This window comes from Streptomyces sp. NPDC003691, assembly GCF_053981115.1.
Window position 1 is genome coordinate 114,283 of sequence record NZ_JBSFNQ010000004.1, and the last position, 56,770, is coordinate 171,052.

The 56,770-nt window shown below is 73.8% G+C and carries 50 protein-coding genes (2 of these 50 running past the window's edge); 34 read left to right on the forward strand and 16 right to left on the reverse strand.

Annotated features, from left to right (window positions below; genetic code table 11):
* Both ACWDR0_RS03555 and ACWDR0_RS03560 read right to left on the reverse strand, forming a co-directional pair.
* On the reverse strand, positions 1-353 hold the beginning of the coding sequence (locus ACWDR0_RS03555; protein ID WP_456349943.1) for a SpoIIE family protein phosphatase. Its footprint begins 2,395 nt before the window's first position; only the first 353 of its 2,748 coding nucleotides appear in the window; the start codon lies at positions 351-353; the stop codon falls past the left edge of the window.
* A 334-nt stretch (positions 354-687) separates the two neighbouring features.
* Complete coding sequence (locus ACWDR0_RS03560) at positions 688-1,224, reverse strand: ATP-binding protein (RefSeq protein WP_456349944.1); 537 nt, start codon at positions 1,222-1,224, stop codon at positions 688-690.
* On the opposite strand from ACWDR0_RS03560, the gene ACWDR0_RS03565 reads away from it, so the two are divergent.
* From ACWDR0_RS03565 to ACWDR0_RS03590, 6 genes are all read left to right on the forward strand, one after another.
* Positions 1,125-1,613, forward strand: a complete 489-nt coding sequence (locus tag ACWDR0_RS03565; protein ID WP_456349945.1) for a DUF397 domain-containing protein — start codon at positions 1,125-1,127, stop codon at positions 1,611-1,613. The two genes, ACWDR0_RS03560 and ACWDR0_RS03565, sit on opposite strands and share 100 nt — an antisense overlap.
* Before the next feature lie 42 nt (positions 1,614-1,655).
* The gene (locus tag ACWDR0_RS03570; protein ID WP_456349946.1) at positions 1,656-2,429 is read left to right on the forward strand and encodes an aminotransferase class IV; all 774 of its coding nucleotides are present in this window, start codon (positions 1,656-1,658) and stop codon (positions 2,427-2,429) included.
* Between the two features lie 53 nt (positions 2,430-2,482).
* Positions 2,483-3,046, forward strand: a complete 564-nt coding sequence (locus ACWDR0_RS03575) for a hypothetical protein (RefSeq protein WP_456349947.1) — start codon at positions 2,483-2,485, stop codon at positions 3,044-3,046.
* A 313-nt stretch (positions 3,047-3,359) separates the two neighbouring features.
* Positions 3,360-3,953 carry a YdcF family protein gene (locus ACWDR0_RS03580; protein WP_456350015.1) on the forward strand — a complete coding sequence of 198 codons (594 nt, stop codon included), beginning with the start codon at positions 3,360-3,362 and terminating at the stop codon, positions 3,951-3,953.
* Between the two features lie 184 nt (positions 3,954-4,137).
* Positions 4,138-4,440 (forward strand): hypothetical protein, encoded by a 303-nt coding sequence (locus ACWDR0_RS03585; RefSeq protein WP_456349948.1) that lies wholly within the window; start codon positions 4,138-4,140, stop codon positions 4,438-4,440.
* The gene (locus ACWDR0_RS03590) at positions 4,437-4,871 is read left to right on the forward strand and encodes a hypothetical protein (RefSeq protein ID WP_456349949.1); all 435 of its coding nucleotides are present in this window, start codon (positions 4,437-4,439) and stop codon (positions 4,869-4,871) included. Before ACWDR0_RS03585 ends, ACWDR0_RS03590 begins: the two co-directional genes overlap by 4 nt.
* Positions 4,872-4,901: 30 nt before the next feature.
* Here ACWDR0_RS03590 and ACWDR0_RS03595 read toward each other — a convergent pair whose 3' ends face one another.
* Complete coding sequence (locus ACWDR0_RS03595; protein ID WP_456350016.1) at positions 4,902-6,188, reverse strand: MFS transporter; 1,287 nt, start codon at positions 6,186-6,188, stop codon at positions 4,902-4,904.
* A gap of 500 nt (positions 6,189-6,688) precedes the next feature.
* On the opposite strand from ACWDR0_RS03595, the gene bla reads away from it, so the two are divergent.
* The 4 genes from bla (at position 6,689) to ACWDR0_RS03615 (ending at position 13,777) form a co-directional block, all read left to right on the forward strand.
* Positions 6,689-7,639 carry a class A beta-lactamase gene (gene bla, locus ACWDR0_RS03600; protein WP_456349950.1) on the forward strand — a complete coding sequence of 317 codons (951 nt, stop codon included), beginning with the start codon at positions 6,689-6,691 and terminating at the stop codon, positions 7,637-7,639.
* 303 nt (positions 7,640-7,942) lie between these two features.
* Entirely contained in the window at positions 7,943-9,400 is a 1,458-nt protein-coding gene (locus ACWDR0_RS03605) for a DUF11 domain-containing protein (RefSeq protein WP_456349951.1), read from the forward strand.
* Positions 9,397-11,475 (forward strand): isopeptide-forming domain-containing fimbrial protein, encoded by a 2,079-nt coding sequence (locus ACWDR0_RS03610; RefSeq protein ID WP_456349952.1) that lies wholly within the window; start codon positions 9,397-9,399, stop codon positions 11,473-11,475. Before ACWDR0_RS03605 ends, ACWDR0_RS03610 begins: the two co-directional genes overlap by 4 nt.
* A gap of 247 nt (positions 11,476-11,722) precedes the next feature.
* On the forward strand, positions 11,723-13,777 hold the full coding sequence (locus ACWDR0_RS03615; protein WP_456349953.1) for a DUF7507 domain-containing protein: 2,055 nt from the start codon (positions 11,723-11,725) through the stop codon (positions 13,775-13,777).
* A 228-nt stretch (positions 13,778-14,005) separates the two neighbouring features.
* On the opposite strand, the gene ACWDR0_RS03620 is transcribed toward ACWDR0_RS03615, so the two are convergent.
* Complete coding sequence (locus ACWDR0_RS03620; protein ID WP_456349954.1) at positions 14,006-14,386, reverse strand: ArsR/SmtB family transcription factor; 381 nt, start codon at positions 14,384-14,386, stop codon at positions 14,006-14,008.
* A gap of 224 nt (positions 14,387-14,610) precedes the next feature.
* Positions 14,611-15,120 (reverse strand): ATP-binding protein, encoded by a 510-nt coding sequence (locus ACWDR0_RS03625; RefSeq protein WP_456349955.1) that lies wholly within the window; start codon positions 15,118-15,120, stop codon positions 14,611-14,613.
* Positions 15,121-15,384: 264 nt separating this feature from the next.
* Here ACWDR0_RS03625 and ACWDR0_RS03630 point away from each other — a divergent pair, with 264 nt between their 5' ends.
* Both ACWDR0_RS03630 and ACWDR0_RS03635 read left to right on the forward strand, forming a co-directional pair.
* Positions 15,385-15,789, forward strand: a complete 405-nt coding sequence (locus ACWDR0_RS03630) for a carboxymuconolactone decarboxylase family protein (RefSeq protein WP_456349956.1) — start codon at positions 15,385-15,387, stop codon at positions 15,787-15,789.
* Between the two features lie 10 nt (positions 15,790-15,799).
* A complete protein-coding gene (locus tag ACWDR0_RS03635) occupies positions 15,800-16,006 on the forward strand; it encodes a hypothetical protein (RefSeq protein WP_456349957.1) in 207 nt (68 codons plus the stop codon).
* 133 nt (positions 16,007-16,139) lie between these two features.
* Here ACWDR0_RS03635 and ACWDR0_RS03640 read toward each other — a convergent pair whose 3' ends face one another.
* Complete coding sequence (locus tag ACWDR0_RS03640) at positions 16,140-17,783, reverse strand: right-handed parallel beta-helix repeat-containing protein (protein WP_456349958.1); 1,644 nt, start codon at positions 17,781-17,783, stop codon at positions 16,140-16,142.
* Positions 17,784-18,268: 485 nt separating this feature from the next.
* On the opposite strand from ACWDR0_RS03640, the gene ACWDR0_RS03645 reads away from it, so the two are divergent.
* From ACWDR0_RS03645 to ACWDR0_RS03660, 4 genes are all read left to right on the forward strand, one after another.
* Positions 18,269-19,189: a GNAT family N-acetyltransferase gene (locus ACWDR0_RS03645; RefSeq protein WP_456349959.1), complete on the forward strand. Its 921-nt coding sequence runs from the start codon at positions 18,269-18,271 to the stop codon at positions 19,187-19,189.
* Positions 19,190-19,371: 182 nt separating this feature from the next.
* Positions 19,372-23,217 carry a helix-hairpin-helix domain-containing protein gene (locus ACWDR0_RS03650; protein WP_456349960.1) on the forward strand — a complete coding sequence of 1,282 codons (3,846 nt, stop codon included), beginning with the start codon at positions 19,372-19,374 and terminating at the stop codon, positions 23,215-23,217.
* A gap of 5 nt (positions 23,218-23,222) precedes the next feature.
* Positions 23,223-24,221, forward strand: coding sequence for a DNA polymerase Y family protein (locus ACWDR0_RS03655; protein ID WP_456350017.1), 999 nt, complete (start codon positions 23,223-23,225; stop codon positions 24,219-24,221).
* Between the two features lie 94 nt (positions 24,222-24,315).
* Positions 24,316-24,747, forward strand: coding sequence for an SgcJ/EcaC family oxidoreductase (locus tag ACWDR0_RS03660; RefSeq protein ID WP_456349961.1), 432 nt, complete (start codon positions 24,316-24,318; stop codon positions 24,745-24,747).
* Positions 24,748-24,790: 43 nt separating this feature from the next.
* Here the strand turns inward: ACWDR0_RS03660 and ACWDR0_RS03665 are convergent, their stop codons facing one another.
* On the reverse strand, positions 24,791-26,782 hold the full coding sequence (locus tag ACWDR0_RS03665; protein WP_456349962.1) for a 1,4-dihydropyridine esterase: 1,992 nt from the start codon (positions 26,780-26,782) through the stop codon (positions 24,791-24,793).
* A gap of 153 nt (positions 26,783-26,935) precedes the next feature.
* On the opposite strand from ACWDR0_RS03665, the gene ACWDR0_RS03670 reads away from it, so the two are divergent.
* Positions 26,936-27,718, forward strand: a complete 783-nt coding sequence (locus ACWDR0_RS03670; RefSeq protein ID WP_456349963.1) for a hypothetical protein — start codon at positions 26,936-26,938, stop codon at positions 27,716-27,718.
* A gap of 178 nt (positions 27,719-27,896) precedes the next feature.
* Here the strand turns inward: ACWDR0_RS03670 and ACWDR0_RS03675 are convergent, their stop codons facing one another.
* Together ACWDR0_RS03675 and ACWDR0_RS03680 are read right to left on the reverse strand one after the other, a co-directional pair.
* Positions 27,897-29,708, reverse strand: coding sequence for an ABC transporter ATP-binding protein (locus ACWDR0_RS03675; protein WP_456350018.1), 1,812 nt, complete (start codon positions 29,706-29,708; stop codon positions 27,897-27,899).
* Positions 29,709-30,419: 711 nt separating this feature from the next.
* The gene (locus tag ACWDR0_RS03680) at positions 30,420-32,738 is read right to left on the reverse strand and encodes a SpoIIE family protein phosphatase (protein WP_456349964.1); all 2,319 of its coding nucleotides are present in this window, start codon (positions 32,736-32,738) and stop codon (positions 30,420-30,422) included.
* A gap of 307 nt (positions 32,739-33,045) precedes the next feature.
* Here ACWDR0_RS03680 and ACWDR0_RS03685 point away from each other — a divergent pair, with 307 nt between their 5' ends.
* Positions 33,046-34,200 (forward strand): Acg family FMN-binding oxidoreductase, encoded by a 1,155-nt coding sequence (locus ACWDR0_RS03685; protein WP_456350019.1) that lies wholly within the window; start codon positions 33,046-33,048, stop codon positions 34,198-34,200.
* A 42-nt stretch (positions 34,201-34,242) separates the two neighbouring features.
* On the opposite strand, the gene ACWDR0_RS03690 is transcribed toward ACWDR0_RS03685, so the two are convergent.
* Positions 34,243-35,055, reverse strand: a complete 813-nt coding sequence (locus tag ACWDR0_RS03690; RefSeq protein ID WP_456349965.1) for a hypothetical protein — start codon at positions 35,053-35,055, stop codon at positions 34,243-34,245.
* 402 nt (positions 35,056-35,457) lie between these two features.
* Here ACWDR0_RS03690 and ACWDR0_RS03695 point away from each other — a divergent pair, with 402 nt between their 5' ends.
* The 6 genes from ACWDR0_RS03695 (at position 35,458) to ACWDR0_RS03720 (ending at position 38,800) form a co-directional block, all read left to right on the forward strand.
* On the forward strand, positions 35,458-35,772 hold the full coding sequence (locus ACWDR0_RS03695) for a 4a-hydroxytetrahydrobiopterin dehydratase (RefSeq protein ID WP_456349966.1): 315 nt from the start codon (positions 35,458-35,460) through the stop codon (positions 35,770-35,772).
* Positions 35,773-35,920: 148 nt separating this feature from the next.
* Entirely contained in the window at positions 35,921-36,130 is a 210-nt protein-coding gene (locus ACWDR0_RS03700; protein WP_456349967.1) for a hypothetical protein, read from the forward strand.
* Complete coding sequence (locus ACWDR0_RS03705) at positions 36,114-36,641, forward strand: DUF6879 family protein (RefSeq protein ID WP_456349968.1); 528 nt, start codon at positions 36,114-36,116, stop codon at positions 36,639-36,641. Before ACWDR0_RS03700 ends, ACWDR0_RS03705 begins: the two co-directional genes overlap by 17 nt.
* On the forward strand, positions 36,631-37,467 hold the full coding sequence (locus tag ACWDR0_RS03710; protein WP_456349969.1) for a helix-turn-helix domain-containing protein: 837 nt from the start codon (positions 36,631-36,633) through the stop codon (positions 37,465-37,467). Before ACWDR0_RS03705 ends, ACWDR0_RS03710 begins: the two co-directional genes overlap by 11 nt.
* 101 nt (positions 37,468-37,568) lie before the next feature.
* Complete coding sequence (locus tag ACWDR0_RS03715) at positions 37,569-38,033, forward strand: glycine-rich domain-containing protein (RefSeq protein WP_456349970.1); 465 nt, start codon at positions 37,569-37,571, stop codon at positions 38,031-38,033.
* A gap of 68 nt (positions 38,034-38,101) precedes the next feature.
* The gene (locus ACWDR0_RS03720) at positions 38,102-38,800 is read left to right on the forward strand and encodes a class I SAM-dependent methyltransferase (protein ID WP_456349971.1); all 699 of its coding nucleotides are present in this window, start codon (positions 38,102-38,104) and stop codon (positions 38,798-38,800) included.
* A gap of 15 nt (positions 38,801-38,815) precedes the next feature.
* Here the strand turns inward: ACWDR0_RS03720 and ACWDR0_RS03725 are convergent, their stop codons facing one another.
* Positions 38,816-39,076: a hypothetical protein gene (locus tag ACWDR0_RS03725; RefSeq protein WP_456349972.1), complete on the reverse strand. Its 261-nt coding sequence runs from the start codon at positions 39,074-39,076 to the stop codon at positions 38,816-38,818.
* Between the two features lie 105 nt (positions 39,077-39,181).
* Between ACWDR0_RS03725 and ACWDR0_RS03730 the strand changes: the two genes are divergently transcribed.
* On the forward strand, positions 39,182-40,144 hold the full coding sequence (locus ACWDR0_RS03730) for a helix-turn-helix domain-containing protein (RefSeq protein ID WP_456349973.1): 963 nt from the start codon (positions 39,182-39,184) through the stop codon (positions 40,142-40,144).
* Positions 40,145-40,187: 43 nt separating this feature from the next.
* Here the strand turns inward: ACWDR0_RS03730 and ACWDR0_RS03735 are convergent, their stop codons facing one another.
* A complete protein-coding gene (locus tag ACWDR0_RS03735) occupies positions 40,188-41,852 on the reverse strand; it encodes a bifunctional 3'-5' exonuclease/DNA polymerase (protein ID WP_456349974.1) in 1,665 nt (554 codons plus the stop codon).
* A 201-nt stretch (positions 41,853-42,053) separates the two neighbouring features.
* Here ACWDR0_RS03735 and ACWDR0_RS03740 point away from each other — a divergent pair, with 201 nt between their 5' ends.
* The 5 genes from ACWDR0_RS03740 to ACWDR0_RS03760 all read left to right on the forward strand — a co-directional run bounded on the left by ACWDR0_RS03740 (position 42,054) and on the right by ACWDR0_RS03760 (position 48,006).
* Positions 42,054-42,740 (forward strand): lipoprotein, encoded by a 687-nt coding sequence (locus tag ACWDR0_RS03740; RefSeq protein WP_456349975.1) that lies wholly within the window; start codon positions 42,054-42,056, stop codon positions 42,738-42,740.
* A gap of 183 nt (positions 42,741-42,923) precedes the next feature.
* Entirely contained in the window at positions 42,924-44,123 is a 1,200-nt protein-coding gene (locus ACWDR0_RS03745) for a DUF2786 domain-containing protein (RefSeq protein ID WP_456349976.1), read from the forward strand.
* A gap of 391 nt (positions 44,124-44,514) precedes the next feature.
* Positions 44,515-45,270 carry a class I SAM-dependent methyltransferase gene (locus ACWDR0_RS03750; RefSeq protein ID WP_456350020.1) on the forward strand — a complete coding sequence of 252 codons (756 nt, stop codon included), beginning with the start codon at positions 44,515-44,517 and terminating at the stop codon, positions 45,268-45,270.
* A 178-nt stretch (positions 45,271-45,448) separates the two neighbouring features.
* Complete coding sequence (locus tag ACWDR0_RS03755) at positions 45,449-46,783, forward strand: pyridoxal-phosphate dependent enzyme (RefSeq protein WP_456349977.1); 1,335 nt, start codon at positions 45,449-45,451, stop codon at positions 46,781-46,783.
* Positions 46,780-48,006 (forward strand): ATP-grasp domain-containing protein, encoded by a 1,227-nt coding sequence (locus ACWDR0_RS03760; RefSeq protein ID WP_456349978.1) that lies wholly within the window; start codon positions 46,780-46,782, stop codon positions 48,004-48,006. The genes ACWDR0_RS03755 and ACWDR0_RS03760 overlap by 4 nt, the downstream gene beginning before the upstream one ends.
* 307 nt (positions 48,007-48,313) lie before the next feature.
* Here the strand turns inward: ACWDR0_RS03760 and ACWDR0_RS03765 are convergent, their stop codons facing one another.
* Positions 48,314-49,036 (reverse strand): sigma-70 family RNA polymerase sigma factor, encoded by a 723-nt coding sequence (locus ACWDR0_RS03765; RefSeq protein ID WP_456349979.1) that lies wholly within the window; start codon positions 49,034-49,036, stop codon positions 48,314-48,316.
* A gap of 58 nt (positions 49,037-49,094) precedes the next feature.
* Complete coding sequence (locus ACWDR0_RS03770) at positions 49,095-49,868, reverse strand: hypothetical protein (protein ID WP_456349980.1); 774 nt, start codon at positions 49,866-49,868, stop codon at positions 49,095-49,097.
* A gap of 178 nt (positions 49,869-50,046) precedes the next feature.
* Between ACWDR0_RS03770 and ACWDR0_RS03775 the strand changes: the two genes are divergently transcribed.
* Both ACWDR0_RS03775 and ACWDR0_RS03780 read left to right on the forward strand, forming a co-directional pair.
* A complete protein-coding gene (locus tag ACWDR0_RS03775; RefSeq protein ID WP_456349981.1) occupies positions 50,047-51,060 on the forward strand; it encodes a ferric reductase-like transmembrane domain-containing protein in 1,014 nt (337 codons plus the stop codon).
* 121 nt (positions 51,061-51,181) lie between these two features.
* Entirely contained in the window at positions 51,182-51,748 is a 567-nt protein-coding gene (locus tag ACWDR0_RS03780; RefSeq protein ID WP_456349982.1) for an isochorismatase family protein, read from the forward strand.
* Positions 51,749-51,788: 40 nt separating this feature from the next.
* On the opposite strand, the gene ACWDR0_RS03785 is transcribed toward ACWDR0_RS03780, so the two are convergent.
* Complete coding sequence (locus ACWDR0_RS03785; protein WP_456349983.1) at positions 51,789-52,259, reverse strand: GNAT family N-acetyltransferase; 471 nt, start codon at positions 52,257-52,259, stop codon at positions 51,789-51,791.
* A 95-nt stretch (positions 52,260-52,354) separates the two neighbouring features.
* The gene (locus ACWDR0_RS03790) at positions 52,355-53,221 is read right to left on the reverse strand and encodes a serine peptidase (RefSeq protein ID WP_456349984.1); all 867 of its coding nucleotides are present in this window, start codon (positions 53,219-53,221) and stop codon (positions 52,355-52,357) included.
* Between the two features lie 202 nt (positions 53,222-53,423).
* Here ACWDR0_RS03790 and ACWDR0_RS03795 point away from each other — a divergent pair, with 202 nt between their 5' ends.
* The gene (locus ACWDR0_RS03795; protein WP_456349985.1) at positions 53,424-53,765 is read left to right on the forward strand and encodes a CU044_2847 family protein; all 342 of its coding nucleotides are present in this window, start codon (positions 53,424-53,426) and stop codon (positions 53,763-53,765) included.
* A 26-nt stretch (positions 53,766-53,791) separates the two neighbouring features.
* Positions 53,792-56,770, forward strand: the 5' portion of a protein-coding gene (locus ACWDR0_RS03800; RefSeq protein WP_456349986.1) for a hypothetical protein. Its footprint extends 1,752 nt past the window's final position; only the first 2,979 of its 4,731 coding nucleotides appear in the window; its start codon is at positions 53,792-53,794; its stop codon lies beyond the right edge, outside the window.

Genomic DNA, 56,770 nt, shown 5'->3' on the forward strand with positions numbered 1-56,770 from the left:
GGGTGGGTCAGCCGGGTGCCCTCCCGGTTCAGCACCACGACGAAGCTCACCTCGGCACCCTTGCGGGCGGCCTCGGCCCGGGGCTGGAGCACGGCCGTCGGATGCTCCGAGACGATGGCCGCGGCGGTGCCCGGGGCATGCGCGAACCCCTCGGCGATCGCGAGGGAGCGGCTCCCGGCCTCCTGGTGGCTCTCCTGCCGTGCCATGACCAGCAGCAGGACGATCGCCCCGAGGGCCAGCAGGATCACAACGACGAGCTGGAGCAGGAACATCTGCCCCACGACACTGCGCGGCCCGAACACGGACCGCGCCCCGCCGCCGGGTGCTCCGGAGGAGCGCTCGGATCCCGCCATGAACCTTTTGTACATGTATGTACGGGGTGCTGCCGCCTGTGGGGCGGGGTGGGCCCGGGGCCCGGCCGCCGGGGTGCCCGTGGCCGTCCGGCCGGCCTCGTGGTCGGCTGCGTACGACGCCTGCGCGGCCCCGGGCCGTCCGGACCGGCCCGGTGGTCAGCGGCGTACGGCCTCCGCGGTGCCGCCGGGCGAACCCGGGTGTAGGCGTCGAGGATGTGTTCCGGGCAGGCGAGGGCGCCGGGTCTGGCCTCCACCGGGGCGGCGGTGATCCGCCCGCAGACGCAGCAGACGGCGGTGACCGGCGGCGGGGGCTCGGTGAGAAGGCCCTCCGGGGTCATCGGGCGGGCCGGTGCGCGGGATCGTCCGGTGCCGGTGCCGGTGCCGGTGCCGGTGCCTGGGCCTGGGCCTGGGCCTGGGCCTCCGGGGCTGCCTCCGGGTCCGCTGCCGGGAGCGCGAGGGTGCACCAGGTGGTCTCCCCGCCGGGGCTGGTGCCCCACTCCCGCGCGAGCGCGGCGACCAGCAGCAGGCCGCGCCCGCTCTCCTCGTCGTCCCCGGCCTGCCGGGCGACGGCCCGGCCCGGGGTGCCGTCGGCGACCTCGATCCGGAGTTCGCGGGCGCGGAGTGCGATCCGCAGGACGATCCGGTGGCCGTTTCCGTAGCGGATGGCGTTGGTGACCAGCTCGGAGACGATCAGGGCGGCGTCGTCCGGGACGGAGCGCGTCCCGGCACCGGACAGCTCCCATGTTGAGCACCGGCAGGACCGGGGAAAGGGTGAGATGGCGGCAGCGAAGTCCAGCGCAACATCCGCCGCTTCGACGCGATGCGGGACAGTGCGCTGCCACCGGCCCGTACGGCCGGATTCCTGGAACAACTCACACGAGAGCGGGCTTAGCCATCACTACTGATCACCGGGCCTCCGGACCGGCCTCCGCGGCAACCTGGTTCAAGTCGTCCTACAGCAATGACTCGGGCGGAAACTGTGTCGAGATAGCGGATTTGACCGGGCGGGTCGGGGTCCGTGATTCGAAGGATCCGGGTGGGCCGGTGCTGCTGTTCGGCGCGGACACGTTCGCGCGTTTCCTCTCAACGACAACCTGGTTCAAGTCGTCGTACAGCAATGACTCGGGCGGTGCCTGTGTCGAGATAGCGGATTTGACCGGGCGGGTCGGGGTTCGTGACTCGAAGGATCCGGGTGGGCCGGTGCTGCTGTTCGGCGCGGACGCGTTCGCACGTTTCCTCGCGGGCGGGATACGGGACTGACGCGGGCGCGCCCTGCGGGGCACCGGTGACATGCTGGCCCGTATGGCGACCCTCGACGACCGGCCCGTGACCGCGGACGAACTGCTGCCGCTCGCGCTGACCTCGTACGGCCACTTCACCACCCTGCGCGTCGAGCCCGGCGGCCGGGTGCGGGGGCTCTCCCTCCACCTGGAGCGGCTCGTACGGGATGCCCGGACCCTCTTCGGAACCGAGGTGGACACCGCCCGGGTCCGGGAACTGATCCGGGCCGCGACGGCCGGACGGGAGCTGCCCTGCACGGTCCGCGTCACCCACTACGACCCGGCGCTGGACCTGGCCCGCCCCGCGGACGCCGACTCTCCGCGGTTCCTGGTGACCGTACGCCCGGCCGGTGAGCTGTCGCCGCCCCCGCTGAGGGTGCGGAGCGTGCCGTACGAGCGCGACCTTCCGCTGGTCAAACACTGCGGGCTCACCGGCGCCCTGCACGCCCGCCGCACCGCGCAGCGGGCGGGCTTCGACGACGCCCTGTTCGTGGGGCGGGACGGGCTGGTGTCCGAGGGCACGACCTGGAACGTCGGCTTCGTCGATACGAACGGCCGGATCGTCCGCCCCGCGGCCCCGGCGCTGCCCGGGGTGACGGAGGCCCTCCTCCCCCGGGGCACGACCGTGCCGCTCACCCTGGAGGCGGCCAAGGGGATGCGGGCCGCGTTCGCCACCAACACGGCCATCGGCGTACGCGCGCTGTCCGCGGTGGACGACACCCCGATGGACACCGCGCACCCGGTGCTGGGAGAGCTGCGGGAGGCGTACGCGGCGGTGGTGGGGGAGGAGTTGTAGCAGGGGCCGGCGCGGCGACGGCCCCTGTCGGTGCGGCGGGCTAGCCTCAGCGCATGCCTCTCACCCTCGAACAACTCGCCGGGTACATCGACCGCGACCTGGACGGCGACTTGGCGCGCTGGTTCCCGGACGGCCCGCGGGTCGGTGTCCCGGAGGGGACCCGCCCGGTCGCCCCCTTCCTGGCCGGGCTCCCGCCCGCCGCCGCGGCCGCGCTGGCGGGCTACGACCGCCGGGTCCGCGAGGGATCCCTCCCGGCGCGCCTCGACATCCATGACTGGTCGTACGCCTTCGAGTTCGGGGCCAACGACTGCCGGATCCTGGACTCGGACTACGAGACGGAGCTGTCCGACGAGGACGTGTGGTCCATAGGCGCCGACGGCGGGGGCAACTACTACGTCGTGCTCGCCAGCGGCCGGGTCGCGGTGTGGTTCCACGAGGAGGAGGTCATCGAGGCCGGCACACAGTTCGACAACCTCGATGTCTTCGTCTGGTCGCTCGTCCGCTACCACGCGGTGCGTGCGGGCGTCCTTGAACTTGCGGCGGTGGAAGCGGACTTCCAGGCCCTCGGCCAGCCGGGAGCACTGGCGCCGCTGGGGCTGCTGGCGTCGATGTCCTGACGCCGGGGACACGGGCCCGGACGCGCCGCCCCTGCCCCGAGTCCGGCTCGACACCGCCTACGGCCGGATCGCTCATCAGCGATCCGGCTACCCGGGGCGATGGTCTCCCTGTCCTCGGTGCTGCCGAACGAATTGCCGCCCGGGTCGGTCTGCGCCACCAGCTCTCCGGCATCGATACCATCCGCACCCGGGGCTTGGAGGCGTACCGGCCCGGACCTCACCACCACGCCGAAGGACCTCTGTGAGCGGCAGCCGGTTGACGACCACCAGTACTCAGCGGGCCCAGGCCCGCCTGATCTGGGACTACCACCGGATGGGTCATGCGCCCGAGCCCGTCGAGGTTGCGATCGGCCTGGGCAGCCATGACCTCGGGGTCGCCGACACCGCGGCTCGGCTCTACCACCAAGGGCTGGTGAAGACCCTGGTGTTCACCGGCGGCAACAGCCCCACGACGCAGGAGCGGTTCCCCCGGGGCGAAGCGGTCCACTACCGCGAGCACGCCCTTGCGCTCGGGGTCCCGGACGACGCGATTCTCGTGGAACCCCATGCCGCCAATACCGGAGAGAACATCGCCCTCAGCCGTGAGCTCCTCGCCCGGGAGAACCTCCGGCCCCGCTCGGTGCTTCTCGTGACCAAGCCCTACATGGAACGTCGCGCCTATGCGACCACGCGCCGGGTGTGGCCCGACGTTGCCGTGCGGTGCGCTTCGGAGGACCTGACCTTCGAGGACTACATGACCGGTATCGGAGACCAGCGGCTGGTGGTGGACATGCTGGTCGGCGACCTCCAGCGGATCATCGAGTACCCGCGCCTCGGGTTTGCCGTCGAGCAGACTGTTCCTGATGACGTTCGTGCCGCGTACGCCGATCTGGTGCAGGCCGGATTCACCGGTCGTCTCATGAGGTAGGGCGGCCGTGACCGGCCGGTTGACGATGGGCCGGGGTCGCCCACAGGGGGGTTCGGCAGGGGGCGCGGCAGACGGTGTGCACGGCCCCGTGCGCGCGTCCGCCGCTCCGTGCGGGGCCGTCCTCCGGGCCCGGGTTCCTACGATGGCAGCCACGAGTTGGTGTGCGTACGGGAGAGGAGCCGGGATGGCGAAGCCGCCGAACCAACATCTGACCATGCATATGACCGGTGGGACAGTGCAGGTGCCGGCCACCATCCGGGGGGTGCGTGAGGCTCTGCCCGGGGAACTCCGCGCCCGGTTCACCGCCGAGATCGAAGCCACTCCCGCGGACCGGCTCGGGGTTGTTCTGGCGCGCTGGGCGATGAGCATCCCGACCGCCCACGACGAGGCCGAGGAGGCCTTGGTGGCGCGTCTGCGGTCAGGGGACTTCTCCGGCGTCACCTTTGCCGAGGACCTCGGGGACGACGAGTTCCGGAGCGCCGGATGAGCCATCGCGTTGCCTACTCCGATCCGGCCAGGTGCCGGCTGCGGGACGACTGGGACCTCCGCTTCGCCCTCCGGTTCGCCCTCCGCGTCGCCGAACCCGGCCTCCGGTACACGGCGGCGGAGGACGACGACGGCCGGAACGCCTGGCTCCATGACGGGGAAGCCTCCTGGGCGGTGATCGCCGAGCAGAAGGACGGCACCACGATCGCCTCCCGGGGCGGGCCCCGGCGTCCGGCTGATCTCCTCGACCGGGCATGGGGCGAGTGGACGCGGATGGGGTCCCCCGGCCGGTACGAGTACGGGCTGACCGTCACCCCGGACCAGCAGTACGCGTGGGCCCTGGAACCCGGCACCGGGCCCCACCGGCACCGGCCGCCGGCCCGAGCAGTGCCTGCGGGCCGGCCGGTTGATCGCGGGCATCGCCCGTCGTGACGTCCGTACCGGGGTGGCCCGGGGAACGGCTCAGCCGCCGACGGCTGCCCGCTGTTTCGCGTCCGGTGCCCGGTCCCCGGCGCACTCGGGCGCGGCAACGGTGCCGGGAGCGGGGCGGCGCGGGCGGTGCAGGGCCGTGGCCGCGGACAGGACGACCGGGGTTGCGGCGAGGAGGAAGCACACGGACAGCGGGAGGCGGCCCACCAGGAGTCCGATGGCGGCCGTCGCCCCCGCCGAACCGCCGTTGAAGGCGGTGTTGACCCAGGCGCCCGCCCTGGTGCGGCCGTCCGGGCCGGAGCACTCGTCGGCGATCAGATAGGCGGTGGTGATGGCCGGGGCGACGAACAGCCCGCCGAGCGCGGCCCACACGATGAGCAGGTAGGGGTGGGAGGAGAGCCCGGCCGCGGCCAGGGTCAGCCCCAGCGCCGCCGCGAGGAGCGCCAGCCGCAGCCGGTTCGAGGCACGCCAGGGGAGGGCGCCGTAGACCAGTCCGCCGATGGCACTGCCTCCGCACAGCGCGGCCAGTACCCAGGAGACCGTCTCAGGCGCCCGGTGCTTGTCGGCAAAGGCGATGACCAGCAGCTCGAACGCTCCCAGACACATGCCCACGGCGGCCGAGACGGTGATCGCCTGACGCATCCCGGGGTCGCCCTGGAGCAGTCGGCGGCGCCGTGTCGCGGGCCGGGCGGCGGACACGAGACCTTCGGACGGCACCGGGCCGTCGGGGGAGCGCCGGCCACCGGCCCGGCCGCGGACCACCGGAGAGGTGATCAGGGCGAGTGAACCGGTCAGGACGAGTGCGGCGCTCACCGCGAGACCGGCCGACGGCGCCCCGGTCTGCACCAGCAGCCCCACCAGCAGCGGCCCCGCGACAAAGAGGAGTTCCTCGGCGACCGCGTCCAGGCTGTACGCGCGCTGGAGCATCCGCCGGTCGGGAAGCAGGTCGCTCCACAAGGTCCGCATCACCGGACCGAGGGGCGGCGTACAGGCACCGGCGGCCATCGCCAGGACTCCCAGCAGGGCGCCCGGCGCGCCCTGCCAGGAGGTCGCGCAGGCCAGTCCGGTCAGCAGCAGCGCATAGGCGCAGGCCATGGGGAACAGAGCCCGGCGCGGCCCGTGACGGTCGACCAGCCCGGCCCGGGTCGGCGAGAGGAAGACGCTGGTGAGCGCGAACAGGGCCATGACGGTACCGGCCACGGCATAGGAGCCGGTGGACTCCTTGACCGCCAGTACCAGCGACAGCGAGACCATTCCGTAGGAAAGCCGGCCCAGCAGGGCAGCGGCGAAGGTGCGGCATGCGTAGCGGGTGCGCAGCACAGCCCCGTACGAAGGGGCCGGGGAAGACGAAGACACGATGAAGTCCCTCGGAAACAGCGCCGGACCGATGGGCGGCGCTCGAACGTGCATGGGCAGCGAGAGGCACGCCCGGTGGGCGCGGCCGACGCTGACTCCTATGCACGGAAGAAGGACATGGGGGCACCGTAGCAGGGAGTGGGGCTGAACGGACCGTTTCCGTGTGTACGGATGTAGCCAAAGGGCCGGTGTTGCGGGAGGAGTTCGCCTCACACGGCATCAGTCGGAGGCGCATCGAATCTGTGAGGAGTGCCTCACGGCATTGAGCGGCGGCCCGGCTCGAATGTAACTCCTCTGCCACAGCGGCGAAGCGCCCCGCATACCGGATCAGGGCCCCTGCCAGGGGTGATAGCCGGAACCGAATGAGGGTGTGACCGATACCGGTCTTGGACGCGGCGCCGGAGTCGCTGGTCTGCTCGGGGTGTTGAAGAGCCACGGCACAGCGAGACAGCGGGGTGCGGACCATGACCGAGTCGTACGAATCCATCAGCGGGGCCCGGCGGGTCTCCCGGCGGGGGGTCCTTGCTGTGTTTGCCGGGCTTGCGGCCGGGCCGGTTGTGGGGTGTGCCGGGAGGGATGAGGGCGGGGACGAGCGCCCGGGGGTGGTGAAGCCCTCAAAAACGCGGGCCGCCGAGGGTGCGGGGCGGGGCTTTGTCGCGCTGGAGAAGGAGTTCGGCGCCCGGCTCGGGGTGTACGCCGTCGATACCGGCAGCGGACTGACCGTGGCGCACCGGCCCGACGAGCGGTTCGCCTACGCCTCCACCTGCAAGGCGTTCCTCGCCGCCGCGATGCTGCGCAAGCACTCCCTGAGGGAGCTGGAGCGGCGCGTTCCCTATGGGAGGGACGTCCTTCAGCCGCACTCGCCGATCACCGAGCGGCATGTGGGGAAGGGCATGACCCTGCGCGAGCTGTGCGATGCCACCGTCCGCTACAGCGACAACGCCGCCGCCAACCTGCTCTTCGACGAGCTGGGCGGGCCCCGGGGGCTCCAGGCCGAGCTGCGGAGCACCGGGGACCGGGTCACCCGCTGCGACCGCTACGAGGTCGCGCTGAGCGACGCCGTACCGGGCGACACCCGGGACACCAGCACCGCCCGGGCCCTCGGTACCGGGCTGCGGACCTATGTCCTCGGGGACGCCCTGCCGCCGGAGAAGCGGGCCGTGCTCGCCGACTGGCTGAAGCGGAACACCACCGGCGACCGGGTGATCCGGGCCGGGACTCCGAAGGGCTGGCAGGTCGGCGACAAGACCGGGACCGGGGGCTACGGCACCCGTAACGACATCGCGATCGTCTGGCGCCCGGACGCCGCGCCGATCGCGATCGCGGTCCTCTCCCGGAAGGACGTCAAGGGCGCCCCGCACCAGGACGCCCTGATCGCCAGGGCGGCCGGAGTGGCCCTGCGGGCCTTCGTCTGAGTGGACGTCACGACAGAGCCATAAGAGGTACTTAGATGCTATTTATCCGATGAAATGATCACGCGTGGGGGAGTGAGCAGTCCGTGGACCAAGGATCGGTGATCACGGAGGGCACCACTCATGAAACGCATTCCTGGGCGACGGCCCGTCCCGGGCGGCCGCCGCACAAGCCGTCTGACGGCAGTCTGCTGTGCGCTGGGAGTGGGGCTCCTCGCACTGACCTCACCCGTGAGCGCGAGCGCCGCGAGTACCGCGAGGGCGGGAAGCGCCACGGATACCACGGCAGGGGGCGGTGCCGCGGAGATGACGGAGACCGCGGGCGCCGTGGATGTCGTGGATACGGCGGACGCGGTGGATACCGGCGGGCGAAAGAGAGCTGATGCCGGGTCAGGGGATGAGGAAGCGGTAGGGGGAGGGAAGGGGAAGGGGAAGGACCGGGGCCGTACGGGGAAGTCCCGTACCGGCGGGAAGCACACCGGCAAGGCCCCGAAGACGAAGAAGGCGGAGAAGGCGGACGGGGTCGGCAAGACCTCTGAGTCCCCCGACGGCCGCGCCCGCGGGCGCGCCGATCTCGCCGTGCGCTGGGAAGCGGCCACCGGAGCGGAAGTCGAAGCCGGGGACGGGACCGCGTCCGCCCGGCTCGGGGACGGGCCCGCCGCCCTCGCCGGGCCCGCGGGCGCCGAGGCCACGGGTGCGGCGTCCGATGCCACCGAGGCCGGGTACACCTACACCTACCGCGTCTCCGTCGTGAACCACGGCCCCTCCCAGGCCGTCGAGGTCGTCGTCACCGACCGGCTCCCCGACTCCCTCGTTTTCGTCTCCTCCTCCGACGGCTGTACGGCCGTCGGGCAGACCGTCACCTGCGGCCCGCTGGCCACCCTCGACGTCGGCGAGACCCATACCTGGCTGCTCACCGTCCGCCCCGCCGACGACTACACGGGCGACGGCTCCGACATCACCAATGTCGCCACCGTCACCTCGGACACGGCGGACCCCGACGACGAGAACAACACCGCCGTCCACACCGGTGTCCCGGTCCCGCCGGGCACCGGTGTCGCCGACCTCGCGCTGACCAAGACCGCGCTGCTGCCCCGGGGACGCGACACCGTCACACCCGGCGAGACCTTCACGTACCGCATCACCGTCTACAACAACGGGCCCGCGACCGCGGCCGGGGTCCGGGTCACCGACCCCCTCCCGGCCGCGCTGGCCTTCGTATCGTCGCCGGACGGCTGCCGGATCTCGGACGAGGACGACCGTACGGTCGTCTGTCCGGAGCTGGCCGCGCTGCCGGCCGGGGAGTCCACCGTGTACGACATCGTCGTACGGGTACGGGAGGACGCGACCACCCGCGGCGGCGGAGGTGGCGGTGGCGGCGGGGACCACTCCGGGCACAGCCGCTGCGCCCTGGAGAACACCGCCTTCGTCATCTCACGGACCCATGACCCGGTACCCGCCAACAACGGCAACCGGCCCGGCACCACCGGCCCCGACGGCGGCCCCCTCTATCTGGAGCACCCCGGGCAGAAGCCCCACAAGCCCCAGGAACCCGGTGAGCCCGGTGAGTCCGGCAAGCCTCCGCACCACCGGCCGCCCCATCAGCCGCACCAGCTCGCCCACACCGGCAAGGACCTGCCGGGCTGGCTGCCCTGGTCCGCCGGGCTGACCCTGGCCACCGGCGGCGCCCTCGTCCTGCTCTCCCGCAGACACCTCCGTGCCCCCGGTCTCCCGGGCGACCCGGAGGAGGCCGCGCGCCCATGAGACTCCACTCCGGCCGACGGTTCCTGGCGGTGCTCGCCCTCGCCCTCGCCGCCACCCTCACCCTGTTCACCGCCCCGCCGCCGAACACCGCCGCGGCCGCGCCCCGCGCGATGCTGAGCTTCCCCGTCCACGAGCCCTTCGACAGCGCGGTCGGCAATCTCGGCAGCCTCACCGGCAATGCCAGTTATGTGAGCGGCGGCTGGCTCCGGCTCACCAGCGCCGCCACCACCCAGGCCGGCGGCTGGGAGATGAACGACTCCTTCTCCACCGGCCTGGGGATCGTCGCCGAGTTCACCTACGCCACCTACGGCGGTGCCACCTTCGACGGGAAGCGCGGCGACGGCCTCACCTTCTTCCTCGCCGACGGCTCCGCCGCCAACGGCACCGGCGCCCCCGGCGGCAGCCTCGGCTACGCCTGCGGCGGCGGCCCGCCCTGCAACCGTGGGGGCGTCCCCGGCGCCTTCCTCGGCATCGGCCTCGACGAGTTCGGCAACTTCTCCTCCAACGCCGTCGGCAACGGCGGCCCCGGCGGCCAGGCCAACCGGATCGTCCTCCGCGGCGGCGGCAACGGGAACACCGGCTACCGCTTCGGCACCTCGGCCGCCGGACCCGGCGGCACCGTCGAGACCCAGGGCCGCGGCGACTACCGGACCGTCCGGGTCACCGTCACCCCCAGCGGCAGCCGGCTGCTGGTCTCCGTCTGGTCCGACACCGGCCCCGGTACCGCCCTCACCCAGGTCATCACCGACTACGACGTCTCCACCATCACCAACCAGCCCGCCCTCCCCTCGACGCTGAAGGTCGGCTTCTCCGGCGGCACCGGACTCGCCACCAATATCCACGAGATCGGCGACCTCAAGATCAACGTCCCGGCGGATCTGTCGGTCACCAAGACCGGCAGCCCCGCCACCGCCCGTGCGGGCGACCCCGTCACCTATACCGTCACCGTCGCCAACAGCGGCGCCAACGACGTCACGGGCGCGATCCTGCGGGACTCCGTCCCCGGGCTGACCAATGTGACCTGGACCTGCACCGCGACCACCGGCAGCAGTTGCGTCCAGCCGTCCGGCAGCGGGAACAGCATCACCGCCTCCTCGAACCTGCTGCGCAACGGCTCGGCGACGTACACCATCAGAGGCACCGCACCGAGCACGGCGGGCACACTCACCAACACCGCCACCGTCTTCCCGCCGACGGACCGCACCGATACCAACTCCGCCAACGACAGCGCGTCCGCGACCACCACGGTCACCGCGCTCGCGGACGTCTCGGTGACCAAAGCGGGCGTCGGCAGCGGGCCGGTCACCCCCGGGCAGACCTTCGACTACCGGGTGACGGCGAGCAACGCGGGCCCCTCCGGCACCACCAATGTCAGGATCACCGACACCCTGCCGGCCGGGCTGACCTTCGTCTCCTCGACGGACGGCTGTACGGCGTCCGGGCAGACCGTCACCTGCCCCACCGCTGCGACGATGGCCGCGGGCGGCACCCAGTCCTGGACCTTCCGGGTGAAACTCGCCGACACCTATACCGGCAACGGCAGCGACCTGGGCAATACGGCGACCGTAAGCCACGGTGTCGCCGACCCGAACCAGGCCAACAACACCACGTCCGCGGTCACCCCGCCCGGCGGCGTCACCGAACCGCGCGCCGATCTGCGCACCGCCAAGGCGCCCGTGACCACTACCCCCGTCTCCCCGGGGCAGACCTTCGACTACCGGGTCACGGTCACCAACAACGGTCCGTCGGTGGCCCGGGGCGTGAGGTTCACCGACCCGCTGCCCGCGGCCCTCTCGTACGTGTCGTCGACCGACCCCTCCTGCTCGGCCTCCGGGCAGACGGTGAGCTGCGGACCGGCCGCCACGCTGGCCGTCGGGGCGTCCGTGAGCTGGACGTTCCGGGTCCGGATCGACCCGGCGTACGCGGCGGACGGTACGGCCCTGCGGAACACCGCGACCGCCTCGGCGACCACCAACGACCCGGACCTCACCAACAACAGCGGCACCGGGGGCGTACCGGGCGGCCGGGTCACCCCGCCCACCGCCGATGTGACGCTCACCAAGCGGGCCGACTGACCGACCCGGGTGCCCGGGCCCGGATGACCTTCCCCCGCGGCCCCGGGCCCGGTTTCCGGCCGGGCGCCGGGGCCCGGCCCCGGCCCCGGACCCGGCCCCGGCCCCGGACCCGGCTCCGGTGACCCGTACCTCCTTGTCCCCGATCCGTATACCCGACCCCCGTACCCCCGATCCCGACGAATGGACCCGATACGAGATGAGATCGAGCAGCAGACGAGGGCGGCGTCCGCGATCCGTGGTGAGAGCCGTGGTCGCCGCCGCCCTGGCCGGTGCCGCCGTACCCCTGTGGTCCGGTGTCGCCGCGGCGGCGCCCCTGACGCCCGCCCGCGTGGTGACGCAGCTGGCGGCCCCCGCCGCCACCCCGCCCGGCGGGCTGGTGACGTACACCCTGACCGCGCGGAACAACGGCCCCTCGGTGGCCCGTGACGTGGTGGCCACGGACACCCTGCCCGAGGGCCTGGAGTTCGTGTCGTCGGCCGACGGCTGTACGGCCGCCGGGCTCACCGTGACCTGCGGTCCGGAGCCCGAGCTGACCGTCGGCGAGACCAAGACCTGGACCTTCGTCGTCCGGATCGACCCGTCCTACCAGGGCGACGGCTCCGACCTCGGGAACACCGCCACCGGCACCTCCGAGGCCGTGGACCCCGACCCGGACAACAACAAGACCGACCCGGTGACCCCCACCGGGCCGTTCGACCCGGTCTCCGACCTCAACACGCTGAAGACGGCGATCGGTTCCGGTCCGACCGTGCCCGGCGAGGAGTTCCAGTACCGGGTCACCGTGGAGAACACCGGCCCGTCGGACGCCCGGAACGTCACCGCGACCGACAATCTGCCCGCCGGGCTGAGCTTCGTCTCCTCCGGCGACCCCTGTACGGCCTCCGGGCAGCGGGTCACCTGCGGACCGCTCGGGGTGCTCCGCGCCGGGGACAGCGTCTCCTGGACCTTCAAGGTCAAGCTGAGCGACTCCTACACCGGCGACGGTACGAACCTGCGGAACACGGCGACCGCGACCTCGGACTCCGAGGACCCGAACCCCGAGGACAACACCTCGCCGCCGGTGCTGCCGCCCGGCGGGGTCACCGATCCGCAGGCCGATATCTGGGTCACCAAGCGGCCGACGACCTCCACGGTCATCGCGCCCGGCCAGACCTTCCAGTACGCGGTCACCGTCACCAACGACGGCCCGTCGCGCGCCGTCAACGTGCGGGGTTCCGATGTCCTCCCGGCCCCGCTGGCCTTCGTCTCCTCGCCGGACGGCTGCACCGCCGCCGGACAGACGGTGAGCTGCGGACCGCAGACGACACTGGCCCCCGGCGCCTCGAAGACCTGGACGTTCACGGTCCGGCTGGACCAGAACTACCGCGGTGACGGCTCCGACATCCAGAACGTCGCCGTCGTCGACTCCGACACCGACGACCCGGCACCGGGCAACAACACCAGCCCGCCCGCCGGACTCCCGGGCAGCGCGGTCAACCAGCCGTACGCGGACCTCGCGGTCACCAAGGAGGCCGAGGGCACCGTCTCGCCGATCCCCGGCCAGACCTTCGACTACCGGATCACGGTCACCAACAACGGCCCGTCGGCGGACGCGTTCAACGTCCGGCTCACCGACGAGCTGCCCGCCGGACTGTCGTACGTCTCCTCGTCGCCCGCCGGCTGCACCGTCTCCGGGCAGGCGGTCAACTGCCGCCGAACCACCCCGCTGCGGGTCGGCGAGACCGTCGAGTACGTCCTCACCGTCCGGGTCGACCCGGCGTACAAGGGCGACGGCAGCGACCTGCTGAACACCGCCAAGGTCACCGCCGACAACATCGACCCGGCGAGCGAGAACGACACCGACACGGCCGGTGTCCCCGGCGGCACGGTCCAGGCTCCGTCCGCCGACCTCGGCATCGTCAAGCGGCCCGTCACTTCGACGCCGGTCGCGCCCGGCGAGACCTTCGAGTACCAGGTGACGGTCACCAACAACGGGCCGTCGCAGGCGGAGGACGTCGAGGTCGACGATGTACTGCCGACCGCGCTGACCTTCGTCTCCTCCGACGACGAGTGCATCTCGGGCGATTCGGTGGTCTGCGGACCGCAGCCGACGCTCGCCCCCGGAGCCTCCGTGACCTGGGTCTTCCGGGTCAAGCTGGCGCCGGACTATGTGGGCGACGGCTCGGACATCCGGAACACGGCGACGGTCGACGCGACCACCCGGGACCCGGTGTCGTCGAACAACAGCAGTACGACGGGGACGCCGGGCGGCACGGTCCGCAAGCCGACGGCCGACCTTCAGATCACCAAGAAGACGCCGTAGCGGTAACCGGTAACCGGTAACCAGGTACCGGGTACCGATGACGGTGCTCCGGTAGCGCCGGGGCCGTACCGCCGCCGTGAGGTGGTGGTACGGCCCCGGCCTGTTCGTTCCGGGGCCGGCGCGGGCCGGTTCGGGGCCGACGCGAGCGGTACGGGACGGTACGAGGGAGGGTTCGGGGTGTTGCGCGGGAGGGCCCGGTGCGTTGCGGGGGAGGACCGGGGCAGCCGGTCAGGGGCGCGGGCGTATCCGGCGGGCCGACGGCCCCTGCGGGCCGTGCCGCTGCTCCCTCGCCCGCAGGTCCTCCAGGAGCTGGGCCTGGTCGGTGAGGAGTCCGGTGAGGATGGTCCGGGCGACCCGGAGCAGCTCGGCGACCTCGGGGCTGGCCAGCGCGTAGATCACGGCGGAGCCCTCGCGGCGGGTGACGACGAGCCGGGCCCGGCGCAGCACGGCGAGCTGCTGGGAGAGGCTGGCGGCCTCGACCCGGACTTCGGGGAGGAGTTCGGAGACCGCGTGCTCCCGCTCGCTGAGCAGCTCCAGGACCCGGATCCGCACCGGGTGGCCCAGGGTTTTGAAGAACTCCGCCTTCAGCTGGTACAGCGGCGCGCTCATCGGCCCGGCCCCGCCGGATGTGTGCGCACCGTGCATCGCGTCCCCTGAGAACTCTTCGCCACCATGGGCTCATCATCGGGCATGGCCCCGGGTCCGTGGGCGGGGTGGCGTGTCCTCGCCCCGTTCGGCGCGTGCCGTGCGGTGCCCGTCGCGCGGTCCCGGGCGGTCGGAGGGCGGGGCCCGGGCGGTCCGAAGGGCGCGCGGTGACGGCCCGTCCCGGGCGGTCAGAGGGGGAGGGCGATCCAGACCGTCTTGCCGTGCCGGGGATCGCCCAGTACGGAGGCGGTGCCGCCGAGACCGAGGGTCAGTTCCATGACGGTGGCGAGCCCGCGGCCGGCTGCCGGTCCGGTGTCCCGGCCGCGCCCGCTGTCCGGTCCGGTGTCCCGGTCCGGTCCGGTGCGCGCCCCCCGGGCCGCGTTCCGGTTCCGGTTCTGGAGGTCGGGCCGGTCCGGGTGCCGGTCGTGGACGGCGAGGGCGAAGGTGTCCGGGCCCGCCCCGAGGATCACCGTGAGGGTGGGGGAGAGGGCCGCGGCGTGCCGGACGCTGTTGGCGACCAGTTCGGCGAGGATCAGCAGGGCCGGGTCCGCGACCGGGTGGCGGAGCCCGATCCCCCACTCCACCAGCGCCTGTTCGGCGGTCTCGCGGGCGGTGCGGACCGACTGGCCGGTGCTGGGGAGGGTGAGGACGAGGCGGCGGGGCAGGGCCCGGAGTTCGGCCAGCCCGGGGAGCGACACGGTTCTCGGATCCCCTTCGCACGGCGTGGTTCGGGTCGCGGACGGCCCGGGGGCAGGCGGCGGCCGTACCCGGAACCACCGTGGGCCCGGTCCGTCCGACGGTCCAGCATCCAGCGGATTGCAGGTTTTTGCAATTCGCCAGTCTGTCGGGGTACGGAGCCGGTGACGGTCGCCGCGAAGAGGTCTACGCTGGTGTTTATGGGCCCTGAGCGGCCCGGGACCGGGTATGCGCGGGCCCTGTGCGCGACCACAGGAGGCATCGCCATGACCACCACGGTCAACCGTGCCGAAATCGAGGCCGAAATCAAGGAGACGCTGGGACTCGTCCCGCACTTCCTCTCCGGTATCCCCACCGAACTGCTCGGCCCGGAGTGGGAGATCTTCAAGCGGCTCGAACTCGGCGAGACGCTCATCCCGAACAAGTACAAGGAACTGATCGGTGTGGGGATCCACGCCGAGACCAAGTGCCGCTACTGCACGCTCTTCCACACCGAGGCCGCCAGGCTGTTCGGCGCCACGGACGAGGAGATCCAGGAAGCGGTCCACTACGCGAAGGCCAGTCTGGGCTGGAGCGCGTACATCAACGGTATGCAGGAGGACTACGACCAGTTCGCCGCGGAGCTGGCCGAGATCGCGGCGTACGTCCGGTCCAAGGAAGACGCCGCCTGACGGGGCCGCCATGGAACTGGAACGGATCCGCCCGACCGTACTGCGGGGCACCTTCCACGCATACGAGCTGGCCGCGCTGACCGCCGCCGCCCGGTACGTGGTGGAGTCCGCGCCCGCGGAGATTCCGCCGGAGGCGCTGGAGCAACTGGCCGTGGTGCTGCGGGAGTACGACGACCAGGTGCGCTCCCTGGGCGCCCCGGGCCACCGCGTCGGGTAAGCCGGCCCGGCCCGGCGCCTCCCCGCCCGGCGAGGTACGGTCCGGTGCTTCCCCGTCCGGCGAGGCGCGGTCCGGTGCTTCCCCGCCCGGCGGTGCCGGGCAGCTGGATCCCCCGTCCGGCCGTACGGCTCCGTCAGCCGGCCGCCCCGCCCGCGCCCGGCGCCGGCCATACGGCGAGTGCCACCCCCACCGACACGCACTCCTCCACGACCGGTTCCGCACCGGGCTCCGTATCGAGGTCCTGCGGCGCGTCGTGGACCCGTACCCGCCGCAGCAGCGGCCGGGCCCCGGAGTCCACCCGGACCGCGGGGAGTTCGGCGCCGAGGACGGCGCACTCCTCGATCCGGCCCCCGCCGTCCGCGCGGACCGCGATCCCGTACTTCCCGGGCCGTACGATCCGCACTTCCCGCAGCTCCGGCCGGGCGCCGCCCGCGATCTCCACGCCGGTACCCGCAGGGGCCACCACCTCCACCCGGGTGACCAGGGGCCGGGCGCCCGGCCCGGCCACCAGACCCGCGGCGCCCGCGCGCACCACCCGGCTGTCACCGATCTCCTGATCGCCCGGGCCCAGTACGACCCCGGGCCCTCCGGTGTCGGAGATCTCGCAGTCGCGCATACGCAGTCCGGCGCCGCCCCCGGAGGTCACTCCGCCGAGGCAGGAGCGGACGGTCACCCCGTCGAGTTCGGCCCGGGCCCGCTCCGAGACGTCGACACCGGAGCGCCCGCAGTCGGCGATCCTGCCGTCCGCCAGGGTCAGCCGGGCGTCGGCGACGAGCCGGACACCGTGCTCCGGTGTCCGGCCGATGCGGACGTCCCGCAGCTCGGTCTCGCTGCTGCCGCCCGTGTGCACGGCGCCCGCCCGGCAGTCCGTCAGCTCGCCGCCGGTGAGCCGGACGGTGGCCGAGTCCGCGGCGAACAGGCCGTGACCGGCGGCCGAGCGGACCACCGAGTCCTCGGCGGTGAGCCGGGCCGCACCGCGGGCGGCGAGCCCGGCGGAGCCCGTACCGGCGATCCGGGTGCCGCTGATCCCGGCCCGGGCGGTGTCCCCCGCGCTCACCCCGGTGCCGCCGGTGTCCCGGAGCAGGCAGTCGGCGAGAACGGCCCGGCCGGAGCCCCCGACGCGTACGGCGTCCCCGGCGCAGTCCCGGATCCGGCAGTCGGTGAGCAGCGCCGTGCCCTCGTCCCCGACCAGCACCCCGGCGAGCCCGGCGCCCGTCACCACGGCGCCGGTCAGCTCCAGCCGGGCCCCGCCGCGCACCTCCAGCCCGCCGCCGACGACCGTGCCGTCGGTCCAGCGGGTGCGGCCGCCGCTCAGGACGACGGCGGGCCCGGCGGGACCGACAGGGCCAGTGGGACCGGCCGGTCCGCCGTCCCCGCCGTCAGCCGTGCAGGGGTCGGCGGCGGCACGGATCACCAGGCCCCGGATCTCGACGCCGTCGCCACCGGTCACTTCCAGTACGGGATCTCCGGCCTGTCCGGGCTGCTCGGGCCCTCCGGGCAGCCGGGGCTCCGGGGCGATGACGACCGTGCCCGCGGCGGCGCTCGCCTCCGCTGCCCCGGCCGGACCGCCGCCGGGTTTACCGGGGCCGCCGGGAAGTGTCTCGGGGACGATGCGGACGGCCCGCTCGACGCGGATGCGCTCCCGGTAGACCCCCGGGGCGACGCGTATCTCGTCCCCGGCCGCGGCGGCGGCCAGCGCGGCGGTGAGGGAAGGGTGCGCGCCGGGGACGCCGGGCGCGACCCGGTGGACGCTGAGGTGGGGCGGCATAGTGGTCATCGCGAAGCTCCGGTGCCGTTCGGGGAAAAGGGCGGTCATAGGGGAACGACGGGTCCGGGAGACGGATGAGTTGCTCCCCCGGGGCCGCCGCCGGGGCCGTCGCGACAGGGGGCGGGAAGGCTGTTCCGGGCTGGGGCGGCGCGGTCGGTACGCCGTTGTACGAGTGCCGTCGTGCGAATGCTGTGCTTCGTGTGCCGTCAGGGCCGCGCCGCTGAGGGCGGATACCGGCCGACACCGTTCAATACTGAGGAAACCGCGCTGAGGTTGCCTGGGACTGACGCATTCTTAACAATGCCGTCCGATTGATCCACTTATTTCGGTTGTTTACGGGTGGGTCATGCCATGCGGCGCACTGTACACGTGGCCCGGACGCGGGCCGTGGGGGTTCCCCGGCCGGTCGGGGGTTCCCGGCCGGTATCGCTCCGTGATCCTCTGGCTGCCGGAAACCTTCCCTCCCGATCCTTCCCGACGAGGTCGCCGCCCCCATGAGTGCCGATGTCCAGAACTTCGCCGTCGCCCATCTCCGCCGCCGCCCCGAGGTGGCCGAAGTCGCGGGCTTCGTGGTGGGGTTCGATCCCGGTACGGCCAGCCCGTACGTCAACTACGCCACCCCACTGCCCGGTTCCCGCCCCGCGGACGGTGATATCGCCGCGCTGGTCGCCGCGTTCCGCGGGCGCGGGCTCGTCCCCCGGCTGGAGTTCGCGCCCGAAGCCGCGCCCGCGGTGGCCCCGGCGCTGCGCCGGGCCGGTTTCGGTGTCGAGGAGACGCAGGAGTACCTGGTCTGCGCGGCCGGCGGGCTGGTCGTGCCCGAGGGGCCCGCGGCCGGGGCCCCGGAAACGGACGGGGAGTACGAGGGGGTCGCCGCGGCGCTGGCCGCGGCGTTCGGCGGCGAGCCGTTCCCGGGGGGCCCGGCCGGGCTCCGCCGCACCCGGGAGACCGGTGGCGCGGTCCGCTGCGTCCCGGCTTCGGCCGTTCCCTCCGTTTCCGGCCCCGTTTCCGGCCCCGTCTCCGTTTCCGTCTCCGGCTCCGCTTCCGGCTCCGTTGCCGTTTCCGTTTCCGTTTCCGGGGGTGGTGCCGGGACCGCCGCCGGTGCCGGTGCCGTGCCGGACGCGGTGGGGCCGGGGCGCGCGGGCGGCGCCGGAGTCCCGGAGTGCGCCGGTGCGGGGGTCTGCTCCCCGGTCGCCGGGGGTACGGCCGAACTGGCGGGCATCGGTACCCGGCCGGAGTACCGCGGCCGCGGGGTGGCCGCCGCGGTGACCGCCGCCCTCACCCTGGCCGCGTTCGAGGCGGGCGCGGCCTCGGCATGGCTGGAGTCCTCGGGCGACGGCTCCCGCCGGGTCTACGAGCGCCTGGGCTATCGCGCCGCCGGTACGCGCCTCTACATGGTCCTGGCGGACCCGGCGTAGACCGCGGCCGCGGGAGCCGCGGGGCCGGTGATTTACCCCTTATCTCCATCTATGGTGGATTCAAGAACTTCGCCGCCGTCTACTCCCTTCGGACGATCGTCTTCGAACATTTCTTCGAAAAGGTCTATCGTGGGCCCCATCGACACGGGAGGGAGAGTTGTGGCTGGTGAGAGGAGGTACGGATGTCCTTTACGCATCTCCGTACCGCCTCGGGCTACTCCCTCCGCTACGGCGCCAGCCATGTCCACGACCTGGCCCGCCGTGCCGCCGAACGCGGTCTCGACGCGTTCGCGCTGACCGACCGGGACAGCCTCGGGGGTGCGGTACGGCACGCCAAGGCCTGTGCCGCCGCCGGGGTGCGGCCGCTGTTCGGTGTGGACCTCGGGGTCCCCGCCGTGCCGCGGCCGGGCACCCCCGGCGGCGGTGACCCGCACCGGACCCGGACCCCCGCGAAGGGCGGGGTCTTCGTCACCGAGCCCGCGCAGCGGGCCGTCTTTCTCGCGCGCAGCGCGCCCGGCTGGGCCGCGCTGTGCCGTCTGGTGTCCGCGGCCGCGGGCTCCGGCGCCGGTCACGACGGTGATGCCGGGGCCGCCGACGGCCCCGGGGGCTCCGGGGGCGGCGCGAACGGATCCGGCGCGAGCGGCTCCGGCACGAGCGGCTCCGGCGGCCCCTGGTCCGCCGGGCCCGCCGCCGCGGCCTGGGCGGCGCTCGACCGCGCGGCCGCCGGTCCCGCCGGGCCGGACGGTCTCTTCGTGCTGCTCGGCGCCGACTCCGAGCCCGGCCGGGCCCTCGCCCGGGGCCGTCCCGATCTGGCCGCCCGGCTCGTCACCCCCTGGCGCGACCGGTTCGGGGACGCCCTGCGTATCGAGGTCGCCTGCCACGACCGCCCCGGCTCCGGCCCCGGTTCGCTCCGCCTCGCCGCCCGGCTGCTGGGCTTCGCCGCGGAGCAGGGCATCACCCCCGTACTGACGAACGCCGTCCGCTACGCCGACCCCGGCCAGGGCGAGATCGCCGACATCCTGGACTCGGCGCGGCTGCTCGTGCCCGTCGACGCCCGCGACGGCAGCGCCCTCGACGGCGGTGAGCGCTGGCTCAAGGACACCGGTGACATGGAGCGGATCGCCGAGCGCGTCGCCGAAGCCGCCGGGGGCGGCGGGGCGGTCCGCCGGGCCCGGGAGCTGCTCGCCGCGACCGAGGAGACCGCCGCGGCCTGTGTCGTCGACCCCGGTGACGCCTTCGGGCTCGGCCGGCTCCATCTGCCCGAGCCGCATCTCATCGGCGCCACCGCGGGTACTGCGGACCGCGAGCTGGCGGCCCGGTGCGCGGGCGCGATGATGCACCGCGGCCACCACCGCGACAGCGGCCGCTGGGACCGGCTGGAGGACGAGCTGCGGATCATCGCGGGCCTGGGCCTCGCCGGGTACTTCCTCACCATGGCCGAGATCGTGAAGCTGGTGAAGGACATGGGCGTACGGATCGCGGCCCGCGGCTCCGGTGTCGGCTCCCTCGTCGTCCATCTGCTGGGGATGAGCCCGGTCGACCCCGTGGCGCACGGACTGGTGATGGAGCGCTTCCTCTCCCCGTACCGCACCGCCATGCCCGATATCGACCTCGATGTGGAGAGTGCCCGGCGGGTGGAGGTCTACCAGGCAGTGCTGAAACGTTTCGGCAGTGAGCGGGTCGCGACCCTCGCCGTCTACGAGACCTATCGCGCCCGCGGTGCCATCGAGGCCGTCGCCCGGGCCCGCGGTATCGAGCCCGACGAGGCCCGGCGGCTGGCGAAGGCCTTCCCCCAGATCCGCGCCGGGGACGTCCGGGCGTCCCTGCGCGAGCTTCCCGAACTGCGCGAGGTCGCGGGCGAGGACCACGGCCGGCTCTGGAGCCTGGTCGAGGCGCTCGACGGGCTGCCGCACGGTACGGCCATGCACCCCTGCGGACTGCTGATCTCCGACGACGGGCTGCTCGACCGCACCCCGACCGTCCCCACCACCCTCGACGGCATCGCCATGGCCCAGTTCGACAAGGAGGACGTCGAGGACACCGGGCACATCAAGGCCGATCTCATCGGCGTACGGATGCAGTCCACGCTCGCGCACGCCGTGGCCGAGATCGAACGCGCCACCGGGGAACACCTCGACCTCGACGACCCCGCGCAGGTCCCGCTCGACGATCCGGCCGTCTACCGGCTGATCCGGTCGTCCCAGACCATGGGCTGCTTCCAGATCGAATCGCCCGGCCAGCGCGATCTGGTCCGGCGGCTGCGGCCGCGCACCATCGACGACATCACCCTGGACATCAGCCTCTTCCGGCCCGGCCCGGTCGCCGCGAACATGATCGACCCGCTGATCGCGGTGCGCGACGGGCGGGCCCGGGCGGCCTGCGCCCACGAGGACCTGTGGCCGGTTCTCGCCGAGACCGGCGGCCAGGTCGTCTTCCACGAGCAGGTCATCCGGATCATGGCGACCATGACCGGCTGCGACCTCGGCCAGGCGGACGAGGCCCGGCGCGCGCTCTCCGACCGGGACCGGCAGGGGAGGCTGCGCGCCTGGTTCGCCGACCGGGCCCGGCAGCGCGGCTATGCGGCGCAGACCGTCCGGGATGTCTGGAAGGTGCTGGAGGGCTTCGGCGCGTACGGCTTCTGCAAGGGGCACGGCGCGGCCTTCGCCCGGCCCACGTACCAGTCCGCCTGGCTCAAGACCCACCGGGCCGCGGCCTTCTACGCCGGGCTGCTCACCCATGACCCGGGGATGTACCACAAGCGGGTGTTCGTCGCGGATGCCCGGCGGCGGGGGGTGCCGGTGCTGCTGCCGGAGGTGAATCTGTCTCACACGGATACCAGGATCGAACTGGTGTCTGGCGGAAAAGGCGAGAAATGGGGTGTACGGCTGGGGCTCGCCCATATCCGGGGCATCAGCGAGGCGGAGGCCGCACGGATCGTCGCGGGCCGCCCCTATGTCTCCCCGACCGACTTCTGGCGCCGGGCCCATCCGAGCCGCCCGGTCGCCGACCGGCTGGCCCGGGTCGGCGCCCTCGACGCGCTGGGCACCGGCGACCGCAGCGGCCGCCGCGAACTGATGCTGGAGATCGCGGAACTCCACCGCCAGGGGCGGGCGGCGCTGGACCCGGGGCAGTTGCCGCTGGGAGAGGACCCGGCGGGTGCGCAGGGTCCGGTGGCCGCCGGTGCGCCGGGCGCGGTGGCCTCGCTGCCGGTGACCATGCAGGGCCCGGGGCCCGCCGAACCCGGCTCCGCGCCTGGACCCGGGCCCGGCTCCGGCTCCGGGCCTGGACCCGGCTCCGTATCCGCGCCCGGCCCCGGCTCCGCCCCTGCGCCCGGCTCCGCCCCTGCGTCCGGCTCCGTATCCGCGCCCGCGCCGGAAGGCGAACCGGCCCCCGGCCGGACCGGCGGGCTACCCGCCATGGACGGCTGGGACCAGCTCGCCGCCGAACTCGACGTCCTCGACATGGATGTCACCCGCCATCTCCTCGACGACCACCGCGCCCTGCTCACCGATATCGGCGCCACCCCCGCCGCCCGGCTCGGCGAACTCCCGCACGGGACGGCCGTGCTGGTAGCCGGGGTGAAGACGGCGACCCAGACCCCGCCGATCCGCGGCGGCCGGCGGGTTGTCTTCGTCACCCTCGACGACCCCACCGGCCTGTCCGACCTGGCGTTCTTCGAGGACAGCCATGACCGGTGCGCGGCAACGGTCTTCCACAGCGCCCTGCTGCTGGTCCGGGGCACGGTGTCCCGCCCCCGCAACCGGCCCGGCAGTCTGAGCGTCACCGGTGAGGCCGTCTGGGATCTGGCCGAGCTGATCGAACTCCACCGCGACGGCGGCCCCGCGGCGGTGGCCGACCGGCTCACCCGGAAGCAGCCCGACACCGGTGCCGACGACCGGCGCCGGAGCCGCACCCTCACCGAACCCACCGGCTATGTGATGAACGCCTGGGCGGATCTGCGCCCGCCCGGTGTGCCGCTCGTCGGCGGGCGCACCCTCCACCACGCCAGCCGCGGAAGCGCGGGGTGACGAGCATGATCCTCTATGTGCACTTCGGACTGCGGGCGGTCGCCGGACTCGGCGACCCGGAGCCGGTCTACCGCAGGCTGGTGGGGCTGGTCGGCGGGATCACCCCGCTGGTGCAGGCGCTGCCGCCGGACGCCCTGCTCGCCGATGTCGCCGGGGCCCGGCGGTACTTCGACCGGGACGCCCGGGATCTGGCGGCGCTGGTCCGGATGCGGGTGGCCGCGGTCCACGGTATCGACTGCACGGTCGGGGTCGGCGCCAATCCGCTGCTCGCCCGGATCGCGGCGCAGTCCGGCCCGCCGAACGCGATCCGCTGCGCGCCCGTGGAGCCGGAGGCGGTCGCGGAGTATCTGGCGCCGCTGCCGGTGGCGGTCCTGCCGGGCGTCGGCCCCGCGACCGTCCGCACGCTCGCGCCGTACGGTCTGACGACGGTCGGCGACCTCCGGAGCGTCCCGGCCGACACGCTCGGCCGGATCCTCGGCGCCCCCGCCGCCCGCAGGCTCCGGGAGCAGGCCCGGGGCGCCGATCCGACCCGGGTCACGGCCGCGGCACCGCCCGAAACGGTGGCGGCACTACGGGAGTTCCCGCGCGACGAACTGGACCCGGAGCGCCACCGCCGGGCCCTGCTCGGCTGCGCGGAGGAGCTGGGCTGGAAGCTGCGGCGCGAGCACCGGGCGGCGGGCGCACTGGTGCTGACGGTCGGTTACGCGGACCGCTCCGGCACGGTCCGCACCCGCACCCTTCCCGAGCCGACCGCCCACTCCCGCGCGCTGGCCGAGGAGGCGTACCGCCTCTACACCTCCCTCGCGCTCCAGCGGGCCAGGGTCCGCAGTGTGGCGTTGCGCGCCCAGGACATCGCCCCCGAGGACCGGGCCGCCCACCAGCTCACCTTCGATCCGTCCGACGACCGCGCCCGCCGGCTGGAGGCCGCGGCGGACCGGGCCCGCGCCCGTTTCGGCCCGGCCGCGGTCCATCCGGCCTCGATACCTCCGGCCGCCACCGCCTGATCACTCTTGACCTCAACGTTGGTAGAGGTTGTGGACTGTTCTCCGGCGGCGGACACGGCGCCCCGGGCGGCGCCCGGTTACCGAAGGAGCGGTCATGGCCAGCAGCGTCCTCGTCGTGGGAGATATCGCGGAGCCGGTCCGGGCGGCGGTCACCGGTGTGGTGAAGGCCCTGGAGAAGGCGTTCAACGACAAGGACCCGGTCGCGCTGAGCGAGCAGTTCGCCGAGCGCGCGTCGTGGTCCAACGCCAGGGGCCTGCGGCTGGACGACCGGCAGGCGATCGCCGACTTCAGCGGCCCGGCGATGAAGAGCTTCCTGCGCGATTCCCATGCGCGCTACGAGGTCGTGAAGCTGCTGGAGCTGGCTCCGGGGGTGATCGCGGTGAACGTGGTCCAGACCCCGGCCGACGCCGCGGGCGGGCCTGTGGCGGGTCCCTGGGGAGCGACGCTCTATGTGATTTCCGAGCAGCCGGACGGCTGGAAGATCGTCGCGGGCCAGAACACCGCGGTGGACGCCCCGGCCGGGTGACGGGTGGCTCCGGTCACCCGGCGGGAGCGGTCCGGGCGCGGGTCTACCGGGTGAAGTAGGCGTCCAGGACCGTCACCGTGCCCCGGTTGCCGTCCCGGTCACCGAAGGAGGCACGGAAGGAGACCGACCTGTCCTTCGCCGGGTTGTCGATCTGGAACCGGCCGTTCGTCACGGTCACCGGCTGCCAGTTCGCCCCCCGGTCGTAGGAGACGAGGACATCCAGCGAGGCGAGGTTCCCCGGCCGGGACGCCGGGCCCTCGACGACGACACCGGCCCGCTGCCGGGCCCCGGCCGGGGCGGTGGACGCCAGGTCGACGGGTGTGTGGAAGCGGACCGTCGACACCGGCAGACGCTCCACCGCGGTGGTCTCCCGGGAGCGGAACGTCCACGCCGCGTCCACCCGGGACGAGGCCCGTCCCACGGCCGCGTCCCGGGTGACGGAGGTGGCCAGGGTGTACGAGGCGTCCCCGGCCGGAACCGTGAACTGCGAGCCGCTGCCGCCGGTGAGCGGGTCGCCGCTCTCACCGATCAGCACACCGTCGCGGTGGAGCGTGGTCCGCGCCGACGACAGCTGTGACCAGCCCTCGTGCGCCCTGCCGTCCGCGAACACGGGCAGAGCGCCCATCAGGGTGTTCCCCGACCGGAAGACACCCCCCGACGCCAGCGAGGGGGAGAAGACTCCGGTGTTGAAGGTCTCCCTGCGGACGCTGCCCGCCGTGTACTGCCTCGGAGCCACGAAATAGGAGCCTTCTCGTACCAGCCCGCCCGAGGGCAGATAGCGGTCCTGGTCGGTCTGGAGTGCCCAGGTCGTTCCGGGCACTGTCGACAGCTTCAGCGTACGGGCCGCGGGCAGCGCGTGCGCCCGCATGGGGGAGAGGCCGAACCACGAGCCGGGTGCCTCGCCCCGGGCGGAGACATCACCGTGTGCACCGGTCCCGGACGAGCCGAGGCCCGTGTGCACGGTGGCCAGTTCTGCGTCGGTGAACCGCCGGGCCGGGCCGGTCGCGACCCGCCGGGCGTCCGCCTCGCCCCAGATGACCTTGTAGTCGGTGGTGTTCCGCTCCCACATGGCCTGCCACGACTGGGAGAGGGACCCGTCCGTGACCTCGGGGCCGAGGTGCGCCGTACGGATCTCACCGCCGTCCGTCACGGGCATGGCGGACCCCAGCACATGCTCGCCCACCGCCACCGTGTAGGTAGCCATGGTGAACAGGTTCACGGCCTGTGCGTCCGGGACGGAGAACCGCGCCGGACGGGCGTCCCGCGCGTCCACGGTGAGCGTGGTGTCCTGCCCCACCTCCAGTACCGGCTGTATGAGCATGTCCACCGGGGCGGAGCCTTCGCGGGAGGGGCTGTTGACGGCCTCCAGCACATAACGGCCCGGAGCGACCTGGAGGGTGACCCGGCCCGACGAGACGTCCGGCATATGGAAGGAGCCCGTGGCGGCACCGGTCAGCCCCTGCAGCCGGACCTCGAAGTCCCGCCCCACCGCACCGTCCCGGCCGATGAAATCGAGGGTCAGGGTGTGTGTCGCGGCGGGGGTACGGGGGCGGGCACGGTCACCGGAAGCCGCCGCGCCGGAGGCCCGGTCCGGTCCGCCCGCGCCGCCGGGTTCCGCGCTGCCCGGCTGCGCGCCCGGCGCCCGCCCGGTCAGCTCCGTGATGTCGAACCGCCGAGGGTCCTGCCGGCCCGCCGCGAGGTCGTCCGCCAGGTCCAGCGGGACCGCCTGGGTGCGCCCGCCGCCGGTCCGGAACATCAGCGGAATGTGCTTCCGGCCCTCGGGCTGCTCGTACCGCAGACCCTTGCCGTCCCGGTCCGCGCTGATCCGCTCGCCGGTCGCGAGGGTGACGCTCCGCCCGGCCGCGTACCGCGGCTCCCCGCCGGAGCCCGGGCCGGCCGGGCGCTCCGCCCCGGCCGCCCCGGCCGTACCACTCGCGGTCGCGGTCCCGGCCCCGGTCACGGCCACGACTCCCGATAACAGAACCGAGGCAAGGGCCACCGCCGTCACCCGTTTGCTTCTGATCGCCAAGCTCATGCGCGCTCCTCCGCTTCACCCGCCGGACGACGGGCCACGGAGTTTTGCCGGGCCCGCATAAGCCTGCTGTGAGCGGGCGCGGTGATACCGGCGAAGCCCCTGGTGGCGCCGATCACGCTCCCCGCTGTCGGAGGGCACCACTACGGTGCCGCCATGACACAGGAAACCTCCGCCCCCGTGGACACCGACTGGAACCGGCAGCTCGCCGACGCCTTCGCCGTACTGCTGGGCCGCCCGCTGAGCACGTACGACCAGGACGCGGTGTACGCCGCTTCCGCCCACGGCAATCTGATGTACGAGACGGGGTTCCGGCAGGACGCCGCCTGGGTGCGCCCGGGCGCGCTCGGCGGTGCCGAACCGGTGGTCTGGGACTGCTGCCTGTTCGACGACTCCGACCGGACACCGGTCTTCGACGCGAGCCGCTCGGTCTTCGAACTCACGCCGGGGAACGCGGAGTCCGCGCTCCCGGCGGAGTTCACGGCCGCCGTCGCGGCGGCCTGCTTCTCCTCCGGGCTCATCCGGGGCGCCGACCTCGCCCCGCTGGTGCAGCGGTACGGGGTGGACCTCGCGGATCCCGCCTTCGCGGGCGCCTGGACGGTCTTCTTCCCCCGGCTGCTCTCCGACGGCACCCTCCTCGGCGCCCTGAAGGCCGCCCTCGACACCGGCGACGGCCCCGGCGACCTGGTGCCCTTCGAAGTGGAGCCCGCGGAGGACCGGGCGGAGGCCCTGGCCGCGATAGCCCACCCCGGACTCCGCGCCCACACCGCCTACTTCTGCACCGACGGCGAGGAGGGGATGATGCTCCTCGCCGAGGAGGAGCGGGGCTCGGCGGGCCTGTCGGAGCAGGGCTGCGAACCGATCGCGGCCTGGGAGGACGGCCACGGCCAGATCGACATCACGGTCATCCGCCTGAGCCCGCTGGTCGCCGGGGCTTAGGAGTTGCGCCCGGCCCGGGAGGGGCCGGGTGCCGCCCCCTTCACCGGGAGCGTGACGGGCGGGACCGGACGGCCTCCGGCACCGCGGTGCCGTGCCGGGCGGACGGCCCGCGCCCCCGCGCGGGCACGAGCCGTCCGCCCGCCCTTCCCTGCTCCGCGAGCCGTCCGCCCGCCCTTCCCTACTCCGCGGGCTCCGGCTCGTACGCGTACTGCTCCGACTGGACCCGGTACATCCGGCGGAAGGTGCCCACCGCGTCGGGGGACATCAGATCCGTGAAGGAGCCCTCCTCCACCACCCGGCCGTGTTCCAGGACGTAGATGACATCGGCGTGGCGGACGCTGTGCAGGCGGTGGGTGATCAGGACGACCGTCTGGCCCTCGGCCGCCATATTGCGGATCTGGTCGAAGACCCGCTGTTCGGCCTCGGCGTCCAGGGCGCTGGTGGGTTCGTCGACGACGAGGATGCCGGCGTTGCGGTGGCGGGCGCGGGCGATGCCGAGGCGCTGCCACTGGCCGCCGGAGATCTGGTGGCCGCCGCGGTAGCCGCGGGCCAGCAGGGTGTTCCAGCCGCGGGGGAGGGAGGCGACGGTCTCGTCGGCGCCCGCGTAGGCCGCGGCCTCGTCGAGCAGGGCGTCGTCCTGGGGGGCCGAGGGACGGCCGATGGCGACGTTGATACGGGCGGTGAAGGGCCAGCGGAAGAAGTCCTGGGCGACCAGTGCGATCCGGTCGAAGAGCTGGGCCCGGTCGGCCTCGGCCGCGTCGACGTCGTCCCACATCACCCGGCCCGAGTCGGGCGCGTACAGCCCGCACAGCAGTTTCGCGAGCGTCGACTTGCCGCTGCCGTTGTTGCCGACGAGGGCGACGATCCGGCCGGTGGGGATGGTCACGTCGACCCGGTCGAGCGCGGGGGTGTCGTCGTCGCCGGGGTAGGTGAAGCTGACGTCCTCGAAGCGGATCGCATCCACCCGCGCGGGCAGCGGCCGGCCGGTTTCGGGGATCAGCCTGCGGTCGGCCTCCTTGCAGAGGGTGTCCAGGTCGGAGACGAAGAGGCTCTCCTCGTAGAGGAGATTGAGCTGGACCACCAGCGCCTCCAGATTGGCGGAGCCGGTCCGGATCGCGATGACGGCCGTGCCCGCGACCGCCAGGTCCATCGTGCCGGTCCACAGCAGCAGTCCGAGGGTGGTGTACGTGGCGGCGGTAGCCAGCCCCGTCCAGCCGGAGGCGACCAGTCCGGTACGGGCGGCGAGTCCGGCCAGCCGGGTCTGCTCGCGCTCCCCGGTCTCGGCCATCATCCGGAAGTGGCGGAGCAGGAACGGGCCGATGTTGTGGACCCGGACCTCCGGCGCGGCCTGGGCGTCGATCAGCAGCCGGCCGAGGAGCTGACCGGCCCGGGCGTGCTGCACCCAGGTGTGGAAGGAGACGTACCGGCGGCGGGCGATCGTCAGCGAACTCCAGGCGCTGGGCAGGGTCATCAGCATCAGCAGCGGCAGCAGTGCCGGGTGGAGCACGGTGAGCACCCCGGCCGCGGCGGCCAGCGAGATACCGGCGCTCACCACCGACGTACAGAACCGGATCATCCGGCGGGCGGATTCCGCGCCCCACTGCGCCGAGTCCAGCAGCTTGTGGAACTGTTCGTCCTCCACCGCCGACAGTTCGACCCGGGCGACCCGTTCCAGATACTCCTCCGTCGCCACCCGGAACACCTTCGGCTCCAGCCGGCCGGTCCCGGCCGTGGAAGCGGAGCGCAGCAGGGCGGCCACGACGGCGGTGAAGGCGACGACGGTCAGCGCCGGTACGGCGGCGAGCATCCGGTCGACGGTCGGCCCGCCGCCCAGCAGATGCACCAGGATCTGGTTGACGGCGACCAGCCCGACGGCCTGGGCGATACCGCCGCCGAGTTCGGCGCCCGCGACCTGCCGCAGGGCGCGCCGGTCGGCCCGGTGGGCCAGCCGGATGGTGGCGGCGACCAGACCGGGCATCCGGACGATCATGGCGCGCATGTTCAGTTCGAGGAAGGAGCCGTCGTGCGTGCTCCAGCCGGTGTCGTAGCGCAGGGGGCCGCCGAAGAGGAGGCGCTCGGACTCCGAGACCTCCTCCGCGCCGTGGCCGTGCTCCCCGGCCGGCGGGGTGTCACCGGCCGGTTGGGTGTCACCGGACGGTCGGGTGTCGCCGGCCGGTTGGGTGCCACCGGCCGGTGAGGCGGCGCCGGGCGCCGGGGCGGTGGGCCGGCCCGGCGTCTTCGGGCCCGCCGGAGGCGAGTTGTCCTTCGCGGCCTGGGCCGGTGCCGGGCCCGTCTGGGTGTTCCGGGCAGTCCGCGCGGTCCTCATCCGGACCCGCGCCCGCAGGCGGTTCCCGGCTTTCCGGGGCTGCTGAGGAGGTGTGGTTTCTGTGCCTTCCGTGGTCTCCGTGGTTCCGGTATCCCGCTGTGTCATACGAGCCACCCGTCTCGGTCAGTGGGTACGTCCCCCCTGCGCCACACCCTCCTCCGCCGGGTGAACTCACCGGACGTAAAGGGCCGTTTCCGCCCCGCGACGGGTCCGTCTGTGCCATGGGGCATGGGCGCGGGGCATATACCTGCGGCGACCACCGGGTGCCTCTGCCGCCTGCTTCAACCCGGGTGCGCCGGGGCTGCCGTCTGCCACGACCGGCCGCGCCGGAGCCCGCCGCCCGCCCCCGACCCCCGGCCGTGCCGGGCCCGGCGGTCAGCGGGCCATTTTGACCGGGCCCGACTCCCACGAGGTGCGCCGCACCACCAGGACCGCCACATCGTCGTACCCCGGATGCGCCGGGCCCTCCTCGACCAGGCTCTCCACCAGCGCCTCCAGATCGGCCGCCCGGTCCGTGCCGCCGTGCTGCGGCCGGGTGGTCCAGGCGGAGAGCCGCCGGGAGACCGCGGCCACCGCGTCCTCGTACGACCGGTCGGGCGTGTCCACCAGCCCGTCCGTGTAGAGCAGCAGCACCGCGCCCGGGTCGAGCTGCCCGTGGTAGACGGGGTACCGGTCGGCGGGGGTGTAGCCCAGCGGCAGCGCGCCGGGGACCTCCAGCTCCCGGACCGTGCCGTCCGGCTGGGCCAGCAGCGGGGAGGGGTGGCCGGCCCGGACGATCTGGAGATGGCCGGCCCGCGGCGACACGTCCACGATGCAACAGGTGGCGAACCGGTCGGTGTCCAGGCCCCAGAGGGTCCGGTTGCCCCGGGCCATCAGACGTTCGGCGCGGTAGCCGTCGTCGGCGTGCGCCCGCAGGGCCGTACGCAACTGGCCCATCACGCCCGCCGCCTGGGCGCTGTGGCCCTCCACGTCCCCGATGACCAGGGACGCGCCGCCGTCCTCGCGCGGCAGCAGATCGAACCAGTCGCCGCCGACCTGCATGCCCTCGGCCGCCGGGACGTACCGCGCGGCGATCTCGAAGCCGGGCAGCCGGGGCAGCGTGCGCGGCATCATCAGCTCCTGGAGGTCGGTCATCCGCCGCCGGAAGAGGTCGGAGAGCCGGGCCCGGGCCAGGGACTGGGTGAGGATGCCCGCGATGGCGGCGGTGACGATCTGGTCGTCGGAGCCGAATTCGCGCGGTGAGGCGTACGAGATCAGACAGCTGCCGACCGTGCCGTCCGCCGAGGTCAGCGGGATGAACACATAGGCGCCATGGGCTTCGGCGGGCCGGAGCCTGGGATCGGGGAAGCGCTCCCGGTACTCGGCGCGGTTGCGGAAGAAGAGGGGGTGCCCGGCGCGCAGCGCCTCCGCCATGGGGTTGTCGTCGACGGAACCCATCACCCGCAGCCGGTCCAGCGTCTCCCGGGGGTAGCCGACCGCGCCCGCGAGCAGCAGCCGGCCCTCGTGTTCCAGATGGATGGCGAGCGCGTTGGCGCCCAGTTCGGGCAGGACCGTGCCGGTCATGGTGTCCAGGACGTCCTGGGTGGAGAGGGCGGCGGCGAAGGCGTTGGTCACCTTCAGGACGAACTCCCGCCGGGTCTCGCGGCGTTTGGCCCGCTCCCGCTGGGCGGTGGTGTCCCAGATGACGCCGATCAGCAGCCGGGGTTCGCCGGTACGGGTGTGCTGGACGGTGCCCTTGGACTCCAGCCAGTGCACCGAGCCGTCGGGCCAGACCACCCGGTGGGCGGCGTGGTGCTCACCGGTTCTGAGGCTCTCGTCGAGTACGCCGCGGATCCGGTCGACGTCATCGGGGTGGATGGTGCGCAGAAAGGACTCCGCGAGCGAGTCGAACCGGTCGGGGTCGAGGCCGAAGAGACGGATGGTGCGCTCGTCGGCGATGACCGTGCCGGACGGGATGTCCCACTCGTAGGAGCCGATGTTCCCGCTGGACATGGCGAGTTCCAGCCGGGTGCGGCCGCTCTTGCTGCGGCGCCGGAAGTCCCGGAGGTCGCGGGGGGTGGCCGGACCGGGCGGGCCGGTGGTGCCGGGGGCCGCCGGCTCGCCGGGGGCGGTGCTCCCGTCCCCGGGCCCCGCCGCGGCTCCCGGTTCGTCCGGGTGCTCCGGCCGCTCCCGGGCCGCCAGATGCTCCAGCCGGTGCGCGTACACCTCTCCGACCATGGTCAGCAGCCGGTCGTCCGGGGGCGGCAGCGGCAGCGGACCGTCGTACTGGACGACGAGCGCGCCGAGCACCCGCTCGTCCACCGGCAGCGGTACGACCGCGAAGCGGATCGCGTCGCGCAGCGCGGGGAGGTCGGGGTACCGCTCGGCCAGGTCGTCGGAGACGCCGTAGACGGTGCGCCGCTCGCGTACCGCGACGGCGGCCGGCAGCGGGGAGTCGGGGGCGAGGACGGGGAACCGGCGGATGGACTCCTCGTCCATGCCCTCGTAGCCGGAGAGCCGGAGCCAGCCGTCGTCGTCGGTCAGGAAGACCGCGCCGCCGTACGCGCCGACCGCGGTCAGACAGCTCCGCAGCGCGGTGGTCAGCAGGCTGTCGGCGTCGGGGCAGGCGAGGAGGGCGAGCACGCCTTCGCGGATCAGGCCCGCGTCGGGGCGGGTGCCCGCCTCGGTGCCCGTACCGAAGTCCTCCGCCGTCATCGGCTGCCACCTCCTCGCGGAGAGGATCGTTCTGTGCCGTCCGGGACCAGTCTCCCCGGGGGCGGGGGAACTGTCCTCACGGCCGGTCCCGGTGCTGGTCCCGGGCGGCCCGCCCCGGGGCACGGCGCGGCGGCGGATCCGCCATTCCCAAGAGCAGGCAAAAAGTGCGATTCAATTGGTTTATTCACCATATAGGACTTTTGGCCTTTCTTTGTGGTGGGACGGGCGGCGACGCTGGAAGGACTCTCCGCCCGCACCCCGGCGGGCAGCCCCCAGCAGGAAGCGGAACGCCGTGCCCCCGACCCCCGTGGCACCCTCCGAGGCCGCCCCCCTCGACGAGACGCTGATCGCGTCACTCGTCGGGGACGCCACGCTGGCCCCCTCCATGCACAACGCCCAGCCGTGGCTCTTCCACTACGAGCCCGGCACCCGGACCTTCCGGATCCGGGTCGACCCGGCCCGGGAACTCCCCCTGGCCGACCCCGACCGGCGGGCCCTGCACATCAGCTGCGCGGCCGCGGTCCTCAATCTGCGGGTCGCGGCCGTCCACGCCGGGTGGGACCCGGTGGTCGGGCTGCTGCCGGACCCCGCGGACCCGGATCTGCTGGCCGAGATCGCCCTGGTGCCGCGGCGCCCCGAGTCGTACGACGAACTCGCCGAGCTGTATCCCGCGCTCGGCCGCCGCCACACCAGCCGTGCGCCCTTCGACGACGAGCGCATCGAGCTGTCGCTGCTCGACGTGCTCGGCCGGGCCGCCTTGCTGGAGGGCGCCCACCTCGCCTTTCCCGACGGTTTCCACCGGCGGACCATCCTCGACCTGAGCGGCGAGGCCCTCGTCCGCGAGCAGGAGGACGCGGCCCACCGGGCGGAGATCGCGCGCTGGACCGGGGACCCGCCGGAGGGCCGGGAGCGGGACGACGGCATCCCGCGGTACGCCTTCGGACCGCTGCGCCGGGGCGGCGGCGCGCCGGTCCGAGACTTCGGCCCCGGGGAGCCGCCTTACGCCGGGCCGGGCGGCTCCGGCGGTGCCTTCGGTTCCGGTTCCAGCTCCGGTTCCGGTACGGGCTCCCGCGGTGCCTCCGGTACCGGCGGGGCCGCTTCCGGTACCGGCCGGGCGGCGGGGGTGCCGCTGCTCCCCGACCCCGACTTCGTCCGGGAGTCCGCGGTCTTCGAGGAGTCCCCGCAGCTCGCCCTCCTCGGCACGGCCCGCGACCATCCGGCGGACTGGCTCCGGGCCGGGCAGGCCATGGAACGCGTCCTCCTGGAAGCCACCCTCGACGGCCTGGCCACCTCCGTCGCCTCGCAGGCCCTGGAGTGGAGCGACCTGCGGTGGGCGGTCCGAGACCCGGCGTCGGCGATGGGCCATGTCCATATGGTCATCCGCCTCGGCTACGGTCCGACGGGCCCGTCGACCCGGCGCAGGCCCGTCGGCGACGTACTGTCGATCGGCGGCGACGGATAGCGGCGGCGTGCTGCTCGTCGCGGCCCCACTGCCTGCCGGTGGTTACTTCCGGGGCAGGCCCGGTACCACGAACGGACCGTTCTCGAAGACGCCCTGCGGTGTGGCGCGGACCTTCGGTCCGGCCGACGAGATCTCCAGGGCGAGCCTGCCGCCCATGATCCGCAGGTCCAGCCAGTACCGGGTGGTCTCACCGGACCGCACCGGGCCGTGGATACGGTGGCCGGGGTAGCCGAGGCCCCGCAGCTCCGCCTTGACCTGCTCGGGGGAAGCGGCGGGCCCCAGGCCGGTGACCGGCCCGGTGACGCGCCGCGCGTGCGCGTCCCCCACGCACTTCTCCACCTCGGTGAGTTCCACATCGCCCACCGCCGGGGTGGTGCCGGGCTCGGAGCGGGGCGGGTCGGGCACGGGAACGGTGTCGTCGAGAGGCACCGGCTGCCCCTCCTCCGGCAGCGGCTCCTCCGGACCGGACCGCGGCTCCTCCTCCGCCGCCCGCTCCTCCGCGGCGGCCGCTGCCCGCTCCTTCTCCTGCTGCTTCCGGCCACCTGGCGGGACCGGCGAGCACAGCTCCGTCAGCTCCAGGTCCTTCTCCATGAAGGCCAGTTCCACGGCATCCCCGTCGGGCAGCTCCCCGCTGTCCGTGGTCCGCGGCGCGGCGGCGGCGGGCTCGGCCCGGGCCGAGCCCGCGGACGTGTCCCGGGCGGCACCCTCCTTCCCGGCGCCGCTCTGCTGGGTGCCGCAGGCGGTGACCGTCAGGGCGGCGACCGCGGTGAGGGCGAGGGCGATCCGGCGGCGGGCGCGGGCACCGGTCCTGCGGTGGTGACGGGTCCTGCCGGTGGGGGTCTCGTTCGCTGTCATGATCGACAGTTTTCGGCCGGGCGGATTATCACCACATGAGCACGCGTACTCATCCGCCCCGGTGATACGCCCGCTCCGGCACCTGGTCCGTAGCCGGTCCCGTATCCGCCCCGGTCCCGGCCCCGGCCTGCTCCGGCCGCCGCCGCCCCGGGCCTGGTCTGCGCCGCCCCGCCCCGCCCCGCTCCACCCGCCCCGCCCGTCCCGGCCGCAGCACCGTCCCGGCTACCACCCCCGTCCCGCTCGCAGCGGCCGCGCCGGAGCGCGGATCCGCCCGTGGCCGCGGGCCGGTGGATACGCTCCGACGGGGCGGGAGCGGACCGGTCGCCGTCCCGTCGGCGGCCGCCCGGACCACCCCGCGAAAGCCGACCGCCGCAGCCACCGCACGCACCCGAGGAGCATCTGATGGCCGCCACCCCGCTGACCCCCGCAGAGCTGGACGAGGCCCTGACCGCCCTGCCCGGCTGGACCGTCGAGAACGGCAGGCTCACCGCCTCCTTCAAGCTGGACCGCGCCGATGTCCCCGCCCTCTACGCGGCTGTGGCGGCCGCCGAGGACGAGGCGAACCACCATGCCGAGGTGACCGTCCTCTACGGCACGATCGGCTTCGCCCTCGCCACCCACGACGCGGGCAACACGATCACCGCCCTCGACACCGCCATGGCGGCCCGCCTCACCGCCCTCACCACGGCCCACGGCGCCCGCCCGGCCGGCGGTTAGCCGGGAGCCGATGGACACCCCCGGCCGTTGGTGATCGTTTACCCCGTAACGCGGATACCGGGTTCCTTCCGTGGACAGGGGCACGGGCCCGTCCTACCGTCGCACCCGGCGGCAGGTACGGGCCGTGAGCGCGGCGGAGGAGGGAAAGATGGCGGTCGAGAAACTGACCCGTCTCACCGGTGGCATCGACGACCCCAACTGCGACGATGACGACTGTCCGAACGTCTACCGGACGGGAAACGGCTCGTTCCTCGTCCAGGGCGAGGTTTCCCGGGCATTCGTACCACCTGCCGGTGAAGCGCTGGTGGAGATTCCCGAGGATGTGCTGAGGGCGGCTTTCCGTGCGCTTGGATGGTGAGGAGTGGCGCAGCTTCTTCGACGCGTTCGGACAAGAGGCCTGGCGTTTCGAGGCGCAGCCCGTATACACGATGCCGAAGGAGCGGGAGAACATCGCCCGTTTCCTCCGGGGGGAGCGGAAACCTGCGGGTCACAACGCCCTGTGGCACGAGCGGGTGCGTTCGTATGTGAGGTCGGGAAGGAACGTCGGACGGGTCCGTATCGTGCGTGTGCCGCTCACCGACTACCAGCGGTACCAGTTCGCCTGGGGAATCCCCGGCAATATCGCCGCAGGGGAGGACATCCGCGTCCTCGACGTGACGCGGAACGACTACGGTCTGCCTCTTTCCGGAGGGCGGGACTGGTGGATGTTCGACCGCTCCCGGATCGCACATCTCAACTTCCGGCCGGACGGTACCCAGCTCAACCGTGAGGTGTACGAGGGCGACCCTGCCCCCTACCGGGAATGGCAGCGCATCGCTCTGGAGTCCGCCGTGCCTTTCGAGGAGTATGTGACGGGCCTTGGTGTTTGACCCGGGGCATCTGGGCGGCAGGTCCAAAGCCGATCTGGCGGCGGCACTGGGCGCTCTGCGCAGAGACGCGGGCCGTACGCAGATCTGGCTCGCCCGCCGTTGCAATATGTCGCAGACGAAGCTCAGCAATATCGAGACCGGGCGGATCACGCCCGGTCTCGTGGATGTCGAGCTGATCCTCAAGGCCCTGGACACACCCCGCGACACCGCGGTTCAGATGGCTGCCCTGGCGAGGCTGGCGAACACGGAGTGGCAGGGCAAGAGGGCATCGTGGCGCCGGGGTACGGAGAAGCGCCAGGCGGAACTGGCCGGCCTCGAAGCGGAAGCGGTGGAGCTGCGTTACTTTCTCCCCGCAATGGTGACGGGGCTCCTGGCGACGCCCGCCTATATGCGGGCCGGCCTCACCCATGTGCCCGGGGACCTCTCGGGAGTGCTGGCGCGGAAGATGGAACGGCAGGCCGTTCTCCATGACGGCGGGAAGCTGTTTACCTTCCTCCTCACCGAACAGGCCGCCCGATGGCCGGTGGTCCCACCCGCCGAGATGGCGGCCCAACTGGACCGGCTGGTATCGCTGACCCATCTGCCGAGTGTCCGCATCGGCGTCCTCCCGCCCCAGGCGCCCTGCGTCCGCGGTCCGATGAACACGTTCACCGTCTACGACGAGCGGCTCGTCACGGTCGAGACCTTCACCGGGCGCCTGGTGTTCCGTGACGCCAGGGACATTGCCGAGTACCGGCAGATCTTTGCCTCGTACGAGCGGATCGCCCTGTTCGGGAACGACGCCCGGGCGCTGTTCGCGGAATGGGCAGAGACATTCCGTCCGTGATCGTTTATCCCGGAACGCGGATATTGCTGGCCCTTGGCCGCGGCGTCCTGAAGCGTGGTCGGTGGCAGATCCGGCACACCGGCACACCAGGAGGCGATGACATGACGATCACCCACCGGGAGAACGCAGGCGCTTCACATCTCGATCTCATCCGCCCCGAACTCCGCGCGGATCTGGTTGCGCTCGTTCGTGACGACTACTGGCCCGGACTCACCGATGAACTCGGCGAGCGCGGTGTCGAGCAGCTCGCGGCATTCCTGTCGACCACCGCGACCGTGGCGCACAGGATGACGCCGAGTCTTCGGGTGGATCTGTTCTGGCACGCCTTCGTCCTCCACACCAAGCCCTACGCCGACTTCTGTGCCTCCCTGGGGGCCGGGTTTATCCACCACGTACCGGACCGGGGCGGGCACGGTTCCGGCAAGGGGCGAGCCGCCATGGCTCGTACCGAGGCCGCTGTCCGTGCCGCCGGTTACACCATCGACCCCGAGTTCTGGCCGGGGGGCGGAGGAGCCGACTGCACCCAGAGCTATGCGGGTTGCTCCGACAGCCCGGTGAACACCTGACCGTGCGTTCCTCAGCCGCCCGGGCGGGTCCGGGGCGGCTTCCTCCGCTGCCGAAGGAGCTGCCGCCCGTGACCGATGCCGCCCGTGCCGCATGGGACGTCTACGCGCGCACCGCGCCTGTGCGGAGGGCGGTTGATGCCCGGGGGGAGAGCACCTGGTTCAACTGGACCCAGTACGCCGATCACGGGCCCGGTGCCGAGGTGCTGGGGCTGCCGGGCGGCGGGCGGGTGGTGGATCTGGGGTGCGGGAGCGGGGGGAACGCCGCGCATCTCGCGCGGACCGGGACGCGGGTCACGGGGGTCGACCTCTCCGGGCGGCAGCTCGCCAAGGCCCGGGAGCGCCGGGGCGGGCCCGGTGGGGTGGAGCTGGTGGAGGGGGATGCCCTCGGGTGGCTGGCGGCCGGGCCCGGCGGGTGGGATGCCGTGTACAGCGTCTTCGGGGCCGTCTGGTTCACCGATCCGGCGCTGCTGGTGCCCGTGGTGCACGCGAAGCTGCGGCCCGGCGGGGTGTTCGCGTTCTCGCAACGGCCGCCCGTCCCGGGGTGCTACGGCCGGCAGGCCGCTTTCATCCCCCGGGGCGAGGGCGAGGACCCCGCCGTCGTCACGCGCTGGGACCATCCGCCGGAGGTCTGGTGCGATCTGCTGGCGGGGTACGGCTTCGCGGAGGTGACCGCCGCCGTACTCCCGCCGCCGGACCGGAGTCCCCGCCGGGCGGGGACCCTGCTCGTCCGCGGGGTGCGGGGCGCGGGCGGTGCCCGCGCCGGGTGAGGGAGTGTCCTACGGTCACGCCGCCGCGGTGCACGGGGCTCCCGTGGCGCAGGGTGCGTTCGTGCCCTCCGGGCGGGCGGCCCGGGCGGGACGGGGCGTATCGGCAGGGGCGGCCGGGTGTGGGGGCGGTGGGGCCGTACGGGGGGTTCTGTCCCGGGTGGCCGCCTGTCGTAGCTGGCGGTCGACCGCCCGGTCCCGGGCATGGCCCACCAGGGCGGGAAGGGTGACGAGGGCGGCCAGTGCGATCACGGCGAGGTAGCTCCAGAACGTGTTCATGCCCTCTACTGTCGCGGGCCTGCCCACCCGGCAGCAGTGGCAGAACTGTCATGAATCTTCGATTTACTGCCAGCCGTCCGGCCCCGCCGTGGCACACTGGCCGCCATGCTGAGCAATGTGGCGGTACCACTGCTCGACACGGTGCACCCCTTCGAACTCGGGGTGCTCTGCGAGGTGTTCGGCCTCGACCGAAGCGACGACGGAATGCCGGTGTACGACTTCGCGGTCGTCTCCGCCGAGGACACCCCCACGCTCTCCACACACGCGGGCTTCACCATCACCACCCCGTACGGTCTGGAGCGCCTGGAGGAGGCCGACCTGATCGCCGTGCCGACGGGTGGCTCCTATTCGACCCGGGGCTATCCGGAGGAGCTGCTCGCCGCGCTCCGCCGGGCCGTGGACCGGGGCGCGCGGGTGCTGAGCGTCTGCTCGGGGGCCTTCGTCCTGGGCGCGGCGGGCCTGCTCGACGGCCGCCGCTGCACCACCCACTGGCGGTACAGCGCGGCGCTCGCACGGCGCTTCCCGCTGGCCGAGATCGACCCCGACGTGCTGTACGTGGACGCCGGACCGGTCGTCACCTCCGCGGGTACGGCCGCGGCCATCGACGCCTGTCTGCACATCCTCCGCCAGGAGCACGGCCCCGAAGTCGCCAACTACATCTCGCGCCGCATGGTCGTCCCGCCGCACCGCGACGGCGGCCAGGCGCAGTACATCACCCACCCCCTGCCGCGCAGCCGCTGCGACACGATCGCCGAGACCCTCGACTGGATGGAGCGCCATCTCCACGAGGACATCACCGTCGACCGGCTCGCCGAACGGGCCCATATGTCCCCGCGGACCTTCGCCCGCCGCTTCCTCCAGGAGACCGGCACCACCCCGTACCGCTGGCTGCTCCGGCAACGGGTGCTCAAGGCGCAGGAGTTGCTGGAGTCGACCGACGAGACGATGGACGTGATCGCCGATCACTGCGGCTTCGGCAACGCGGCCGCCCTGCGCCACCACTTCCTCCGTACGCTCGACACGACCCCGAACGCCTACCGCCGCACCTTCCGCGGCGCGGCCGTCTGAGCCCCGCGGCCGGCCGGGTCCCGGGACCCGGCCGTGCCGCCGGTCACTTCGCGTCGGCGTAGCACTCCACCGCGGCCGTGGTGAACGGGAAGCGGACCGGGGTGTCGCCGAAGGCGATCCGGCCGGCCAGGGCGCCCGCCTCGCGGATCGCCGCCGTCACCGCCTCGGTCTCCTCCGCCGGGCAGTGCACCACGACCTCGTCATGGACGAAGAACACCAGCTCGGCCCGCATCCCGGCGGTCGCTCGGCGCAGCGCGGCCAGCATCAGCAGGGACCAGTCGGCGGCGGCGCCCTGGACCACGAAGTTCCGTGTGAAGCGGCCGCGGGCCCGGGCGTCCGAGGTACCGGACGGGACGGCCGCCTCGGTGTCCTCCTGCGGCAGGCCCGCCTCCCCGGCATCGTCCCCGCCCCGGACCGGCGGGCAGGTGCGGCCGAGGTACGTACGGACCAGACGGCCCTCCTCGCCCGCGCGGGCCGCATCGTCCACATAGGCCACCGCGGCCGGGAAGCGGCGCCGCAGCGCGGCGAGGTTCTTCAGGCCGTCGCCGGAGGTCTGCCCGTAGATCGCGCCCAGCAGCGCCAGCTTGGCGTGCTCCCGGTCGCCCGCGAACGCCCGGGTGGAGAGCAGCGAGTACAGATCGGCTTCATGGCCCGAGACCTCCATCAGACCGGGGTCGCGGGAGACCGCGGCCAGCACCCTGGGCTCCATCTGGTCGGCGTCGGCGACCACCAGCCGCCAGCCCTCGTCCGCGACCACCGCCCGCCGGATGACCCGGGGGATCTGGAGCGCGCCGCCGCCGTTGGTCGTCCACCGCCCGGAGACCGAGCCGCCGGGCAGATAGCCGGGCCGGAACCGGCCGTCGCGTACCCAGTCCGCCAGCCACCCCCAGCCGTGCGCCACCCAGATCCGGTACAGCTTTTTGTACTCCACCAGCGGTTTCACCGCGGGATGGCCGATCTCCTCCAGCTCCCACCGGCGGGTCGACCGCAGCTTCACCCCCGCCTCCGCGAACGCCTTGATCACATCGGCCGGGAGATCCGGCCGCACCCGCCGCCCGAACGCCGCCGACACCTCGTCCGCCAGCTCCGCGAGCCGCCGGGGCTCCCCGCCGCCCGCGTACCGCTCGCCGAGCAGCTCCGCCAGCAGCCGCCGGTGCACATCGGCCCGCCACGGCAGCCCCGCGCGGTTCATCTCGGACGCCACCAGCATTCCGGCCGATTCGGCGGCCGTGAGCAGCCTCATCCGGCCCGGGTGGGCGGTCGCGTCATGACGGCGCTGCTGCTCCGCGTACACCTCCAGCAGGGATTCCAGCGGCACCGGTACCGGCCGCGGTTCGAACAGCGACGACTGGGCGCCCGGCTCGGCCGCGCGCTGCGGCGGATCGGGCGGGACGGGCTGCCGCCGCAGCCGGGCCAGCGCGGCCGCGGCCGACCGGGGCTCCCCGAACCGGCCCTCGTGCCCCAGGAGCAGCAGCTCGGCGTCCTCGATGTCGTAACACCGGTCCACCGGGACCCCGGCCGCCAGCAGCCGGGGGTAGAGGTCGAAGGTGGACCGCCACACCCAGCGGCCGACCTCCGGCCGGGACCGGACCGCCGTGACCAGATCGGGCTCCCGGACCACCGGCCCGGCGGGCAGCCCGTCGGGGCGCAGGGGCACGAGCCGTGCCCCGTCGCCCTCCTCCGCCGCGATCGCCCACCGTTCCGTCATGGGGGAATTGTCTCAGCAGCCTCTGACAGAGGGCTCTGACAGCAGACTCTGACAGCAGGCCGGACGCCGGTCCCGGTGGCCGGCTGCGCGGTGCGCCTCCGGGCCGCGCGTTTATTCGTACGAACCGATCGCGGCGACCCCTTTAGGATCAGCCCGTTCAGCGGCGCCGGGGTGCGCCGCGGCAGGCATCAGGGGGGCTCCATGGACGGTTCCACGGCAGGGCGCGGACGGCGGCGACGGGCGGGCTTCGCCGCGGGTACGGCGCTGCTCGGGGTACTGGCCGCCGGGTGCGGGGGAAGCGGCGGGGGCGGTGAGAACGCCCCGCAGGACCGGGCCGGCGCCCCGCGGCCCGACCCGGACGTGAAGGTCCGGCAGATCGGCGGCAAGGGCGGTGTCTGCACGCTCCCCTTCGCCTTCGACATCGCCGCCGGGTGGAAGGCCGACGCGCTGTCGGTCGCCCAGGGGAACGAGCTGTCCGAGGCGATCGGCGGGCGGGGCAAGGCCCATATCGTCTGCGAGCTCGACGCCCGCCCCTCCGGCACCACGGGCTTCATCCGTTTCTGGTCGCCCACCTCGAACGGCTTCGCCAACCAGACCCCGGACAGGGCCGCGGCCCGCAAGGCCCTGGACGACTTCGTCGCGGACAGCGGTCTGGAGAAGATCGCGAAGGTCGAGCACCGTGAGCTGAAGACGGGCCCCTACCAGGCCGTCGAGGTGAGCTACGAGGGCTGGGACGGCTTCTGGGAGCAGACGGAACAGGAGCGCCATCTGGCCGTCGCCACCCCCGGCGGCATCATGCTCGTCGAGGTCGGCGGCCAGGCGGACAGTGACCACAAGGCCCTGCTGCCCGAGTACGAGCGGATCAAGGAGACCCTCCGCAAGCCGTGAGCTGTGGGCGGTGGGCCGTGAGCCGCAAGCCGTGAGCCGTGAGCCGTGAGCCGTGAGCCGTGACCGCCGTGGGCCGTGACCGCCGTGGGTGCCCCGGCCGCGGTGGGTGCCGGGACCGGAACAACGGGGCCCGCCCCGATCCGCCCGTGCCGGGCACCCCGCCGCGCACCGCATCATGGAGGGATGAGTACCGCCCCGCAGCCGCAGAGCACCGTCGAGCGGGCCCTGGCGACCGCGCTGTACGCGCAGGACTCCGGGCCGCGGGACCGGTCCGTGGAGACCGCCCTGGACACCGCGGCCTCCCTGCTCGCCGCCGACCCGGGTGCCGACGGGGAGCTGGCCCGGCGGGGCGAGGAGTTCGTCCGGCGCGCCTGGGAGCGGGGCTGGCAGCCCGCCGACGTCGTCCGGATCGTCCGCCGCGACCTCGGCGAGCCCCGGCTGCGGATCCTGGCCGAGCTGATCCGGGCCGAGGCGCGCCGCTACCCGGAGGCGACCCTTCCGGCACGCTGGGCCGGTCAGCTCGCCGCCCTGGACCCCACCGCCGTACCGCCGTGGCGGGCCCCTGACCGCTTCTCGTACGCGACGGCGGCGCTGGAGCTCTACCGGCTGCTCCTGCGGCTGCCCGCGGTCGAGCCGGTCGGCCCGGTGCCGGGGGAGCGGTCCGCCGCGCCGCCGCCCTCCGCCCAGGAGCCGAAGGCACTGACCCGGATACGGGCGCTGCTCGCCAAGGCCGAGGCCACCGACTATCCGGAGGAGGCCGAGGCCCTGTCGGCCAAGGCCCAGGAGCTGGCCGCCCGGCACAGCATCGACGCGGCCGCGCTCGACGGCGGCGGCCCGTCCCCGGCCGTCCCGGGTGCCTGCCGGATCGGAGTGGAGCCGCCGTACGAGACGGCGAAGGCGATCCTCCTCGACGCCGTCGCGGAGGCGAACCGCTGCCGCGCCGTCTGGAACAGCGCCTTCGACTTCTCGACGGTCGTCGGATACGCCCCCGACCTCGAAGCCGTCGAACTGCTCTACGCCTCCCTGCTGGTCCAGGGCACCGCCGCGATGATCCGGGCCGAGGCGGACCAGCGGGCCGGCGGCCGCAAGCGGACCAAGACGTTCCGGCAGTCGTTCCTGATGGCGTACGCGTCCCGGGTCGGCGAACGGCTCACCGCCGCGGCCGAGTCGGTTTCGGAGACCGCCCCCGCGGGGCTGCTGCCCGTACTGGCGACCCGGGAGGTCGCCGTCGGCGCCCGTACCGACGAACTGTTCCCCCGGACGACGGCCACCCGGGTACGCGGCGTCACCGACGAGGCGGGCTGGACCGAGGGCCGGGCGGCGGCCGACTCGGCCCGCGTCCACCCGGACCGCCGCCAGGTGAAGGGGCGCGGCGAGGACTGACCGCCCGGGCGGTCCCGGGCCCTCCGGCCCTTCCCCGCCGCGGCCCGTCCGTGCCCGGTGCCGCGGTCCGTCCGGGGCGGACGGCCTTTCCCGGACTCCGGACCTTTCCTGGACTCTCCGGTCCTTTCCTGGACTCTTCGGGACTCTCCGGAACTTTTCCGGCCCGCCGGGAACTCCACCGCCTCGCCGCGCGACCACTCAGCCGACGGGGCGTGACCGACTCGCCCCGAGGACCACGAGGCCGGTGCGGACGGTGCGGACGGTGCGAGCGATGGAGACCTGGGAAACGGAGGGAGCCCCGGAGACGGCGGGAACCACCGCGGCCGGGGGAGCCCCGGACGGTACGGGCGTCCCCGAGGCGGCGGCGGCAAACCAGGCCGCGGCGGAGCCCCTGCCCTGGTACGCGGACGACTCCCTCTGGGTGGACTTCGCCCCCGCCATGTTCTCCGACCGGCGCGCCGCCGATGTCGCCGCCCTCGTCCGCGAGGCACCCCTCCTCGACTTTCCGCCCGGCACCCGTGTCCTCGACCTCTGCTGCGGCCCCGGTCTCTTCCTCGCCCCCCTCGCCGGCCGCGGCCACCGCGTCACCGGCGTCGATCTGAGCGAACCGATGCTGCGGCGGGCAAGGGCCGCCGCCGAGGCCGCCGGGGACGGGGCCCGCGACCGGACCGAACTCGTCCGCGCCGACATGCTGGACTTCGTCCGGCCCGGCGCCTACGACATCGTCCTCAACGTCTTCACCTCCTTCGGCTACTTCGCCGAGCCCGCCGACAACCTCCGTGTCCTGCGCAATGCCCGCCGCAGCCTGGCCCCCGGCGGAAAGCTGCTGGTCGACGTCATGGGCAAGGAAGTGCTCGCGGGCTGGATCGGCCGTCCGCAGGCCGTCGACCTGCCCGACGGCTCGTACGTCGTCCAGCGCGACACCGTTCTGGACTCCTGGCGCAGGCTCCGCACGGACTGGACCCTCGTTCGCGGCGGAACCGCCCGTACCGCGTCCATCCACTCCTTCCTCTACAGCGCCGCCGAACTCCACGATCTCTTTCTGGCGGCCGGTTTCACCGCGGTGGAGTGCTACGGGGACTTCGACGGCTCTCCCTACGACCAGCGGGCCCGCCGGCTGATCGTCGTCGGCCACGCCCCCGGCTGACCCCCGCCCGCCCCCGGCCGAACCATCGGCCGGCTCTCCGGCCCACCCCGCCGAGACCCCGGCCGGGATCCTGCCGAACCTCCCCGGCCGGATCCCGGCCGGCACCCGGGCCGCCCCCCACCGGCCCCGGCCGCCCGCGGGCGGCCCCCTTCGCTTCCGACCGGAGGACCCCCACACCATGCCCCCTCCAGTTCCCCCCGCCGGACGGACCGCCCCGTCCACCACCGCCGCACCCGCACCCGTGACCGCACCCGCACCCGTGACCGTCCACGAGCACATCACCGACGCCCTCAAGGACCCCGCCCTCGTCCGCCTCGGCCCCACCACCGTCCTCGCCCGTTTCGAGACGATGAAGCTGTACGCCGCCCTGGGCGCCGTCCGCACCCTGCTGGAGACCGGCCGGATCAGCCCCGGCCAGACCGTCGTCGACAGCTCCAGCGGGATCTACGCGCTGGCGCTCGCCCTCGCCTGCCACCGCTACGGGCTCCGCTGCCATATCGTCGCCTCCACCACCGTCGACGCCGCGGTGCGCGCCCAGCTCGACGTCCTCGGCGCGACCGTGGACCGGATGCCGCCGTCGCGCAGCCTCCGCCTGGACCAGGAGCGGCGGGTCCGGCATATCCGGGCGCTCCTCGCCGAGCGGCCGGACTTCCACTGGATGCGGCAGTACCACGACCGGGTCCACCACACCGGCTACCGCGAGTTCGCCGCACTCGTCACCGCCGCGCTGCCACCGGGGCCGGTCACCGTCGTCGGCGCGGTCGGCACCGGCGCGTCCACCGGCGGGCTGACCTCGGCCCTGCGTGAGAGCGGCCGCCCGGTCCGGCTCGTCGGCGTCCAGCCCTTCGGCAGTGTCACCTTCGGCAGCGAGGGCTTCAGCGATCCGGAGGCCATCATCGCCGGGATCGGCAGCTCCGTCCCGTTCGGCAATGTCCGTCACGAGCTGTACGACACCCTGCACTGGCTCGACTTCCGGCACGCCATGGCGGGCACGGTCGAACTCCTGCGCCGCCACGCGGTCTTCGCGGGGCTCTCGACCGGGGCCGCCTATCTGGCGGCCCGCTGGGAGGACCGGGCCCGCTGGGAGGACCGAGACTGCTGGGAGGACGGGGAGGAGGGCCGCGGGGTAGCCGCGGAGGGACCCCCGGCGGCGGATCCCGGCACCTTTCTCGTCCTCGGTGCCGACACCGGCCACCGCTACACGGAACGTGTCTTCGCCCGCCACACCGAGGCCCTCGACCCGGCCGCCGTACGCCCCGAACGCATCACCGACCTCGGTGAACTGCGGCCTCCGTGGGCGGTCATGGAGTGGGCGGGCCGCCCCGCCCCGCCGGGCGCGGCCACCCCGGCAGACGATCCCGCCGACCGCCCCTCCGACGGCGCCGCCCGTCCCGCCGTCCGCTCTGCCGACCGCCCCGCCGACCACCCCTCCGACGGCGCCGACCGTCCCCCGTACCCCTGGCAGCCTCCGCAACCCGCCCGCCCGCGCGCCGTGACCGGAGGTCCCCGATGACCATCGCCGCCCTCGAAGCCCTCTCCTTCGGGCTCGAACGCCTCGCGCTGGCCGCCGCCGTCGCCGGGCACCGTCTGGTGCTCCTCACCGCCGACCGCACGGTCTACCGCCATGAGCTGGCGGCCATGCCCGACGGCATCCTCGACGTCGTGGACGTCGACACCACGGACCCGGCCGCCGTACGCCGTGCCCTCACCGCCCTCCCCGGGCTGGCCGGGCTCGTCAACACCACCGACACCTGGAGCGTCCCGGCCGCCGACCTCGCCGCCGAACTGGGGCTGCCGGGACCCGATCCGGCGGCCGTACGCGTGCTGCGGGACAAGGCGCTCGTACGGCGGAAGCTGTACGCGGCCGGGCTGAGCCGCGGCACCGCCACCGGCGTACCGGACGACGGCGTACCGGACGACGGCGTGCGGCTGCCCGCCGTGCTCAAGGACTCCGCGGGCACCTCCTCCCGCGGGGTGTGGATCGTCCATGACGGGACCGGGCTGCGGGAAGCGCTCGCCGAGGCCCGGGCCGGGGCCGGGCGGGCCGGGCTCAAGGGCGAGCTGTTCGCCGAACCGTTCCTCGCCGGGCCGCTGTACAGCGCGGAGACCCTGAGCTGGAAGGGGGAGACCCGGCTGCTGGGGGTGTCGAGCCGGCTCACCTCCCGTACCCCGTCCGTACGGGAGGAGGGTGCGGCCTTCCCCGTCGCGCTCCCGCCCGCCGAGCGGGAGACCGTCGCCCGCTGGGTGGCCGACGTCCTGGCGTGCGCCGGGCACGACCAGGGATTCGCCCATGTCGAGTACGTCCATACCGTCCACGGCCCGGAGCTCGTCGAGATCAACCGCCGGATCGGCGGCGCGCTGATCGGCGAGGCGCTCTGCCGGGCGCTGGGCACGGACGTCTACGACGCGCTGGTCGAAACCACGCTCGGGCTGCGGCCCACGCTGATGGCGGGGCCGATGGCGGCCCCCTTCACCGGCCCCGCGGTCGCCTTCGTCCTCGTCTATCCGGACCGGCCGGGGATCCTGACGGGCTGGCAGGGGCTGGACGGTCTTGCCGCGTTCCCCGGGAAGGTGGAGTGGTATCCGGTACGCGCACCGGGGGACACCGTCACCGACCTGGGCGACCAGCGCGGCTGTACGGGCATGGTGCTGGCGGAGGCGGCGACCGCGGAGCTGGCGCAGCACCGGGCGTGGAGCGCGGCGACAACCGTACGGCCGCTGATGGCGGACCGCTGAGCTGCTGCTCCCTGAGACCGGCCCCGGCCCCGGCCCCTGCCCCGGCCGCGTCCGGTCCGCCCCGGGCCCCGGCCCCGTCCTCGGCCTGTCCCGCCCGCAGGGGACGGACCGGGGCCGGACACGGGGACGGAGACGGAAACGGGCACGGTTACGGCGCCGGGGTGACGGAACCGGGGCCACGGAGCGGAATACGGCCGTACGGGTACGGCGGCGGGCGGCCCGGCCCCTCCGGCCGCCGCCGTACCCCGCCCCGCCCCACCTGCACCCCCGCCCCGAACCGGCCGCCCCGCCCGGTCAGGCCGCCCGGTCAGGCCGCGACGAGCACCGCGGCTTCCGGCCCGGGCGGCCCCTGCCGGATCTCCGCGGCTTCCGTGGCTTCCGGGGCATTCGGGGCATTCGGGCCCTCCGGCGGCAGCCGGTCCAGCCAGAGCCCGGCCAGTTCCCGCCGGGCCCGGGCCACCCGGGATCTTATGGTCCCCACCGGGCAGCCCAGGATCTCCGCCGCCTCCGCGTACGACAGCCCCAGCAGCCGGGTCAGCACGAACGCCTGACGGCGGCCCGGCTCCAGCGCGTACAGCGCGTCCCGGAAGGCCACGGACTCCTCGAAGCCCGGCAGTTCGCGCTGCTGGTGGACGCGGTCCGCCGCGCCCAGCCAGTCGTCGGCGGTATCGGCGATCCGGGGGCGCGCGGCGGCCCGCCGGATACCGTCGACGACCACCCGGCGGGCGATCGTCAGCAGCCAGGTGCGGGCCGAACTGCGCCCCGCGAAGCCGCTGAGGCTGGTCAGCGCGCGGGCATAGGTCTCCTGCGCGAGGTCGTCCGCGCCGCCTGGCGCGTCGAGGGAGCCCGGCCTGCCGTGCGTCAGCCGGATGACGAAGCGGCGTACGTCCTCGTACGTGGCCTCGATGAACAGCTCCGTGGCCCGGCGGTCGCCGGTGCCCGCGGCCAGGGCCCAGTCGGTGATCTGGGCGTCCCGGCGGCCCGTGCCGTGGTCCTGTGCGGCACGGACCCGAGGGGATGAATAGGGCATGACAAAGATCCTTCGCGTCCGGACTGACCCCGCCGGAGCGGGGTTTGGGGAAGGGGTGTCAGGACGGAAGGAGCGGGGGGCCGCGGCGGGTGACCGCCCGCAGCAGAAGGAGGGACTCCGGGAGCCGGACCCGGTGGCGGCGCGGCCGGGACACCCGGAGGTTCTCCGGCGGCAGGGCGGCGTACGCGCCGCGGAACACGGCGCGGACGAAGCGCAGCCGCCCGCGCAGAAAGAGGCGGAGCGCCAGGGCGGACTGGGCGAGAGCGCGTTCGCCGCGCCACAGCCACCAGCCGCAGACGGCTCCGGCGGCGAGGTGCGCGGCGGTCATGCCCGGAGCGAGACCGGACGCCGGGCCGGACCCGATCGCGGGCCCGGTCACGGAGGAGATCGCGGAGGCAATCGCAGAGGTGATCGCGGAGGCGATGGCAGGGACGGTGTCCGGCAGGGTGCCGGACACCGTTCCGGACGGCAAGGGCGGTAAGAAGGACAGTGGTGAGGGCGGTCCGGACTCCCCGCCCGGCCCCGCGAGGGCGCCGGCGCCACCGTGCCCGGCCCCGTGGTGCGAGCCGCCGGACCCGCCGTGCGGAACGGCCGCGAACAGCAGGTGCAGCAGCACCTGGACCGCCGCGCTCACGGACACCACGACCCCGGCGGAACGTTCCTTTCGGGCGAGCCGCCAGGCCAGCAGGCAGACCGGAGGTACGGCGACCGCATAGGCGGCGGGGGGCGGCGAGGCGCCCGAGGCGAGTGCGTGGCCGGTCCCGGACACCACGACGCACACCGCGGCGAGCACCGCGGCGTGGGCGATGCGGAGTCCGGATCCGGCTCTCATGCGGCTCATGGTGCCAGCGGGCCGGGGAACTTCGGGAGTAGGGCGACCATCACGCGTCTCCAAATTATGTGACGCACATCACGGATGGTCTCCGGGAACTCGAAGGCCCGCCGGTCCGACCCACTCAGGGACAGCTCCCCGCGCCCCACCGCGGCCCCCCACAGCAAGGAGCGGACCGATGCAGCCCCCGCCGCCGGAGCGCACCGCTCCCGACGCCGTGCAGAAACCCCCGAACACCGGGGCCGCTCCCGTACCGGCGCCGCGCACCGGCTCCGCCGCGGGCGGCCGGGTGACCCTCCGCTCCGATCTGCGCGCCGGACGGCTCGACGGGCTCGCCGCCCTCGTCATCACCGCCGCGCTCTTCGCCCTGATCTGGGCCCGCATCACCTCCCGGGCCTCCTCCACCGCCACCGTCATGCCCTTCATGGCCGACGACCCCGGCAGCTTCTGGCTCTACTTCCTGAGCCAGGCGTTCGGCTGGTCCGCGCTGCTCTGGGCGTGGCTCACCGTCCTCCTCGGGCTGCTGCTCTCCGGCCCCCGGCCCTCCTGGCTGCCTCTCACCGGACCCCGGCTGGAACGCCTCCACCGCACCACCAGCATCAACACCATCGCGCTGATCGCCGCCCACGCGCTCCTCTTCGCCGCCGAACTCATCCGCCACGACAAGAACGCCTGGTACGGGGCGGCCTGGACCGCCTTCGTCGAGACCTTCGTGCCCGGCGGCTACGACTCCGGCACCGGCCGGGTCGCCATCCCCGTCGGCCAGGCCGCGCTCTATCTGGCGATCCCGCTCGGCCTGCTCTTCTACATACGCCACCGGATAGGCCCGAAGACCTGGCGGGTGCTCCACCGCTTCGTCCTGGTCGTCTATGTACTGAGCGTCTGGCACACCCTGCTGTACGGCACCAATGTCTGGTACGACGGCTGGTTCCGCACCTCCGTCTGGCTGCTCCAGCTCCCCATCGCCGCACTCTTCCTGCTGCGGCTCCTGGCCCCGGCCCGGCGTTCGGAGCGGCTCCCCGCGCTCTCCGCGACCCCGGGCCGCGCCCGGCCGCTGTGGACGGCGCGGGCGGCGGGCCGGATCGCGGTGGCGGCCGTGGCCGTCCTGATCGTCGCGGTCGTCGTCACCGGCCGGGACGGCGGCCGGGAAGAGCCCCCGGCGGACACCTCCTCCACCCACAACCACGACTGAACCGCCGCGCCGCCGCGCCCGCCGGGTACACCGGTCCGCCCCCGCCCCCGGCGGTGCCGGCCGCCGCCCCGCTGCCGGAAAAGGCCCTGCGGTCCGGGCCCCGCGGGCCTACCGTGGCCCCATGCCGCATACCGCCGCGCTTCTCGTCATCGACCTCCAGAACACCATGGTGTCCATCGCGCACCGCCCGGGCCGGGTGCTCGCCGTGGTCGCCGGACTGCGGGACCGGGCGCTGGCCGCCGGGGTGCCGGTGATCACCGTCCAGCACCGCGGCGAGGGGGTGGAGCCCGGTACGGAGGGCTGGCGGATCGCGCCCGAGGTGGCGCCCGGCGAGGACGAGCCGGTCGTCCACAAGACCAGCGCCGACAGCTTCCTGGACACCGAACTGGACGCGACGCTGCGCGGACTGGGGGTCACGGAGGTCCTGATCACCGGCTTCGCCACGGAGATCTGTGTGGACACGACGGCACGTCAGGCGCTCAGCCACGGCTACGACATCGTCCTCGTCGAGGACGGCCACCTCACCTCCGTACGCCCGGACGACAGTCCGTACGTGCCTGCGGAGACGGCCGTCGCCCACCACAACCAGATCTTCCGGATGATCAGCTTCCCGGGGCGCAGCATCCGGGTCCTGCCCGCCGCCGACATCGACTTCGGCGCGCCCCCGGCCGGTGCGGCGGCGCGCTGAACGGACTCCGCGGACTCCGGTCGCCCCCGGACTGCTCGGACTACCCGGACTGCTCGGACTGCTCGGACTCCGTGAACTCCTTGAACATATGGACGTCCTCGGCCCCGCCCGGGATGCCGAGCGTACGGCCGGTCTCCCGGTAGCCGTGGCGCTGGTAGAAGCCCGGTGCCTGGAAGGTGAACGAGGAGACGCAGGCCCGGTCGCAGCCGCGCCGCCGGGCCTCCTCCTCGGCCGCCAGCAGCAGCTTTCCGCCCCAGCCGTCCCGGCGGCTGTCCTCGCGGATCCACAGCATGTCGATGCCGAGCAGCCCGCCCCAGGTCCAGCCGGTCAGCCCGCCGATGAGCCGGCCGTCGTCGTCGACGGCCTTCACCGACAGGCCGGTCTGGTCGGCCGCGGTGGTCCCGGTCGCCGGGAAGTTGACCGCGTCGAGGCCGTCCGAGAGCTGTTGGCTCAGCTCGGCGTCCCGGTGCCCGACGCTCAGCCCGCCGCCGTTCTGATGATCATGTGACATGGTCGGAAGTCTTCCATGCGGAGATCCGGGAATGCCGATGAGTTTCCGTGACGCGGCCGCTTCGTGACGGCCGGGCGGGGCGGGCGGCCGGGTCCTCAGGGACGGCCGCCGCCGCGGGCCAGCTCCGCCCGCAGCACCCGGTTCACCGCCCCGGCCGCCAGATAGTTCGCGACCTTGTGGAAGTCGAAGGCATGGATCCGGTCGTGGTGGTCCTCCGCCACCTCCAGGAACCTCTTCCCCACCCCGCCGCGCGGCACCGCCACCAGATCCCCGGTGTCCGCGATGTTCACCCAGCGCCGTACGGACGGCGGACGGCGGCCCAGCCCTTCGAGGGACGGCGCCGGTTCGAGGCGCGGGAAGACCACACGGGGTACGGCCAGCGGGGAGCCCAGGGTGATCAGCAGGTCCACCGGCTCCCCCTCGTACGCCCAGAGCGCCTCGTAGGCGACGACCGAACCGAGGGAGTGCGCGATCACCACCCGCGGTGCCCACTCCCGCAGCGCGGCCAGCATCACCGCCCGCACCTCGGTACGGCGCCGGGCGTCGTCGGCGGCCGACAGATAGGCGGCGACCTCGTGGGCGTACCGGGCGACGAACATCTCCACCGTCTCCGGCTTCAGCAGGTCCCGCTCCGCGATCCACTCGACCGCCTGCCGGAACGGCCAGGTCAGCAGACCCTGGGGTGGTTCGGCGGGCAGCCCCAGCTGGTCGAGCCAGCCGCTCAGCAACTCCTCGGCCTCGGCGTCGAGATCGTCCAGACCGACCGGGCCCGCGCTCTGGGCGCCCTCGTCCGCGAGCAGGTCCGCGTAGTAGGCGACGGACAGTTCGCAGCCCGCGGCCGCGTCCGCGAAGGCGCCGCGCGCCAGATGGTGCCGCCAGACCCCGGCCAGTTGCTCGGCCGCCTCGGCGGGGCCGACGCCCTCCAGGAGGTTGCCGATCCCGTGCACTCCCAGAATCCGCATCAGGACCGCCCCTCGTTCGGTGTGCCGCGGCCGGGTCGGCCGCCCGGCGGGCGGTCCCCGGCCTCGTTGCAGGAGGATGGCCCCGCGCCCGCCCCGCTGTCCAGACCGGCACCCGCGGATGCCGTCCGGTGCCCAAGGGCCGTGGCGCACGGATAAGTTGGACGGCAGCGTGTACCCGCACGCCCGCCCATGGAGGAGAACGATGCGACGCGAGGTTTCCCGCTTCCGGCTGGCGAACGGCGGCGCGGTGCATATGGAGGTCGACGCGGCGGACTCCGTCGACCACACCTTCCGCGGGCCGGGCGGGGAGTACGAGGCGAGGGCGCCGTTCGGGCACACGATGGAGGCGATCGGGCAGGCCGTCTCGGAGGCGGTGGGGAGCCTGGTCCATGTGCCGGGGCCGCGGCCGAGCGAACTGACCATCGAGTTCAACGTCCGGCTCAACGCCGAGGCGGGGGCGGTGATCGTGGGCAACGCCGACGACGGCCACTTCCGGATCACGGCGGTCTGGGCCCCGGACCGCCGCGGGGACGCGCGGATCTAGCGCGGCGCGGCACAAGGCCGGTTCCGATGACCGCCCCGTCCGACGCGCCTCCTCCGGAGGCTCCGCCCGGCGGCAGCGCGGCCGCCGCTCCCACGGGCGAGACCGCCGCGGAGCCGGTGGCCGAGCCCGCCGGCACTCCTGCCGACACCCCTGCCGAAACTGCCCCCGGGACCGCCGAGCCCCCCGACACCACCCCCGAAACGACCCCCGAAGCCACTGCCGACACCGCTGCCGACACTGCCCTTGTTGTCGCCGTGGGCCGCTTCCGCCCCCCGCCCGCGCCCCCCGCCGCGCCCGCCGACCCCTTTGCCGAACCTGGCATCGAAGGCCCCTCCGGCTACCCCCGGCTCGACTTCGCGCAGACCCGCGCCGCCGCCGTCGGCGCCTCCCTCGCCGGGCTCGGCTACCGGCTCGACGGCGGTACGGTCCTCACCGACCCCGGGCACGACGCCGCCCGCTCCCGCCTCGAGGGCGTCGTCCGCACCACCCCCGCCGGACGCGGACTCGTCGTCCATGTCATCAGCCACGGGCTCACCGACCCCTCCGGCTCCCTGCGGATCGCGATGACCGACAGCGAACCGGGCGACGGCTTCGACGTCGAGGCGTGGCTGCGCGATCTGGAGCGGCCGGAGCGGCCCGCCGCCCTCGTACTGCTCGACGTCTGCCACGCGGGCGCCGCCGTCCATGCGCAGTGGCGGACCTGGACGCTGCGGAAGAAGGCCGCCGACCGGACGGCCGCCGCCCGCCGGGCCTGGGTGCTGGCCGCCGCCGCCACCGAGGAGAAGGCGTTCAACGGCCGCTTCAGCCAGGCCGTCGCCGAGGTGCTGAAACGGCTGGGGGACGACGGGCTCGGCACCGACGCGTCGCTGGAGTACGTTCCGCTGTCGCTCGTCACCCGGGAGATACGCACCACGCTCGAATCCCTGACCCGGGAGGCGCGCGCCGGTCGCCAGCATCTCGACAGCACCCCGCTGGCGCTCGGCGAGGAGCCGGAGCTGCGGCTCTTCCGGAATCCCCGGTACGCCCCGACGGAGATCGCCAGACTGAAGCTGGCGACGGAGGAGTCGCTGCGCGGCATCCTCGCCGAGCTGGATCCGGTGTTCGACGCCCACCACTACATCAGCCGGGCCTTCGGCGGGGTGTCCGCCGATTCCGTCGCCACGGTCTGCCTGTTCAGCGGCCGGGCCGCCGAAGTGGACGTACTGACCCCCTGGGTGAACGGGGAGGGGAGCGCGGCCCTCGCGGTGGTCACCGGCGGACCCGGCACCGGCAAGTCGGCGCTGCTCGGGATGCTGGTCTGCGCGGCCCAGCCCCAGCTCAGGGAAGTGCTCTTCGAACGGCTCCCGAGAGAGCCGACACTGCCCGGCCTGAACAACGCCTTCGCGGCCGTCCACGCCCGGGGGCGGGACACCCGCCGCCTCGCCGGGTCCGTCGCCCGGCAGCTCGGGCTCTCCTCCGCCGTACCCCCCGAGGGCCTGGTCCCGGCCGAACTCGTCGACCTCATGGTCCGTCAGGCGGAGAAGGGCGGCCCGGTGCCCACCCTGGTGGTCGACGCCCTCGACGAGGCCCTGGACCCGGGCGAGGTCGTCGAACTCCTGCTGCTGCCGCTCGCCCGGGCGGCGGTGACCCGCCGGGGCCGGGAGCCGCGGCCCGTATGCCGGCTGCTCGTCGGCACCCGCACCACCGACTCCGTACCGGCCGTGGTGGAGACCGCCCGGACGGACGGGCTCCTCGTCGACCTGGACCGGGCCGACCGCGACCGGCTCCGTACCGATGTCGCGGCCTTCGTGCAGCGTCATCTGGAGCTGTCGCCGCTGTACAACGCCGGTAATCAGGCCCGGCTGGTGCGGCAGTTCGCGACCGGACTCGCCGCCGCTCTGGTGCCGGACGCGCCGCCCGAGGGCCCGGCGGACGGTGCCCCCGGCCCGTATCTGCTGGCCCGGCTCTACCTGCACTCGTTCCTCGCCGCCGACGCCCCGCTCGGCCCCGACGGCGTTACGGAGGCGGTCGCCCGCGCCCCGCGGACCATCGCCGACCTGCTGGAGCTGGACCTCCGGCGGCTGGACGACCCGCTGGCCCGCCCGCTGCTGACGGCGATCGCCCACGCCCGGCACCCGGGAATGCCCGCGGACCTGGTCCGGGAGGTGGCGGCGGCGCTGCTCCGGCCCGGTACCGGGGAGCCGCACGTGGAGGAACCGCCCTGGCTCACCGAACCGGACCCGGACCCGGACCCGGACCCGGAGCCTGCGCCGGTCGCACCGACGCCCGAGGAGACCGCCGCCACCCTCGACCGGCTCGCCTTCTACCTCCGCCGCACCCCCGACCCCGAAGGCCCCACCCTCTACCGCCTGTTCCACCAGAAACTGGTGGACCATCTGCGGAACCCGGACCAGCCGACCGCCCGCCGGGTCCTGGACGGACTGCTCGTACCCCTGCGTCCCAGGCTGCCGAGCCTCCGGGACCTCAGCCTGCCGGAGGGCTCTCCCGTCAGAGCGGCGGCCGCCGCGACGCTGGCCCTCCTCTACGCGGTGAGCCCGCGCCGCTGGGACCTTGCCCTGCCGTACCACGTACGCCATCTCCTCGACCACGCGGAGGACGCCGGGCAGGCCGACACCCTCATCGAGGACCCCGGGTTCCTGGCACATATCAGCCCCTCCTCTGTGTCGCTGGAGTATGCGCGGGGCGAGAAGGCCCGCGAGATGGCCGCGGTCTACCGGATGTCCGGCCCCCGCCATGCCCGGGCCGACGCGGCGGGCCGCTACTCCCTCCTCGTGATCGACGCCATGCGCTCGGGCCGCAGCGGCCTGGTCCCGCTGATCACCAGAGGGGTCGGGAACACCGCCGGGGACTGGTCGCCGTGCTGGGCATCGGGTTCGGCGGGCGAGGAGGCACCGGTATCGGTGCTGACCGGGGGGCCGGGACCGGTCAGGGGCCTGGAGGTCGGCGGCCGTAGAAGGCTCTGGGCGCGTACACAAGTGATCGCGACCACCCCCGATGGCAGCACC

Coding starts and splice junctions, on each gene's coding strand:
- ACWDR0_RS03640 (WP_456349958.1), bottom strand. CDS start 17,783: ATGACCACTATGCCGCCCCACCTCAGCGTCCACCGGGTCGCGCCCGGC.
- ACWDR0_RS03585 (WP_456349948.1), top strand. CDS start 4,138: ATGGCGAAGCCGCCGAACCAACATCTGACCATGCATATGACCGGTGGG.
- ACWDR0_RS03645 (WP_456349959.1), top strand. CDS start 18,269: ATGAGTGCCGATGTCCAGAACTTCGCCGTCGCCCATCTCCGCCGCCGC.
- ACWDR0_RS03690 (WP_456349965.1), bottom strand. CDS start 35,055: ATGACAGCGAACGAGACCCCCACCGGCAGGACCCGTCACCACCGCAGG.
- ACWDR0_RS03570 (WP_456349946.1), top strand. CDS start 1,656: ATGGCGACCCTCGACGACCGGCCCGTGACCGCGGACGAACTGCTGCCG.
- ACWDR0_RS03655 (WP_456350017.1), top strand. CDS start 23,223: ATGATCCTCTATGTGCACTTCGGACTGCGGGCGGTCGCCGGACTCGGC.
- ACWDR0_RS03610 (WP_456349952.1), top strand. CDS start 9,397: ATGAGACTCCACTCCGGCCGACGGTTCCTGGCGGTGCTCGCCCTCGCC.
- ACWDR0_RS03765 (WP_456349979.1), bottom strand. CDS start 49,036: ATGCCCTATTCATCCCCTCGGGTCCGTGCCGCACAGGACCACGGCACG.
- ACWDR0_RS03740 (WP_456349975.1), top strand. CDS start 42,054: ATGGACGGTTCCACGGCAGGGCGCGGACGGCGGCGACGGGCGGGCTTC.
- ACWDR0_RS03780 (WP_456349982.1), top strand. CDS start 51,182: ATGCCGCATACCGCCGCGCTTCTCGTCATCGACCTCCAGAACACCATG.
- ACWDR0_RS03650 (WP_456349960.1), top strand. CDS start 19,372: ATGTCCTTTACGCATCTCCGTACCGCCTCGGGCTACTCCCTCCGCTAC.
- ACWDR0_RS03730 (WP_456349973.1), top strand. CDS start 39,182: ATGCTGAGCAATGTGGCGGTACCACTGCTCGACACGGTGCACCCCTTC.
- ACWDR0_RS03660 (WP_456349961.1), top strand. CDS start 24,316: ATGGCCAGCAGCGTCCTCGTCGTGGGAGATATCGCGGAGCCGGTCCGG.
- ACWDR0_RS03695 (WP_456349966.1), top strand. CDS start 35,458: ATGGCCGCCACCCCGCTGACCCCCGCAGAGCTGGACGAGGCCCTGACC.
- ACWDR0_RS03785 (WP_456349983.1), bottom strand. CDS start 52,259: ATGTCACATGATCATCAGAACGGCGGCGGGCTGAGCGTCGGGCACCGG.
- ACWDR0_RS03670 (WP_456349963.1), top strand. CDS start 26,936: ATGACACAGGAAACCTCCGCCCCCGTGGACACCGACTGGAACCGGCAG.
- ACWDR0_RS03795 (WP_456349985.1), top strand. CDS start 53,424: ATGCGACGCGAGGTTTCCCGCTTCCGGCTGGCGAACGGCGGCGCGGTG.
- ACWDR0_RS03680 (WP_456349964.1), bottom strand. CDS start 32,738: ATGACGGCGGAGGACTTCGGTACGGGCACCGAGGCGGGCACCCGCCCC.
- ACWDR0_RS03675 (WP_456350018.1), bottom strand. CDS start 29,708: ATGATCGTCCGGATGCCCGGTCTGGTCGCCGCCACCATCCGGCTGGCC.
- bla (WP_456349950.1), top strand. CDS start 6,689: ATGACCGAGTCGTACGAATCCATCAGCGGGGCCCGGCGGGTCTCCCGG.
- ACWDR0_RS03635 (WP_456349957.1), top strand. CDS start 15,800: ATGGAACTGGAACGGATCCGCCCGACCGTACTGCGGGGCACCTTCCAC.
- ACWDR0_RS03755 (WP_456349977.1), top strand. CDS start 45,449: ATGCCCCCTCCAGTTCCCCCCGCCGGACGGACCGCCCCGTCCACCACC.
- ACWDR0_RS03725 (WP_456349972.1), bottom strand. CDS start 39,076: ATGAACACGTTCTGGAGCTACCTCGCCGTGATCGCACTGGCCGCCCTC.
- ACWDR0_RS03580 (WP_456350015.1), top strand. CDS start 3,360: ATGGGTCATGCGCCCGAGCCCGTCGAGGTTGCGATCGGCCTGGGCAGC.
- ACWDR0_RS03620 (WP_456349954.1), bottom strand. CDS start 14,386: ATGAGCGCGCCGCTGTACCAGCTGAAGGCGGAGTTCTTCAAAACCCTG.
- ACWDR0_RS03590 (WP_456349949.1), top strand. CDS start 4,437: ATGAGCCATCGCGTTGCCTACTCCGATCCGGCCAGGTGCCGGCTGCGG.
- ACWDR0_RS03630 (WP_456349956.1), top strand. CDS start 15,385: ATGACCACCACGGTCAACCGTGCCGAAATCGAGGCCGAAATCAAGGAG.
- ACWDR0_RS03605 (WP_456349951.1), top strand. CDS start 7,943: ATGACGGAGACCGCGGGCGCCGTGGATGTCGTGGATACGGCGGACGCG.
- ACWDR0_RS03575 (WP_456349947.1), top strand. CDS start 2,483: ATGCCTCTCACCCTCGAACAACTCGCCGGGTACATCGACCGCGACCTG.
- ACWDR0_RS03665 (WP_456349962.1), bottom strand. CDS start 26,782: ATGAGCTTGGCGATCAGAAGCAAACGGGTGACGGCGGTGGCCCTTGCC.
- ACWDR0_RS03715 (WP_456349970.1), top strand. CDS start 37,569: ATGACGATCACCCACCGGGAGAACGCAGGCGCTTCACATCTCGATCTC.
- ACWDR0_RS03770 (WP_456349980.1), bottom strand. CDS start 49,868: ATGAGAGCCGGATCCGGACTCCGCATCGCCCACGCCGCGGTGCTCGCC.
- ACWDR0_RS03775 (WP_456349981.1), top strand. CDS start 50,047: ATGCAGCCCCCGCCGCCGGAGCGCACCGCTCCCGACGCCGTGCAGAAA.
- ACWDR0_RS03700 (WP_456349967.1), top strand. CDS start 35,921: ATGGCGGTCGAGAAACTGACCCGTCTCACCGGTGGCATCGACGACCCC.
- ACWDR0_RS03760 (WP_456349978.1), top strand. CDS start 46,780: ATGACCATCGCCGCCCTCGAAGCCCTCTCCTTCGGGCTCGAACGCCTC.
- ACWDR0_RS03745 (WP_456349976.1), top strand. CDS start 42,924: ATGAGTACCGCCCCGCAGCCGCAGAGCACCGTCGAGCGGGCCCTGGCG.
- ACWDR0_RS03735 (WP_456349974.1), bottom strand. CDS start 41,852: ATGACGGAACGGTGGGCGATCGCGGCGGAGGAGGGCGACGGGGCACGG.
- ACWDR0_RS03790 (WP_456349984.1), bottom strand. CDS start 53,221: ATGCGGATTCTGGGAGTGCACGGGATCGGCAACCTCCTGGAGGGCGTC.